The 55,800-nt window shown below is 60.7% G+C and carries 53 protein-coding genes and 2 pseudogenes; 27 read left to right on the top strand and 28 right to left on the bottom strand.

Annotated elements, in window-relative coordinates; all coding sequences use genetic code 11:
* Positions 1-127: 127 nt before the first annotated feature.
* Positions 128-574, bottom strand: a complete 447-nt coding sequence (gene smpB / locus AC3WLT_RS02555) for an SsrA-binding protein SmpB (RefSeq protein ID WP_115101181.1) — start codon at positions 572-574, stop codon at positions 128-130.
* 100 nt (positions 575-674) lie between these two features.
* Between smpB and AC3WLT_RS02550 the strand changes: the two genes are divergently transcribed.
* Together AC3WLT_RS02550 and AC3WLT_RS02545 are read left to right on the top strand one after the other, a co-directional pair.
* A complete protein-coding gene (locus AC3WLT_RS02550) occupies positions 675-1,112 on the top strand; it encodes a type II toxin-antitoxin system RatA family toxin (protein WP_492590355.1) in 438 nt (145 codons plus the stop codon).
* Positions 1,109-1,441, top strand: coding sequence for an RnfH family protein (locus AC3WLT_RS02545; RefSeq protein ID WP_492590354.1), 333 nt, complete (start codon positions 1,109-1,111; stop codon positions 1,439-1,441). Before AC3WLT_RS02550 ends, AC3WLT_RS02545 begins: the two co-directional genes overlap by 4 nt.
* Positions 1,442-1,543: 102 nt before the next feature.
* On the opposite strand, the gene AC3WLT_RS02540 is transcribed toward AC3WLT_RS02545, so the two are convergent.
* The gene (locus tag AC3WLT_RS02540; RefSeq protein WP_492590353.1) at positions 1,544-2,521 is read right to left on the bottom strand and encodes a DMT family transporter; all 978 of its coding nucleotides are present in this window, start codon (positions 2,519-2,521) and stop codon (positions 1,544-1,546) included.
* Between the two features lie 357 nt (positions 2,522-2,878).
* Between AC3WLT_RS02540 and guaB the strand changes: the two genes are divergently transcribed.
* The 3 genes from guaB (at position 2,879) to guaA (ending at position 6,886) form a co-directional block, all read left to right on the top strand.
* Positions 2,879-4,339: an IMP dehydrogenase gene (gene guaB, locus AC3WLT_RS02535; RefSeq protein ID WP_492590352.1), complete on the top strand. Its 1,461-nt coding sequence runs from the start codon at positions 2,879-2,881 to the stop codon at positions 4,337-4,339.
* A 6-nt stretch (positions 4,340-4,345) separates the two neighbouring features.
* The gene (locus tag AC3WLT_RS02530; RefSeq protein WP_492590351.1) at positions 4,346-5,098 is read left to right on the top strand and encodes a hypothetical protein; all 753 of its coding nucleotides are present in this window, start codon (positions 4,346-4,348) and stop codon (positions 5,096-5,098) included.
* Positions 5,099-5,302: 204 nt separating this feature from the next.
* Entirely contained in the window at positions 5,303-6,886 is a 1,584-nt protein-coding gene (guaA, locus tag AC3WLT_RS02525) for a glutamine-hydrolyzing GMP synthase (protein ID WP_492590350.1), read from the top strand.
* 666 nt (positions 6,887-7,552) lie between these two features.
* On the opposite strand, the gene AC3WLT_RS02520 is transcribed toward guaA, so the two are convergent.
* The gene (locus AC3WLT_RS02520; protein ID WP_492590349.1) at positions 7,553-7,708 is read right to left on the bottom strand and encodes a hypothetical protein; all 156 of its coding nucleotides are present in this window, start codon (positions 7,706-7,708) and stop codon (positions 7,553-7,555) included.
* Positions 7,709-8,070: 362 nt separating this feature from the next.
* Here AC3WLT_RS02520 and AC3WLT_RS02515 point away from each other — a divergent pair, with 362 nt between their 5' ends.
* Both AC3WLT_RS02515 and AC3WLT_RS02510 read left to right on the top strand, forming a co-directional pair.
* On the top strand, positions 8,071-8,406 hold the full coding sequence (locus AC3WLT_RS02515) for a helix-turn-helix domain-containing protein (protein WP_492590348.1): 336 nt from the start codon (positions 8,071-8,073) through the stop codon (positions 8,404-8,406).
* On the top strand, positions 8,399-9,646 hold the full coding sequence (locus AC3WLT_RS02510) for a type II toxin-antitoxin system HipA family toxin (protein ID WP_492590347.1): 1,248 nt from the start codon (positions 8,399-8,401) through the stop codon (positions 9,644-9,646). The genes AC3WLT_RS02515 and AC3WLT_RS02510 overlap by 8 nt, the downstream gene beginning before the upstream one ends.
* Before the next feature lie 497 nt (positions 9,647-10,143).
* Here the strand turns inward: AC3WLT_RS02510 and panB are convergent, their stop codons facing one another.
* The 3 genes from panB to AC3WLT_RS02495 all read right to left on the bottom strand — a co-directional run bounded on the left by panB (position 10,144) and on the right by AC3WLT_RS02495 (position 12,801).
* Complete coding sequence (gene panB / locus AC3WLT_RS02505; RefSeq protein ID WP_492590420.1) at positions 10,144-10,974, bottom strand: 3-methyl-2-oxobutanoate hydroxymethyltransferase; 831 nt, start codon at positions 10,972-10,974, stop codon at positions 10,144-10,146.
* A 317-nt stretch (positions 10,975-11,291) separates the two neighbouring features.
* The gene (locus AC3WLT_RS02500) at positions 11,292-11,735 is read right to left on the bottom strand and encodes a PaaI family thioesterase (protein ID WP_492590419.1); all 444 of its coding nucleotides are present in this window, start codon (positions 11,733-11,735) and stop codon (positions 11,292-11,294) included.
* Between the two features lie 124 nt (positions 11,736-11,859).
* Positions 11,860-12,801, bottom strand: a complete 942-nt coding sequence (locus AC3WLT_RS02495) for a LysR substrate-binding domain-containing protein (RefSeq protein WP_492590346.1) — start codon at positions 12,799-12,801, stop codon at positions 11,860-11,862.
* Positions 12,802-12,881: 80 nt separating this feature from the next.
* Here AC3WLT_RS02495 and AC3WLT_RS02490 point away from each other — a divergent pair, with 80 nt between their 5' ends.
* From AC3WLT_RS02490 to AC3WLT_RS02455, 8 genes are all read left to right on the top strand, one after another.
* On the top strand, positions 12,882-13,280 hold the full coding sequence (locus AC3WLT_RS02490) for a nuclear transport factor 2 family protein (protein WP_492590345.1): 399 nt from the start codon (positions 12,882-12,884) through the stop codon (positions 13,278-13,280).
* A 295-nt stretch (positions 13,281-13,575) separates the two neighbouring features.
* A complete protein-coding gene (locus AC3WLT_RS02485) occupies positions 13,576-14,646 on the top strand; it encodes a branched-chain amino acid ABC transporter substrate-binding protein (RefSeq protein ID WP_492590344.1) in 1,071 nt (356 codons plus the stop codon).
* 86 nt (positions 14,647-14,732) lie between these two features.
* Entirely contained in the window at positions 14,733-15,650 is a 918-nt protein-coding gene (locus AC3WLT_RS02480) for an ABC transporter permease subunit (protein WP_492590343.1), read from the top strand.
* The gene (gene livM / locus AC3WLT_RS02475; protein ID WP_492590342.1) at positions 15,650-16,936 is read left to right on the top strand and encodes a high-affinity branched-chain amino acid ABC transporter permease LivM; all 1,287 of its coding nucleotides are present in this window, start codon (positions 15,650-15,652) and stop codon (positions 16,934-16,936) included. Before AC3WLT_RS02480 ends, livM begins: the two co-directional genes overlap by 1 nt.
* Positions 16,933-17,784, top strand: coding sequence for an ABC transporter ATP-binding protein (locus tag AC3WLT_RS02470; RefSeq protein ID WP_492590341.1), 852 nt, complete (start codon positions 16,933-16,935; stop codon positions 17,782-17,784). Before livM ends, AC3WLT_RS02470 begins: the two co-directional genes overlap by 4 nt.
* Complete coding sequence (locus AC3WLT_RS02465; RefSeq protein ID WP_492590340.1) at positions 17,777-18,502, top strand: ABC transporter ATP-binding protein; 726 nt, start codon at positions 17,777-17,779, stop codon at positions 18,500-18,502. Before AC3WLT_RS02470 ends, AC3WLT_RS02465 begins: the two co-directional genes overlap by 8 nt.
* A 397-nt stretch (positions 18,503-18,899) precedes the next feature.
* Positions 18,900-19,709: an NAD(P)H-dependent oxidoreductase gene (locus tag AC3WLT_RS02460; protein ID WP_492590339.1), complete on the top strand. Its 810-nt coding sequence runs from the start codon at positions 18,900-18,902 to the stop codon at positions 19,707-19,709.
* An 80-nt stretch (positions 19,710-19,789) separates the two neighbouring features.
* On the top strand, positions 19,790-20,263 hold the full coding sequence (locus tag AC3WLT_RS02455; protein WP_492590338.1) for a VOC family protein: 474 nt from the start codon (positions 19,790-19,792) through the stop codon (positions 20,261-20,263).
* Positions 20,264-20,525: 262 nt separating this feature from the next.
* On the opposite strand, the gene AC3WLT_RS02450 is transcribed toward AC3WLT_RS02455, so the two are convergent.
* The 7 genes from AC3WLT_RS02450 to AC3WLT_RS02420 form a co-directional block, all read right to left on the bottom strand.
* Positions 20,526-22,004: an aldehyde dehydrogenase gene (locus AC3WLT_RS02450; RefSeq protein ID WP_492590337.1), complete on the bottom strand. Its 1,479-nt coding sequence runs from the start codon at positions 22,002-22,004 to the stop codon at positions 20,526-20,528.
* A 26-nt stretch (positions 22,005-22,030) separates the two neighbouring features.
* Positions 22,031-22,858 carry an HpcH/HpaI aldolase/citrate lyase family protein gene (locus tag AC3WLT_RS02445; protein WP_492590336.1) on the bottom strand — a complete coding sequence of 276 codons (828 nt, stop codon included), beginning with the start codon at positions 22,856-22,858 and terminating at the stop codon, positions 22,031-22,033.
* The gene (locus AC3WLT_RS02440; protein WP_492590335.1) at positions 22,851-24,227 is read right to left on the bottom strand and encodes an MmgE/PrpD family protein; all 1,377 of its coding nucleotides are present in this window, start codon (positions 24,225-24,227) and stop codon (positions 22,851-22,853) included. Before AC3WLT_RS02440 ends, AC3WLT_RS02445 begins: the two co-directional genes overlap by 8 nt.
* 24 nt (positions 24,228-24,251) lie before the next feature.
* Positions 24,252-25,430, bottom strand: a complete 1,179-nt coding sequence (locus AC3WLT_RS02435) for a CaiB/BaiF CoA transferase family protein (RefSeq protein WP_492590334.1) — start codon at positions 25,428-25,430, stop codon at positions 24,252-24,254.
* A gap of 10 nt (positions 25,431-25,440) precedes the next feature.
* Positions 25,441-26,601 carry an acyl-CoA dehydrogenase family protein gene (locus tag AC3WLT_RS02430; protein ID WP_492590333.1) on the bottom strand — a complete coding sequence of 387 codons (1,161 nt, stop codon included), beginning with the start codon at positions 26,599-26,601 and terminating at the stop codon, positions 25,441-25,443.
* Between the two features lie 20 nt (positions 26,602-26,621).
* Positions 26,622-27,497: an HTD2 family dehydratase gene (locus tag AC3WLT_RS02425; RefSeq protein ID WP_492590332.1), complete on the bottom strand. Its 876-nt coding sequence runs from the start codon at positions 27,495-27,497 to the stop codon at positions 26,622-26,624.
* Between the two features lie 104 nt (positions 27,498-27,601).
* A complete protein-coding gene (locus AC3WLT_RS02420) occupies positions 27,602-28,522 on the bottom strand; it encodes a LysR substrate-binding domain-containing protein (protein ID WP_492590331.1) in 921 nt (306 codons plus the stop codon).
* Positions 28,523-28,780: 258 nt separating this feature from the next.
* On the opposite strand from AC3WLT_RS02420, the gene pruA reads away from it, so the two are divergent.
* The 3 genes from pruA to AC3WLT_RS02405 all read left to right on the top strand — a co-directional run bounded on the left by pruA (position 28,781) and on the right by AC3WLT_RS02405 (position 32,891).
* Positions 28,781-30,373 (top strand): L-glutamate gamma-semialdehyde dehydrogenase, encoded by a 1,593-nt coding sequence (gene pruA, locus AC3WLT_RS02415; protein WP_492590330.1) that lies wholly within the window; start codon positions 28,781-28,783, stop codon positions 30,371-30,373.
* 78 nt (positions 30,374-30,451) lie between these two features.
* On the top strand, positions 30,452-31,669 hold the full coding sequence (locus AC3WLT_RS02410) for a pyridoxal phosphate-dependent aminotransferase (RefSeq protein ID WP_492590329.1): 1,218 nt from the start codon (positions 30,452-30,454) through the stop codon (positions 31,667-31,669).
* A 58-nt stretch (positions 31,670-31,727) separates the two neighbouring features.
* On the top strand, positions 31,728-32,891 hold the full coding sequence (locus tag AC3WLT_RS02405; protein WP_492590328.1) for an NAD(P)/FAD-dependent oxidoreductase: 1,164 nt from the start codon (positions 31,728-31,730) through the stop codon (positions 32,889-32,891).
* 18 nt (positions 32,892-32,909) lie between these two features.
* On the opposite strand, the gene AC3WLT_RS02400 is transcribed toward AC3WLT_RS02405, so the two are convergent.
* The 3 genes from AC3WLT_RS02400 to AC3WLT_RS02390 all read right to left on the bottom strand — a co-directional run bounded on the left by AC3WLT_RS02400 (position 32,910) and on the right by AC3WLT_RS02390 (position 34,934).
* Positions 32,910-33,674: a helix-turn-helix domain-containing protein gene (locus tag AC3WLT_RS02400; protein WP_492590327.1), complete on the bottom strand. Its 765-nt coding sequence runs from the start codon at positions 33,672-33,674 to the stop codon at positions 32,910-32,912.
* Positions 33,675-33,804: 130 nt separating this feature from the next.
* Positions 33,805-34,410 (bottom strand): thiamine pyrophosphate-dependent enzyme, encoded by a 606-nt coding sequence (locus tag AC3WLT_RS02395; RefSeq protein WP_492590326.1) that lies wholly within the window; start codon positions 34,408-34,410, stop codon positions 33,805-33,807.
* 8 nt (positions 34,411-34,418) lie between these two features.
* Positions 34,419-34,934, bottom strand: a complete 516-nt coding sequence (locus tag AC3WLT_RS02390) for a thiamine pyrophosphate-binding protein (RefSeq protein WP_074283245.1) — start codon at positions 34,932-34,934, stop codon at positions 34,419-34,421.
* A 301-nt stretch (positions 34,935-35,235) separates the two neighbouring features.
* Between AC3WLT_RS02390 and AC3WLT_RS02385 the strand changes: the two genes are divergently transcribed.
* Together AC3WLT_RS02385 and AC3WLT_RS02380 are read left to right on the top strand one after the other, a co-directional pair.
* Positions 35,236-35,985, top strand: a complete 750-nt coding sequence (locus AC3WLT_RS02385; RefSeq protein WP_492590325.1) for an electron transfer flavoprotein subunit beta/FixA family protein — start codon at positions 35,236-35,238, stop codon at positions 35,983-35,985.
* A 22-nt stretch (positions 35,986-36,007) separates the two neighbouring features.
* Positions 36,008-37,006: an electron transfer flavoprotein subunit alpha/FixB family protein gene (locus tag AC3WLT_RS02380; protein WP_492590324.1), complete on the top strand. Its 999-nt coding sequence runs from the start codon at positions 36,008-36,010 to the stop codon at positions 37,004-37,006.
* A gap of 459 nt (positions 37,007-37,465) precedes the next feature.
* Here AC3WLT_RS02380 and AC3WLT_RS02375 read toward each other — a convergent pair.
* From AC3WLT_RS02375 to AC3WLT_RS02350, 6 genes and pseudogenes are all read right to left on the bottom strand, one after another.
* Positions 37,466-37,543: pseudogene (locus tag AC3WLT_RS02375) on the bottom strand (type II 3-dehydroquinate dehydratase); the annotation flags it as partial.
* 19 nt (positions 37,544-37,562) lie between these two features.
* Positions 37,563-38,396, bottom strand: coding sequence for a shikimate dehydrogenase (gene aroE / locus AC3WLT_RS02370; RefSeq protein WP_492590418.1), 834 nt, complete (start codon positions 38,394-38,396; stop codon positions 37,563-37,565).
* Positions 38,396-39,616, bottom strand: a complete 1,221-nt coding sequence (locus AC3WLT_RS02365; protein ID WP_492590323.1) for a CaiB/BaiF CoA transferase family protein — start codon at positions 39,614-39,616, stop codon at positions 38,396-38,398. Before AC3WLT_RS02365 ends, aroE begins: the two co-directional genes overlap by 1 nt.
* Positions 39,616-40,074, bottom strand: coding sequence for a MaoC family dehydratase (locus tag AC3WLT_RS02360; RefSeq protein WP_492590322.1), 459 nt, complete (start codon positions 40,072-40,074; stop codon positions 39,616-39,618). The genes AC3WLT_RS02365 and AC3WLT_RS02360 overlap by 1 nt, the downstream gene beginning before the upstream one ends.
* Positions 40,058-40,468, bottom strand: coding sequence for a VOC family protein (locus AC3WLT_RS02355; protein ID WP_492590417.1), 411 nt, complete (start codon positions 40,466-40,468; stop codon positions 40,058-40,060). Before AC3WLT_RS02355 ends, AC3WLT_RS02360 begins: the two co-directional genes overlap by 17 nt.
* A 165-nt stretch (positions 40,469-40,633) precedes the next feature.
* A pseudogene (locus AC3WLT_RS02350) lies at positions 40,634-41,563 on the bottom strand (ketopantoate reductase family protein); the annotation flags it as partial.
* A gap of 95 nt (positions 41,564-41,658) precedes the next feature.
* On the opposite strand from AC3WLT_RS02350, the gene AC3WLT_RS02345 reads away from it, so the two are divergent.
* The gene (locus AC3WLT_RS02345; protein WP_492590321.1) at positions 41,659-42,564 is read left to right on the top strand and encodes a LysR family transcriptional regulator; all 906 of its coding nucleotides are present in this window, start codon (positions 41,659-41,661) and stop codon (positions 42,562-42,564) included.
* Between the two features lie 424 nt (positions 42,565-42,988).
* Positions 42,989-43,657, top strand: a complete 669-nt coding sequence (locus AC3WLT_RS02340) for an RraA family protein (RefSeq protein WP_492590320.1) — start codon at positions 42,989-42,991, stop codon at positions 43,655-43,657.
* A gap of 229 nt (positions 43,658-43,886) precedes the next feature.
* Here AC3WLT_RS02340 and AC3WLT_RS02335 read toward each other — a convergent pair whose 3' ends face one another.
* From AC3WLT_RS02335 to AC3WLT_RS02310, 6 genes are all read right to left on the bottom strand, one after another.
* Positions 43,887-44,921 (bottom strand): L-idonate 5-dehydrogenase, encoded by a 1,035-nt coding sequence (locus tag AC3WLT_RS02335; RefSeq protein ID WP_492590319.1) that lies wholly within the window; start codon positions 44,919-44,921, stop codon positions 43,887-43,889.
* Between the two features lie 112 nt (positions 44,922-45,033).
* Positions 45,034-46,473 carry an NAD(P)(+) transhydrogenase (Re/Si-specific) subunit beta gene (locus AC3WLT_RS02330; RefSeq protein ID WP_492590318.1) on the bottom strand — a complete coding sequence of 480 codons (1,440 nt, stop codon included), beginning with the start codon at positions 46,471-46,473 and terminating at the stop codon, positions 45,034-45,036.
* Positions 46,470-46,802: an NAD(P) transhydrogenase subunit alpha part 2 gene (locus AC3WLT_RS02325; RefSeq protein ID WP_492590317.1), complete on the bottom strand. Its 333-nt coding sequence runs from the start codon at positions 46,800-46,802 to the stop codon at positions 46,470-46,472. Before AC3WLT_RS02325 ends, AC3WLT_RS02330 begins: the two co-directional genes overlap by 4 nt.
* Before the next feature lie 10 nt (positions 46,803-46,812).
* Positions 46,813-47,955, bottom strand: coding sequence for a Re/Si-specific NAD(P)(+) transhydrogenase subunit alpha (locus AC3WLT_RS02320; RefSeq protein WP_492590316.1), 1,143 nt, complete (start codon positions 47,953-47,955; stop codon positions 46,813-46,815).
* A gap of 170 nt (positions 47,956-48,125) precedes the next feature.
* On the bottom strand, positions 48,126-49,235 hold the full coding sequence (locus AC3WLT_RS02315; protein ID WP_492590315.1) for a porin: 1,110 nt from the start codon (positions 49,233-49,235) through the stop codon (positions 48,126-48,128).
* A gap of 122 nt (positions 49,236-49,357) precedes the next feature.
* Entirely contained in the window at positions 49,358-50,566 is a 1,209-nt protein-coding gene (locus AC3WLT_RS02310; RefSeq protein WP_492590314.1) for an aspartate transaminase, read from the bottom strand.
* Between the two features lie 277 nt (positions 50,567-50,843).
* Here AC3WLT_RS02310 and nac point away from each other — a divergent pair, with 277 nt between their 5' ends.
* The 5 genes from nac to AC3WLT_RS02285 all read left to right on the top strand — a co-directional run bounded on the left by nac (position 50,844) and on the right by AC3WLT_RS02285 (position 55,636).
* Complete coding sequence (gene nac / locus AC3WLT_RS02305; RefSeq protein ID WP_492590313.1) at positions 50,844-51,770, top strand: nitrogen assimilation transcriptional regulator NAC; 927 nt, start codon at positions 50,844-50,846, stop codon at positions 51,768-51,770.
* A gap of 223 nt (positions 51,771-51,993) precedes the next feature.
* Positions 51,994-52,518, top strand: a complete 525-nt coding sequence (locus AC3WLT_RS02300) for an acetyl-CoA carboxylase biotin carboxyl carrier protein (RefSeq protein WP_492590312.1) — start codon at positions 51,994-51,996, stop codon at positions 52,516-52,518.
* A 6-nt stretch (positions 52,519-52,524) separates the two neighbouring features.
* Complete coding sequence (gene accC, locus AC3WLT_RS02295; protein WP_492590311.1) at positions 52,525-53,877, top strand: acetyl-CoA carboxylase biotin carboxylase subunit; 1,353 nt, start codon at positions 52,525-52,527, stop codon at positions 53,875-53,877.
* A gap of 83 nt (positions 53,878-53,960) precedes the next feature.
* The gene (gene pxpB, locus AC3WLT_RS02290) at positions 53,961-54,632 is read left to right on the top strand and encodes a 5-oxoprolinase subunit PxpB (RefSeq protein ID WP_492590416.1); all 672 of its coding nucleotides are present in this window, start codon (positions 53,961-53,963) and stop codon (positions 54,630-54,632) included.
* Complete coding sequence (locus tag AC3WLT_RS02285; RefSeq protein ID WP_492590310.1) at positions 54,629-55,636, top strand: 5-oxoprolinase subunit C family protein; 1,008 nt, start codon at positions 54,629-54,631, stop codon at positions 55,634-55,636. The genes pxpB and AC3WLT_RS02285 overlap by 4 nt, the downstream gene beginning before the upstream one ends.
* Positions 55,637-55,800 lie beyond the last annotated feature (164 nt).

Here is a 55,800-nt window from a genome sequence, read left to right as displayed (position 1 = left end):
TTTTGTCCTTGCCGAAAAAATGGCCCGCTGAAGAATCGGCGGGCCATTTTTTGTTGAATTACTGCTTTGGAAAGCAAGGTGGCAAACAAAGCGCGGCAAATCCGCGCATCGTGCGACGCCGATCAGATCATGTCGGCGAGCGCATCAGGCGCGCCTTTTCGCGTTCCCAGTCGCGCTTCTTTTCGGTCTCGCGCTTGTCGTGCAGCTTCTTGCCCTTCGCCAGACCGATCTCGCATTTGACGCGGCCGCCTTTGTAATGGAAGTTCAGCGGCACGAGCGTATAGCCGCGCTGCTCGACCTTGCCGATCAGTTTGCTGATTTCCTCGCTATGCAGAAGCAGCTTGCGCGTGCGCACCGGGTCCGGGTTGATGTGGGTCGAGGCTTCGGGCAGCGGGCTGATGTGCGTGCCGATCAGGAACAGTTCGCCGTTACGGATCACCACGTAACCTTCCTTGATCTGGCCGCGCCCGGCGCGCAGCGCCTTGACCTCCCATCCTTCGAGCACGAGCCCTGCTTCATAGCGTTCTTCGACCGAGTAGTCGTAGAAGGCTTTTCTGTTGTCGATGATGCTCATGAATGGAAAGTGCCCAACTCGTTTAAAATCACGATTTTAGCAAAGCGGGGCAAGGAAAGCCCGCGGCGCTTGTCCACCCTTGCCACGTGCTGTTCAATTTATGGCGGATGTCCAGAAAACCGTGTTGATCCGCCATTCGGCGGAACAGATGTTCGACCTCGTCACCGACGTCGCCGATTACCCCAACTTCCTGCCGTGGTGCGGGGGAGTCGAAATCCGCCGCCAGGACGAAACCGGCATGGAGGCGAAGATCGATATCAACTTCAAGGGCATCAAGCAGCATTTCGCCACCCACAACAGCATGGAGCGGCCCACGCGCATCGACATGGAATTCGCGGACGGCCCGTTTCGCAAATTCACCGGTTTCTGGCGTTTCACGCCGCTGCGGGCCGATGCCTGCAAGATCGAATTCGCATTGCACTACGAATTCACCAGCGTCATTCTCGAGAAGATCATCGGGCCGGTGTTCAGCCACATCGCCAACACCTTTGTCGAGTCATTCGTGAAGCGCGCCGATCAGCGCTACGGTAAGGCATGAGCGCGCGCTTGTCGATTGAAGTCTGCTACGCGCTCGCCGATACGCAGACGCTGATCGCCATCGAGTTGCCCGAAGGCGCCACGGTGCAGCAGGCGCTCGACGCGAGCGGCATCCTGCAGCGCCACCCGCAAATCGATCTGACGAAGCAGAAGGTCGGCGTGTTCGGCAAGGTCAAAACACTGGATACGGTGCTCGCCGACCACGACCGGGTTGAGATTTACCGGCCGCTTCTGGTGGATCCGAAGGTGTCGCGTCAGCGGCGCGTCGAGAAGACCCGCAAGGCGGGTTCGATCGAAGGCCGCCGCTGGCAGAACAAGGATTCGCGCTGAGTGCATCCCGTGGCGCGCTTCGGCCTGTACTTCGGCTGTAGCGCGCTAACCGGTTCGCGTGAACCGCGGCCATTGCGCGATGCCGGTGCGCCTGCGCAAACCTCAGTGCGCCGAAACCTGTGCCTTCTCCTCGATCGAGGGCTCGCCGGACGAATCGTCGCCGGCATGCTGGCGCACCGACCAGCTCACCCCCGCCACCAGTAGCAAAATCGCCGCCGTTTCCAGCGGACGCGGGAGCCGCTGGTCGTAGATGAACGCGTAGAGCAGTGCGAACAGCGTTTCGAACACGATCAACTGACCGGACAGCGTCAGCGGCAAGCGCTTCGACGCGGCGTTCCACAGGCCGTTGCCGAGCCACGAAGCGCCGATCGCGAGGGCCAGATTCAGCACCCAGAAGGTGTGCCAGCGGTTGTCCGCAAGCGTGCTTTGCAGGCTGCCAGACGGCAGCATGGCGACCACCAGCCACAGGGCGGCGCCGAGCGCGCCGGTTATCACGCCCCATAACACCGACCATTCGTTGCCGCTGAAATGTGTCTGGCGTTGCAGATAGCGGGCGTTTTCGACCGCGAACCACGTCCAGCAAGCCAGCGCGCCGACTGCGCAGGCGAGGCCGGCCAGCTTCGTGACGATGCTCACCGGCGTGCTGTCCGCCACGGTAAACACGTCGACGTTGATGCACGCGATGCCCGCCATCACCATCGCCAGCGGCCACGCGAGGCGCGCGAGCGGCACGGCGCCGTGGTCGCGCCGGCCGAGCAGCGTCACCGTGACCGGCAATACGCCGACGATCAGCGACGCCGGCGCGATGCCGACCATATGGACGGCGGCCGTCAGCAGCAGGTAATAGAGCAGGTTGCCCGCCAGCGCCAGCTTGACGAGCGCGCTGAGATCCTCGCGGGTCAGGCGTTTGACGAGCGAGCGCGCCATCGGCAGAGCGGCGGCCAGCGAGACGACGCCGTACATCGTGTAGCGGCCGGCGCTCAGCAGCAGCGGCGAAAAATCGGGCAATACCCGCGGCACCAGAAACACCATGCCCCATAAGGCCCCGGCCATCACCCCATATGCCACGCCGCGCTGCATCGACTGCCCCTGCAAAAAACTGGAATGGTGCGGAGAATAGCCGGTTGGAGGGTGGCGCGTCTTGTTTGATTCTGCATTCGCGGCCGGCTTCCGTCGTATTCAGCGGCGTGTGGCCGCCCCGATTCGGCGCGAGCGCCGGAGCAAATTCCGGCGCTCACCCCGGCTGGCGGCTCGCCGCCTGCGAACGCGCAAACGAAATCCGATCGAACCCGAGCCGAACAGGCAAGCGAAATCGAAGTGCCTGAAGTCACGAAAAGTCACGAAAAAAATCGCCTGAAATTCGCTAAGCTGCTGTTCGTGCAGTGAAAACCGGGGAGGTATCGCGTATAATTCGCTTTTGCGCCTATAGGATTTGCCATGCGTCTGATCCAAACAGCACTCACGTTCGATGACGTGCTCCTCGTCCCGGCCTACTCCGATGTTCTGCCGCGCGACACCAGCCTCAAGACCCGGCTGACCCGCAACATCTCCCTGAATATGCCGCTCGTGTCCGCCGCGATGGACACCGTCACCGAAGCCCGTCTCGCGATCGCAATGGCGCAAATGGGTGGCGTGGGCATCATCCACAAGAACCTCACGCCGGCCGAGCAGGCGCGTGAAGTCGCCAAGGTCAAGCGCTTCGAATCGGGCGTCGTGCGCGATCCGATCACGGTTCCGCCGCAAATGAAGGTGCGCGACGTGATCGCGCTGTCGCACCAGCATGGCATTTCGGGCTTCCCGGTCGTGGAAGGCGCGCAACTGGTCGGTATCGTCACGAACCGCGACTTGCGTTTTGAAGAGCGTCTGGACGAGCCAGTGCGCAATATCATGACGCCGCGCGAGCGCCTCGTCACTGTCAAGGAAGGCACGCCGCTCGCCGAAGCCAAGGCGCTGATGCACAGCCACCGCCTCGAGCGCGTGCTGGTCGTCAATGACGCCTTCGAACTGCGCGGCCTGATGACCGTCAAGGACATCACCAAGCAAACCGAGCACCCGGACGCATGTAAAGACGAACACGGCAAGCTGCGCGCGGGCGCGGCGGTCGGCGTCGGCGAAGACAACGAAGAGCGCGTGGCGCTGCTGGCGCAGGCGGGCGTCGACGTAATCGTCGTCGATACGGCGCACGGCCACAGCAAGGGCGTGCTCGAGCGCGTCAGGTGGGTCAAGCATAATTTCCCGCACGTCGAAGTGATCGGCGGCAACATTGCGACTGCCGCAGCTGCGAAGGCGCTGGTCGAGTACGGTGCGGACGGCGTGAAGGTCGGTATCGGCCCGGGCTCGATCTGCACGACACGGATCGTCGCCGGCGTCGGCGTGCCGCAGGTCACCGCGATCGCCAACGTGTCCGAAGCGTTGAAGGGCACGGGCGTGCCGGTCATCGCCGACGGCGGCGTGCGCTTCTCGGGCGACGTCAGCAAGGCGCTGGCAGCGGGTGCGAATGCCGTGATGATGGGCAGCATGTTCGCCGGTACTGAAGAAGCGCCGGGCGACGTGTTCCTGTATCAGGGCCGCCAGTACAAGTCGTACCGTGGCATGGGCTCGGTCGGCGCGATGAAGGACGGCGCGGCGGACCGCTACTTCCAGGACAACTCCGCAAACATCGACAAGCTGGTGCCGGAAGGCATCGAAGGCCGCGTCGCCTACAAGGGCTCAGTCAACGCGATCCTGTTCCAGCTGATCGGCGGCGTGCGCGCCAGCATGGGCTACTGCGGTTGCCGCACGATCGCGGAGATGAACGACAAGGCCGAGTTCGTGCAGATCACGGGCGCGGGCTTGCGCGAGTCGCACGTGCATGACGTGCAGATCACCAAGGAAGCGCCCAACTACCACGTGGACTAAACGCGAATGAAGCCATTGCTGCGCGCTGTACTTATCCTCGATGCCTTGCTGTTGCTTGCGTTCGGCCTGCTGTTTCTGCTGACGCCCTGGACTTCGCTGTACAACGCGCTGCAACTGGTGCAAACCCAGCCGGCTCTGGCCGGCCAGGGGTTCGGCGTGGCGCTGATCGGGCTCGCGTGGCTTGCGTTGCATGCGTCGATCGACGGTGCGCTGACGTCGACGGTCGCCAAGGTAGTCGGGCATGTGAACTGGCTGACCGGCGTGTTGATGCTGGTATGGCTGCTCGGCTTGCATACGCCGGCGTTGACCGGCTTTGGGCAGATCGTCGCGGTGCTGACCGGTGTAGTGCTGCTGCTGATCGGCCTCGGCGGCGTGCGTTTGTCAGGCGCGGTGCGGCGTCGCGAGAAGGTGCGGCTGGCTGAGGCCGCCGCTACCGGGCGCGCCGAGCGGCAGGCCGCGAAAGATGCAGCCAGAGATGCCGGCAAAGAGACAGTCAAAGATGCAAGCAACAAGCGCGAACCCGGTCGTGTGACGGCTGAATTTCCGGCCTATCGCGCGGAGCCGGTGGTCGAGCCTGTCTTGCCGGCGACGCGCCCCGTCAATGCAGTTTCGGCGGCGCCGGTTCATCCGGTGGTCGACGAACCTGGTCTGACGGCGACGGAGCGAGCTGCGCGGGCTGAAACCGCTGCCGCGCGCGACGAGGCCCGTAACGCAGCCGCCGATGCACCCGGCGCGCCCCGGCCGCCGTTTCATGGCTGACGCGCTCAGCGCCAAACCGTCTGCCGAAGCTACCGGATCGTTCGTGCGCGCCGCAAGTGAGTGTGCCTGCGGTGCTGAACATCTGGACGCGCTTCATCGTTGCGCTTCATGCTCGACGGTCCGCCACGCGGACCGCTTTGAATTCAACGCCGCGCTTCGTGCGCGGCATCCCGTATCCGTTCACTTTTGACTCCGTCCGCTGCCATGCATGACAAGATCCTGATCCTCGACTTCGGTTCGCAAGTCACCCAACTGATTGCACGTCGCGTTCGCGAAGCCAACGTGTATTCGGAAATTCATCCCTACGACGTCGATGCGTCGTTCATTCGCGATTTCGCGCCGACGGGCGTGATCCTGTCCGGCGGCCCGAGCTCGGTCACCGAAACGGATACGCCGCGCGTGCCGCAAGCGGTGTTCGAACTCGGCGTGCCTGTGCTCGGCATCTGCTACGGCATGCAGGCGATGGCCGAGCAACTGGGCGGCAAGGTCGATATCGGCCACCTGCGCGAATTCGGTTATGCCGAAGTGCGCGCGCGCAACCATACGAGCCTGCTCGAGGGCATCAGCGATTTCACCACGCCGGAAGGTCACGGCATGCTGAAAGTGTGGATGAGCCACGGCGACAAGGTGCTGGAAATGCCGCCGGGCTTCGCGCTGATGGCGTCGACGGAATCGTGCCCGATCGCGGCGATGGCTGACGAAAAGCGCCATTTCTACGGTCTGCAATGGCACCCGGAAGTCACGCACACCGTGCAGGGCCGCGCGATGCTCGAGCGCTTCGTGCTGCAGATTTGCGGCGCCAGGCCCGACTGGGAAATGGGCCATTACATCGACGAAGCGGTCGCAAAGATTCGCGAGCAGGTCGGCAGCGAGCATGTAATTCTGGGCTTGTCGGGCGGCGTGGATTCGTCGGTGGCGGCGGCGCTGTTGCATCGCGCGATCGGCGATCAGCTGACCTGCGTGTTCGTCGACCATGGCCTCTTGCGCCTGAACGAAGCCGAGCAGGTGATGGCGACCTTCGCCGATCACCTCGGCGTGAAGGTGATTCACGTCGACGCGAGCGAAGTGTTCCTCTCGAAGCTGAAGGGCGTCACTGACCCGGAAGCGAAGCGCAAGATCATCGGCGCGGAATTCGTCGAAGTGTTCCAGGCTGAAGCCGGCAAGCTCACCGACGCGAAGTGGCTCGCGCAAGGCACGATCTATCCGGACGTGATCGAATCGGCCGGCAAGGGCAAGAAGGCAACGCAGACGATCAAGAGCCATCACAACGTGGGCGGCCTGCCTGAGACGCTGAATCTGAAGCTGCTCGAGCCGCTGCGCGAACTCTTCAAGGACGAAGTGCGCGAACTCGGCGTCAAGCTCGGTTTGCCGCCGGCGATGGTGTATCGCCATCCGTTCCCGGGCCCGGGTCTGGGCGTGCGGATTCTCGGCGAAGTGAAGCGCGATTTCGCCGACCTGCTGCGTCGCGCGGATGCGATTTTCATCGAGACGCTGCACACCTTCATCGATAAGGAAACCGGCAAGTCCTGGTACGATTTGACGAGCCAGGCGTTCGCGGTGTTTCTGCCGGTGAAGAGCGTCGGCGTGATGGGCGACGGCCGCACTTACGAGTACGTCGTCGCGCTGCGCGCCGTGCAGACGCTGGACTTCATGACTGCGCACTGGGCGCATCTGCCGCATGAATTGCTGGGGCATGTGTCGAACCGGATCATCAACGAAGTGCGCGGAATCAACCGGGTGGTGTACGACATCTCGGGTAAGCCGCCGGCAACGATCGAGTGGGAGTAGGGGCTCCTGAAATTCTCTTTAAAATCAAAATTCTACGGTGGGTGGTGAATAACGCACGCCCAGTTCTAAATTGGCCGGTGCAGGTTTGTAAGCCTTTGGGAAATATGGGAATTCTAAAAGTGCATCCGCACCTGCTGCGAGCCCGGGCAACCGCAATTTGACGGTATTTCTGACGGTATACGCAGGCAGCACGCGGAGGGGCTCGCTTAATACCGTCAGCGGTACCGACGGTATCTTTGACGGTATCTGGGCGATGCTGCAGACGCTTTGGCTTGTCTGCTTGCGGATCGTGGCACGAGGCCCTGATTGCGGCGGTGTTGAGCGCACGAACAGGGGACGTCGCGCGCATTGCGACCGGAAAGTAGCAAAGCCTTCACCATATGCACGGTCTTATGCGGCGCTTATTCAACATGAATGTCGATGCGGAGCTCGAACCGGTTGTGGTTTCTTGATCCGGGCCTGCGCGCTTCGGTTGCGTGGGGTCTGCGCCAACTGTGGTCGGTTGCCTGTCCAGCAGTCTTCCCTGAATTCATCACATTGTCCGCGACCGTGCGCCGTCAAGGCGCGCCGGGCTGTCCTCGGCTGCGCCTGCGGGCCGCACCCACCCGGCGCTTCTTTCCTTGACGGCACCCGTCCGCGCCCACCTGGCCGTCGCGGACGATGAACTTAGGAAAGGCGGTGGTTTCCGCCGCCGTTCTCGAGATTGATGATGGTGTCGGTCGGAAGGCCCGTGCCGGGGTCGGTCAGGTTGAATGTGACTGCTTCGTACCAAGCGGTCCGGTAGCCGCAGTTGGCCAAGTGGATGCGCGAAATCCTCTGCATATCAATCTACTCTCCGTAGGGTTACTGCCAACTGCGCCATCTCGTAAAGCTTCCGCAATGCCAGTTCGCGCAGTTGCACACGAAGCCGGTGCGTCGCCGTGTACGTATCCGTACTTTTGAGTGCAATGAACTCGAAGGATCATCATGCTACTGCAATTGTTACCCGACTTTGCCACGCTTCAGCGCTGGAACGAGTATGGCGGTACTGGTGATCGTATCTCTCACGAATCATCTTGAAATGCTAGGTCTTCGCGGTTTATGAAACTGTTCGGGCACTGATCGTCCTCCGTAGCCATGTCGTTTGGCGTTAATGTAATCTTCGTGCTACATTAATAGAGTTAGAGACTTATCAAGGTAGCAAAATGCCAACCCCTCACGCTTCTTCGGCCGGCGTCAGGCGGGCGCTGCGTAAATTGGGCGCCGATATTCACGATGCGCGCCGCCGCCGACGGTTGACCATGGCGGTGGTTGCCGAGCGGGCCTTCACGTCGAGAGCAACTCTGCAGCGCGTCGAGGGGGGTGATCCGGGCGTTAGCATCGGCATCTATGCGGCCGTGCTGCAAGCGCTTGGGCTTCTGGATGGACTACTGGAGGTTGCCGACGCTGCCCGGGATACAGTGGGGCAGTCGCTGGCAACCGCGGCATTGCCGCAGCGCGTCCGGCTGCCCCGTAGCGGGGGGACGGGTGGCCATGGCTGATGTCGAGGTGTATATCGATCTCGACGGCACGCCGCGGCCAGTGGGGCTGCTCAGACGCCATGCGTCGCGTCGGGAAGAAACGGTCACGTTCGAATATGACGAGACCTGGCTGGCCGACGACGAGCGCTTTTCGATTGAGCCGGCGCTGGCGTTGACGCGCGGTGTCTTCCCACCGCAGCCTGATCAACCCATCTTTGGTTCGATCGGCGATTCGGCGCCGGATACCTGGGGGCGCCGCCTCATGCAGCGCGCGGAGCGTCGACAAGCCGAACGGGAAGGGCGGCGCGTCCGCACGCTCGGTGAACTGGACTATCTGCTGGGCGTAGCGGATGAAACGCGCCTGGGCGCGCTGCGATTCTGCTGGAGCGGAGAAGACGAATTCCAGGCGCCCGTGCCCGCCGGTGTCCCCGCGCTGATCGAATTGGGGCGGCTGCTTCAAATCACTGAGCGCATCCTGCGGGACGAGGAAACCGATGAGGATTTGCAACTGATCTTCGCGCCTGGGTCGTCACTCGGTGGCGCACGTCCCAAGGCCTCGGTCATCGACCAGTACGGCCATTTGTCGATTGCCAAATTCCCGAAGGAGACCGACGAATACAGCATTGAGACCTGGGAGGAAATCGCCCTGCGATTGGCTGAACGCGCCGGCATTTCCACCCCGCATCATGAACTGCTCCAGGTAGCGGGCAAGCCTGTGCTGCTGTCGCGTCGCTTCGATCGCTCGGGGAGCATTCGCATTCCCTTTCTCTCGGCTATGTCAATGACGGGGTCGCGGGACGGTCAACGCGGCAGTTATCCCGAACTGGTTGACGCACTGACACAACACGGAGCGAAGGCGCGGGCCGATGCTGCGCAGTTATATCGACGCGTGACGTTCAATGTGCTGGTTTCCAATGTCGATGACCATCTGCGCAACCACGGCTTCCTGTGGGCGGGGCGCGATGGGTGGGTGTTGTCACCGGCCTATGACCTCAATCCCACGCCAACCGATGTTAAGGCGCGCATCCTGACGACTAACATCGATCTCGACGAGGGAACGTGTTCGGTCGGCCTCCTTGAAAATGCGACGGAGTTTTTCGGCTTGTCGCTGAAACAGGCTCGGGCCACGATGCGGGAGGTGGCTGACGTGACCCAGACATGGCAAGCGGTTGCCGAGGAGGTCGGTTGCAGGCGAGCGGAGATCGCACGCATGGCGAGTGCCTTCGAGCACGATGATCTTTGCGCTGCATTGCGGTTGTGACCGGTATCGAGGACCGCGTTCGAAAGAGCCTGACGGTATTGGTGGCGGTATCGCCGGGGAGGTGTCTCGCCAGCCTTGGCGCGGGAGAAACTGTTGGACGCTCGGCGAAGGCCGGTCTCCGGCTGTGGAGAAGCAGCGGGAGAAGCGCCGGCGGGCCGACGCAAAAACCTTTGATGAATTGGCAGCTAACGGGCTTCAGGGAGCCAGAATGGCGGACACGACACGGTCCATGCTAATACATCGGCCGTCGAACACCGGCGATCAGGACCTCCGACGCGGCGTCCAACTTCGGTAGCCGACCCGGGGCGGCCTTTCGCATGGGGCTGTCCGTCAAAAGGCTGTGACCGGACATCTACGGCCGTTCGCTCACGCTTCCACAGACGTTCGAGCGTCGGCTACGGCCAGACAGCGGACCGTCGCACGACGACGGTTGCCGGCGCAGAAGCGGTGCGCGGTCCTACGTGATATGAAGACGAAATCGTTTGACGTGGCGCTGCTTAAAAGCAGTGTTCCGGCGCAGGGAAGCGTTTGTTCTTCACCGCCTCGATATAGGCGCGGATCGCTCCTTCGATGCTCGACTGCCCGTCCATGAAGTTACGCACGAAGCGAGCGGTTTTGCCGGGGAACACGCCCAACATGTCGTGCATCACGAGCACTTGACCCGAACAGTCCGGACCGGCTCCAATACCAATTGTCGGGATGTCTAGCATCTCCGTCACCTCCTTGCCTAGTGAGGTCGGAATGGCCTCAAGGAGGAGGAGAGATGCGCCTGCTGTCTGCAGTGCCATAGCATCGGCTTTCAATTGCTCTGCGTCTTCCGCTTTTTTACCCTGTACCTTGAAGCCACCGAGTCGATGCACGGACTGCGGCGTCAAGCCCAGATGAGCGAAAACTGGTACACCACGTTCAGTGAGAAATTTCACGGTATCGACCAGCCAGGCTCCCCCTTCGAGTTTGACCATATGCGCACCTGCCTGCATGAGTTTCACCGCGTTGTCGAATGCAGACTGCGGAGTTGCATAGGTACCGAATGGCATGTCCGCGGCCACCAATGCGGATCGGTTCCCTCGGGTGACAGACGCCGTGTGATAAGCAATATCCGCAAGTGTGACCGGCAATGTCGTGCTGTGCCCCTGCAACACGTTGCCCAGTGAATCCCCTACTAGCATCACATCAACGCCACAGCGGTCCATCAGCGAAGCGAAGCTGGCGTCGTAGCAGGTCAGCATCGCAATCTTTTCGCCTGCACTTTTCATATTCAATAGTGAAGGCGCGGTGACCACTTTGCTGCGTACGGTGCTTTGGCCTTCTTGAAGATATCCAGACATATTCATTACTCGATGTTGAAGAAGTTCACACTTGTAGCGTGTTTGCCGAGCTGCCAAAGAGCAGGTCGAGTTCATGCCACGTTCGACTGAGTTCAAGTTGTCATCGCCTGCCGCTCGAGCGCGGGGGGCCTCGATAAAAGACCAAGTCGCGCGCGCCGGATTCGAAGCAACACTTTATGTTCGCTTCAGAAACGTTGACTGAGTGCTTCAGGCCGGTATTGCACCTATGTCAACGGGCTGAGTGCGGCTCCATGCCGGAGTTCGTCGAGACCACTGAACCATCTCGCCAAGCTGGACTGGCTCCGGTCTACCTGGTCCTACTTCTCCACCTTGTCGTGCATCACCATGATCGTTTGTTGCATCAGTGCACAAAGCGTTTCACGGCCGTCTTTGACAGCGAATACCTCTGCCTGAGTGACGATTAGCGTACGGCCGGGGCGGACAACCTGGCCACGGGCGATCAGGATTTCGCCGTCGGCCGGAGCGACCAGATTCATCTTGTATTCGACAGTCAATACAGACGCACTGGCCGGCACCAAGGTCATCGCAGCGTAGCCGCCTGCGGAGTCGGCAATCATACCCACCACGCCGCCATGTACGAAGCCGTGCTGCTGCTCGACACCACTCCAAACTGGTAGGTGAATTTCGGTGTGGCCGTGTTCAATCACGGGCAAAGTCGCCTGGATCAACGTCATCGCATTCTGGCGCATGAAGCTGGCGCGAATGCGTTCGGCGAAAAGGGAGTCGGGAATATGTGCCATAAAGGGGATTGTATTGGTAAATTCCATATCATCGCGCGACGCGAGCGGCTCCAATGCCGATGACGCGACCGACAGCTCAGCGGACGCATGTGGCGATTGCTTTTGTTTGGCGCACTCGCGTAAGTCACTCTTCTTGCGCCAGCCGCACGAGGATGTCGGCAAGGGCACGAATCTTCGGCTGGGCCGCACGTTGAGATGGATATACCAGAAAGTACGACGCACCGTTTCGCACTACCTCGCGAAACGGCGTCATCAGGGAACCCACATTAAATTTTTCTTGCGCCATGCGTGGATCGCCGATTGCAACCCCATGACCTTCTGCTGCGGCAGTGAGCGTCAATTCAAGTGTATCGAATACAAGCCCCTGTCGAGCATTGATGTACGTCGCCCCGACACCATCAAGCCAACCACGCCATTCCGCATAACCAGGTCCAGGATGTAGCAACGTCGCGTCCGCAAGATCAGCGACCGATCTGAGAGACGCAGCCAATGCGGGTGTGCACATGGGCGTGAGCGTCTCGGCAAACAGCGGTACCGCTTCTACGCCCGCCCACTGTCCGGTGCCACGCACGACAATGGCGTCGACATCCGGCGCGGTGAAATCCGGCATGTCGTCAGCGGATGTCGAGATGCGCAGTTCAGTGCCGCCCAGCGCATTGTTGATGTCTGCCAGCCGCGGGAGCAACCAGCGAATCGCAAACGTGGACGGTAACCGCAGCGTAATCACCGACGCCGCGCCATGCTGAATTGCAGCATGCTGAACGAGTTGCGTCAGCACGTGGACTGCCACCGTGAGCAGCGTGTTCCCCTCTGCTGTCAATGCCAGCCCCGACGCGTGACGCACGAACAGCGCACATTGATAGTGCGCTTCCAGTTGCTGGATCTGCCGGCTGACCGCTCCCTGCGTGCGGCACAGATGGTCTGCGGCCTTGCTGACGCTGCCGGGAGACGCCGCAGCGACGAACGCCTGAAATCCAGCTAGCGACGGCAGCGGGCGGGTCAGATCGGCCAGCGGGTATGTTCCGGTTGCATACCCCGCTTGCGGATTTTTCGATTGTTCGGTCATCGGCGCGTCGCTATCGTGTTTCAACCAGGGGCGTGCTCGTTTGACCGGGCCGCATCTTTAACGAATTATCGGAGGTTACTGTGGTGTCGTCGCCGGAACTACTCTATACGCAGCAGGTTCGCACCTACCTCAAAGAGTTGGAGCGCGGCGACGTCGCCGCGATCTGCGCCCTGTTTGCACCGGACGCACAGATTTTCTCGCCGTTTCTCGGTTGGATGCAAGCTGCACCGTTCTTTGCCAAAGTCAGCGAAGCATCGGGAGAGAGCACGATCAGGCCTATCGACATCTGCGTGAGCACAACGGGCGCTCGGCGTGCGACGGGTTACTTCATCTACGATTGGGTGCTGAAAGACGGCTCCGCGGCGAGCTTCGAGTGCGTCGATGTGTTCGAGTTCGACGCCAACGGGCTGGTCGAGCGCATGATAATTGTGTACGACACTTATCCTATCCGCAGCACTGTCGGCGATAAGTACGCGTAGTTTGCCGACTAGTCGTTTACTCGGTCATGTCTCTGGTCGAACCGCTGAATTGTGCGTTTTGCCGCGTACACAACGCGGTATTCCGCATCTTTAGGCTGCACCTAATCCCCGCTTTCGAACAATCAAATTCCAACCTGTTTTTGGTGTCGGCAACCTGCGTTCTACCTCGTGAACGAACGCGAGGCGACACTCAGGAACGATAGCTGAGACCTGTTCGTTCCTGCATCGAAGCCTGCTCTTGGAGATGGTTATGAACGGCCGGAAAGGATTGGTTAAATTAGGTGCGGCACTCAGCATGGGCGGAATGGCTCTGGCCTGTTCGGCCACTGCGGACGCAAGCGTTGTGGTGGGAGTGGCAGGTCCGATGACGGGGGAGTACGCATCGGGGGGCGACCAGTTTCGCAAAGGCGCGGAACAGGCGGTGAAAGACATCAATGCGGCAGGTGGTTTGCTCGGGCAGCAACTCGACCTGGTCGTCGGTGATGACGTCTGCGATCCCAAGCAGGCGGTTTCCGTCGCCAACAGTTTCGTCAACAAGAAGGTGGCGTTCGTCGATGGCCACTGGTGCTCCAGTTCCACGTTGCCCGCGTCAGATGTCTACAACGACGCGCAGATTCCGCAGGTGACTGTGTCGACCAACCCCAAAATTACGGAGCGCGGCATTAAGGGGATTTTCCGTATCACGGGCAGGGACGACCAGCAGGGACAGGTCGCGGCGGACTATATCGCCGCGAACTTCAAGGGCAAGAAAATCGCCGTCATTGATGACAAGACGGCGTATGGCGGCGGTCTGGCGGACGAGATTGCAAAAGATCTGGCGGCGAAGCAGACACCCGTGGCGCTGCGCCAGTCGATCACGGCCGGTGAGAAGGACTACTCCGGTTTGATCAGCAAACTGAAGGCGAACGGCATTCAGATTCTTGCTTACGGCGGCTACTACCAGGAAGTCGCACTGATTCTGCGGCAGGCGGCGCAGGCAGGGCTCAACGTGACCGTCCTCGGCGGCGACACGCTCACGAACAATGAACTGGTGACTGCCGCAGGGCCGGAAATCAACAAGGTCCTGTTCACCTTCCCGCCCGACCCGCGTAAGAGTGCCGCAGCCGCAAAGGTGGTGGCGGCCTTTCGCGCGCAGAAGATCGAGCCGGAAGGCTACATGCTGTACTCGTATGCCGCCATGCAGGTTTTCGCAGAGGCCGCGAAGAAAGCCAACTCCACGGACTATGCGGCGATCGTGAAGCAGCTTCACAACGCATCGTTCAGCACGGTAGTCGGCCAGGTGGATTTCGACGCGAAAGGCGATCTGAAGAGCCCCGGCTATGTGGTCTACCGCTGGAAAGGCAACAACTACGACTATGTAAAGTGAAGCGTCCTGTCCAGTCTTTGTAGCAAGGAAAGAGGCGGTGCGTCGCTCTACTGCGCCGCCTCTGCAGCAGATTCACCGGAGAGGACATGAGCCAGGCATTGCAACAACTGATTAACGGGCTGACCTTGGGCGCCGTCTACGGCCTGATCGCGATCGGCTACACGATGGTCTACGGCATTATCGGCATGATCAATTTCGCTCACGGCGATATTTACATGGTGAGCGCGTTCATCGCCGTGACCTGCTTCACGCTGCTTGCAGGCAGCGGGATCTCGTCGGTCGTGGCGAGCATTGCAATTACGCTGATCGTATCGATCGCACTGACGTCCGTATTCGGCTGGACCGTCGAACGTGTCGGTTATCGGCCGCTTCGCGGGTCCAATCGTCTCGCGCCACTGATCTCGTCAATCGGGATTTCCATCTTCCTGCAGAACATGGTTCAGCTTACTCAAGGCGCGCGAGTCAAGTCTATCCAGCCGCTCGTGACGGGAGGCGTGAACCTTTTCTCCGGCGAACAATTTCACGGGCCATACGTTTCGTACGTGCAAATTCTCATCGTCGTTGTGACGATTCTGCTGATGTGCGCCTTCACGCTATTCATCAATAAAACTCCTTTCGGCAGACAGCAGCGAGCTTGTGAACAGGATCAGCGGATGATGCAGTTCCTCGGCTACAACGTCGATCGGATCATCGCCCTGACGTTCATGATTGGCGCCGCACTGGCGGCCGTCGCAGGCGTCATGGTGACGCTCTACTACGGTGTGATCGATTTCTCGATCGGATTCGAGGCGGGTATCAAGGCGTTTACCGCAGCCGTGCTCGGCGGAATTGGCTCGATTCCCGGGGCAATGCTGGGCGGTGTGATCATCGGTTTGATCGAAGCATTCTGGGCCGCCTACCTCTCGCCCGAATACAAGGATGTGGCCACATTCGTGATTCTGATTGTGGTCTTGATGTTTCGTCCATCCGGGCTTCTCGGCCGACCCGAAGTGGAGAAGGTGTGATGAGTTCGACCGTTATGCAAGAAACGAATCTACATTTTCGCGTCAAGGATGGACTTGGCGCGGCGCTGGTAGCGGGCCTCGTCGGCTTGCCCATGCTGGGTTTGACGACGCGAGATGGCAGCAATGGTCTCGAGGTTCAGACGCGATGGGCGCTGCTGGCGGCTTTCATCGCGATCGCATTTGCCGGGCGCATCGTCATGCAGCTTTTGCTGCAGCGTTTTAGTCTTTTTTCAAAGCGCCGGTCGCGCGCCAGACCCGCTCCTCAAGTCGCGGGTAACGGCTCGCTTGTCTGGGCCGGCGCCGGATGCGTGGCGTTCGCCGTGCTGTTGCCTGCGTTGTTCGCCGGAAATCGCTACGTCGTCGATACAGCGACGACCGTACTGATCTACGTCATGCTTGGCTGGGGCCTGAATGTCGTTGTCGGTCTGGCTGGGCTGCTGGACCTCGGTTATGTCGCGTTCTATGCGGTAGGCGCGTACACATACGGCCTGTTGTCGACGCATTTCGGCTTTGGTTTCTGGCAGTGTTTGCCGATCGCCGGCGGCCTCGCTGCGGCGTTCGGCATGTTGCTTGGTTACCCGACTCTCCGGCTCAGAGGCGATTATCTGGCCATCGTCACGCTCGGATTCGGGGAAATCATACGGTTGATACTCGTGAATTGGGACGACGTGACAGGCGGACCCAACGGCGTCTCGTCCATTCCGAAGCCGACCTTCTTCGGGCTCCCCATGCAGGCATCTGGCGACGGTCCGACCTTCGCGACCGTGTTCGGCCTTGATTACTCGCCCGGCCAGCGAGTCGTCTTTCTGTATTACCTGATTCTCGCACTCGCGCTCCTGACTAACCTTCTTGTTTCGCGCCTCAGACGGCTACCTGTTGGGCGCGCGTGGGAAGCGGTGCGCGAAGACGAGATCGCCTGCAAAGCAATGGGCATCAACGTAACCAATGTGAAACTGTCAGCCTTTGCGACTGGCGCAATGCTGGCCGGATTCGCCGGTGTGTTCTTCGCCGCGCGGCAGGGGTTCATTTCACCAGAGAGCTTCACATTTTCGGAGTCCGCTACGATTCTCGCGATCGTGGTGCTCGGCGGTATGGGGAGCCAGCTCGGCGTCGTCCTTGCGGCAGCCTTGCTGGTGATTTTGCCCGAGTTAGGGCGTGATTTCTCCGAGTACAGAATGCTGCTTTTCGGTGTTGCAATGGTCTTTATCATGGTCGTGCAGCCCGGCGGCCTGATCAGCCATCGCCGTGCGACTGTCAGCGCGCCTGGCGTGGAGGCAAAACAATGAACGCCTCTACTACGCTGCTCAGCGTTGAGAATCTGACGATGCAGTTTGGCGGACTTCGTGCGATCGAAGACCTGTCCATGACGGCGCGCGCAGGAGAGGTGACGTCGGTGATCGGGCCGAACGGAGCCGGAAAGACGACGTTTTTTAACTGCCTGACGGGCTTCTACAAGCCGACCAAAGGCGCCATCACGTTGGGGCATCCCCGTCATGGGACGCTTCGGCTGGGTGCGATGAAGAATGTCGACGTGGCGCGGATTGGCCAGGTCGTCAGAACGTTCCAGAACATACGGCTGTTCCCGCGTATGACCGTGCTCGAAAACCTGATGATTGCCCAGCACAATGTGTTGCAGGACGCGTCCAGGTTCTCGATTGCTGGCGCACTCAATGCGAGGTCGTTTCGACGCGCGAACGACAAGGCGATAGAAAACGCTTTGATGTGGCTCGAGCGATTAAGCGTTCGAGATATAGCCAACAAACCTGCCGGCGACATGCCTTATGGGGTGCAGCGTCGCGTCGAGATCGCGCGCGCGATGTGCGCAGACCCCATTCTGCTGTGTCTGGATGAGCCGGCTGCCGGCCTCAATCCGCGCGAGTCGGCAGAACTCACCGCGTTGTTGACCTCGCTCGCCAGGGAGCAGGGCATCGGCATATTGTTGATCGAGCACGATATGAGCGTCGTTATGAAGGTTTCAGACCATATTGTCGTGCTCAATCACGGGAAGAAAATTGCAGAAGGCTTGCCTGCTGACATCAAGGTGAATCGTGAGGTGATCAGCGCATACCTCGGCGAGGACGACGAGACGTCGTCACTCGGTGAAGCAACGCAGGAGAAGTCAGCTCATGCTTAAGATTACCGAACTCAGTGCCCACTATGGCAGCGTCCAGGCGCTGCGCGGGGTGAGCCTTGGCGTGAAGACTGGCGAGATCGTCACGTTGATCGGTGCGAACGGCGCAGGCAAGTCGACGCTGATGAATACCATTTTCGGCTATCCACGGGCCAGCGGCGGCACGGTCGAATTCGACGGACAGAATATTTCGAAACTGCCATCGCATGCGATCGGCAAGCTCGATATTGCGGTTGTGCCCGAAGGGCGCCGTATCTTTCAGCGGATGACCGTGCTCGAGAATCTCCTGATGGGCGATACGTCGGGCAATCGCCGGACCGCGGATGATCTCGAGCGCATGTACGAGATGTTCCCGATCCTGAGGAGCAGAGCCTCGCAGCGTGCCGGCACGCTGTCGGGAGGGGAGCAGCAGATGCTCGCGATAGGACGCGCACTGATGTCGCGGCCGAGATTGCTCCTGCTCGATGAGCCGTCGCTCGGTCTCGCGCCGATCTTCATCAAGAAGATTTTTTCGGTCATCAAGGAGTTGAACGAGCAACTCGGGATGACGATTCTGCTTGTCGAACAGAACGCTCATCACGCGCTGCGTGTGGCGCATCGAGGGTATGTTCTCCAGCACGGGCAGATCGCCCTTGACGGGAGCGGTGCTGAGTTGCTGGCCAACCCTGCTGTGCGGGCGGCGTATCTGGAGGGCGACACTGCTCAATTGGATGCGGCCTGAGCGGTGATCTGGAGGGCGCGGGGTGCTCGCCCCCACTTTTCGAGGTTCGAGGCAGGGGAGTTGCGGCAATTCTCCGCAGAGTGATGGTGCCCTGTAGGTGAGTTGAGCGCCATTGCGGAAAGTGGTTCTCCGGCCTACGTAGGGGCGTTTATCCTCAAGAAATGTGCGGAATTCCGCGAAAATTAGCCGAGCCCTCTCAAGACCGGAATTTCGCAAAGAACCAGAATGCTGTAAATCGAATCGATCGCCGCCACGGGATTGCGTTCCAGAATGAGGGCTGATCCATGAGCCTGCCTACTGGGACTACACGGGACGATGGCGGCATATACGGAACGAATTCAAGCGCAGGCCACCGGCCCGCACGCTCAATGAACTGGTTTTTTGTGGAGTTTTTCGCATGAAAGTGCTCATCGTTTTCGCTCACCCCGAACCCAGGTCGTTCAATGGTGCGCTGAAAGATACGGCTGTCTCGACTCTGAAAGCGCAGGGGCACGAGGTTCAGGTAACAGACCTGTATCAACTGAATTGGCGGCCCGAACTCGGCGTCGAAGACTTCGTGGGTGAGCGTCTCAATCCTGACTTCCTCGATCTCTCGGCGGAACAGGAACATATGTTCGGGACGTCCACGAAACCGACGCCGGATGTTTACGCCGAGCAGCAGAAGGTGCTCTGGTCCGATCTGATCATCTTCCAGTATCCGATGTGGTGGTTCGGGATGCCGGCGATTCTGAAGGGCTGGGTGGATCGCGTGATGACCCGCGGATTCGCCTATGCGACCGGGCGAAAATACGAGACCGGTATGTTCAGGGGCCGCAAGGCGATGGTCTCGACCACGACGGGAACGGCCGCGAGCCTTTACGAGCCGGACGGTGTCGACGGTGATATCAATCACATCCTATGGCCGATCCACAACGGGATCTTCAATTACCTTGGCTTCGATGTGCTGCCGCCGCATGTGTCGTGGATGCCTGGCCGCGTGAGCGCCGAGGGGCGTCAAGCGTACCTCGACTCCTACGCAGCGCGGTTGCGCACGCTCGAGAGCACGGCGCCCTTGTTCTTCCATCCCTTTGCGGACTTTGGTCCTGACCAACGTCTGAAGCCGGGTGTGGTGGCCCGTTCCGGCTTCCAATGGAACCCGGCCGTCGGCCAGTCGCATGATGATGCGGCAGAAACGTACACGCCGAAGAAGATTGCGAAGGCGGGATGATCCGGCGTGACGTCGGGCCGCAGCTGCTGTCGAAAGCTTCTGTGGCCCAGCATCGAAACTGACCAGGAGTGAAACACACGATGGAAAAGCTGCCCATGTTTCAGAAGCTGCACCACGTCTGCATCGTGGTTCGTGACATTGAGAAGGCCGTGAAGTATTACGAGTCGATCGGAGTCGGTCCGTGGACAGATTTTCCGCCGATGGATGCGTACGAACTGGACGGCTACGATCGTCCAGCCTTTCTGAAGATGCGTTATAAGTTCGCGAACATCGACAACGCCCAGCTGCAGCTTTGCCAGCCAGGAGACGGAGACACGCCGCAACGACGCTTTCTGGAAACGCACGGCGAAGGCGTTTTTCATCTTGGCTTCTCTGTGGAGAGCTGCGATAAAGCAGAGGAACAGGCTGCGAACGCCGGACTGGATGTTCTGGCACGCGGGCGTCTCGATGATCGAAGCGGCTTCACGTACTTCAAGACGGTCAACGAAGGGGCAGGGGTCACGTTAGAGGTCCGGGCGCCGAGCACCAAGGGAGCTCAGGGCATCAAGACCTGATACGCTTGCAAAGCGCTTCCCTAAATTCTTCTTCGCACCCGACAAGACAGTTCTAACAGCGTCGGGCAGTCATTGCCCGGCGAGCGATTCCTGTGATTCACCATCGAGGTGATCCGCCGAAAGCACGTCGGCGGCCGGGGACAATGCCGCGGCCGTGAGCGCGGAGCGTTGTGCAAGGCAACGCGTGATCCTTTCGTTATCCCAGTCGCCCTGAGTTCGAATTCAGAACGGCCCCGCGGTACGCCGCGGGGCATCGTCACATTTATCTCATGACGAACGGGTTTGCAGTCTTGACCCCCGTATTGATCCAGACGCTCTTCGTTTGCAGATACTCGCGGATCGCGTCGATACCGTTCTCGCGGCCAAGCCCGGAATCCTTGTAGCCGCCGAACGGCGACATGTAGCTTACCGCGCGATAGCTGTTCACCCAGACCATGCCGGCCTGCAGCCTTTCGGCGACACGAATGGACCGGCCGATATCTTTCGTCCAGACCCCTGAGCCCAGACCGAAGCGCACATCATTTGCCAGTGCAACCGCCTCGTCTTCGTCCTTGAACTTGATGATAGACAGGATAGGACCAAAGACTTCTTCCTGTGCGATCCGCATCCTGTTGTTGACGTTACCGAAAATGGTTGGCTCGACGAACCAGCCATTACCGCATTCCGGTGCACTGCCAGGCTTCCCACCGAGCAGCAACGTCGCACCTTCCTGCTTCGCGGTTTCAATGTAAGACAGGACTTTCTGGTATTGAGGACGCGTCGTTACCGGCCCGACCTGTGTATCCATACTCGACGGATCACCCATCTTCGCGGTACGTGCCAGCGTCAGGAGTTTGTCGACGAACGTGTCGTAGATGCTTTCTTGCAACAACAGCCGCGAACCGGCAATACAGGTCTGTCCGGTCGCGGCGAAGATGCCGGAAACCGCGCCATTCACTGCGTCTTCCAGATCGGCATCGTCGAACACGATGTTGGGTGACTTGCCGCCGAGTTCGAGACTAACGTGTTTGAATTGACGTGCTGCCGCCTCGTTGATCGCCCGGCCTGTGGAATCTGCGCCGGTGAACGTGATCTTCTTGACCAGGGGGTGTTCCACCAAAGGCGAGCCGACGTCCGCACCGAATCCGGTCACGACGTTCACTACACCCGGCGGAAAGCCGGCTTCGATGAAGAGTTTCGCAAACTCGATCGTGGACGCCGAAGTGAACTCGGACGGTTTGATCACAACCGTGCAACCTGCGGCCAACGCGGGCGCAATCTTCCATGTTGCCAGTAGCAGGGGCGAATTCCACGGCGTGATCGCGGCGACGACGCCCAACGGTTCATTGCGCGTGAAGTTGAAGTATCCCTTCTTGTCGAGCGGAATGACGGCGCCCTGAATCTTGTCCGCCAGGCCGCCAAAATAGTAATACCACTGGGGCAAATACTGGCACTGGCCGAGCATCTCCGCCATGAGCTTGCCGTTGTCCCGAACTTCGAGTTCGGCAAGCCGCTTTGCGTCTCGCGCGATCAGGTCGCCGACCCGATGAAGCAGCAGGCCTCGCTGGCTCGGAGACATCTGTGACCATGGTCCTGTACTGAATGCGGTATGCGCCGCTTGCACAGCCCGATCGACGTCGGTCCCGTTGCCTTTTGCAATCTGCGCCCAGGTTTCTCCCGTGAACGGATTTTCCGTATCGAACCATTCGCCCGAAGTCGACTGGCAAGATTCGCCATTGATGTACATCTCAAATCGTTGCATGACTCTCGTCTCCAATTGATATTGAATCAGGCGCCAAGGGGCAGACGTCGCTGGGACTCAGCCAGGATTTCCTGCGCCTTCAAAATGACCGGCCTGTCTACCATGCGGCCGTCCACAGCAACGGCCGCCCCGTGGGATGCAGCTGCGCCTTCGACAACCCGGTGCGCCCATTCGACATCCTTCTCGCTGGGGATGAACGCGGCATTGACTGCGGCCACCTGCCTCGGATGAATACAAAGCTTGGCGCCGAAGCCGAGCCGCTTTGCACGGATCGTGTCGCGCGTGATCTGCTCGGGATCGTCGAGTGTGGTGCTGACCCCGTCCACCGGTGGCAGCAGATTGCCGATGCGAGAGGCGAAGACGATCTGTGAGCGGAAGTACAGAAGCTGCTCATCGTCGCCGTCAATGCCGAGGTCGAGCTGGAAATCCACATTGCCGAATACGAGTCGGGTGGTCAGCCGGTGCTGGGCGATAGCGACCACATTCCGAAAACCTTGGGCGGTCTCGATCATCGGCAGGATGTCGGTCGGCTTGCCCGCGAACTCGCAAAGGAAGATATCGTCGATGCGTTCCGTCTTGGGCAGCATGACGGCGGCGACGGATGGCGCACGGCATACGGCGATGTCGTCGCGAAACCATTCGCTGTTCACATCATTTACCCGCACGGCGACTGGCGTACTGTTTGTCGACAGCCACTCGGCGAGGGCCGCCCGAGCGATCTTCTTCTCACTGGGAGGCACTGCATCCTCCAGATCGATAACGACCACATCGACGCCCGACGCAGCCGCCTTGGCAAACCTGTCCGGCCGGTTGCCGGGAACGAAGAGATAGGAGCGGGGTGCAAGGTCAGCCATGTTGGGTCTCCAGTTTCGATTCGGGGAGCAGTTTGGGTACGACGGTTGCACCGGTAATCGTCCATACCGACGCGATGGAGCGCTTGAGTTCGTCTTCAGTGGCCGCATTGCCATACAAACCCAGCGTGATCGTTTTGTGCTCGAGTTCGGCGCGCGTGAGCGTGTTGCCCGGATCGCCCTTGGGATCATCCACGCGGCCCTCGAAGGTGCGACCGGCCTTCGTCTGAACGATGACCTTCCCGATCCAACGTGACGGATAGGCCGTATCGACTTCAGGGTCGAGCACCATCAAAACCTTTTTGCAGAAGTGCGCGATCCTGCTTTCCTTGTAATGGCCGTCGAACTCACGTACCCCCGCGTGGCCAAATTCCGCGACCAGAGCGAGGACGGTGCCCATGGAGAACTTCGCCTGATGAACAGTCTTTGGGTCGGTTACCGGGCCGAGGACGTCAATTGCAGCCTGGTGAACATGGGTTACCACCGTCTCGATGTCATCCGGCACGAGCTTCTCGCGCTGAATAACCTGCAGCAGAGCATCGGCTGCCGGATGAGTGTGCCGGCACGAAGCGTGATACTTGAAAGACGTCTCTATCAGCGCCCACCGCTCGCCGAGCGCTTCGGCGAGTTTGTCCGGATGCGTTTGCGTGGACATGCCGGCCCCCATGCCTTTCGCACCCTCGAAGATGTCCTTCGCACCGGTGAAACCGTCGGCCGCCAGGTAGGCTGCGAGAAGACCGTTCGCCGCAGCCTTGGCCGTATGCAGTTGCTTGGAGTCCGCGGCGTCTTTCAAGAATTCCCAGAGCCCGGCTGCCTGGGTGCCGGCGGAGCCAAACGCATTCACCATCTGCTCGTCGCTCAATCGCAAGAGATTACCGACCGCCGCTGCGGCTGCGACCGTACCGACCGTACCGGTGGTATGAAAAATCTTGTAGTGCGACCGGCCGAGGAATTCTCCGACACGGATGCCCACTTCATAGCCTGCGACAGATGCAGCGACGAACTCTTTGCCACTTCTGCCAAGCGCTTGCGCGGCGGCCCACGCTGCGGGGAAGACGACGGTTGCCGGGTGCAGGACCGAACTGTTGTGAAGGTCGTCCTGTTCGGCGAAGTGCGATGCGGCGGCGTTGATCATTGCCGCGAAGGGTGGACTGGTCGTTCGGCGGGAGATCAGTACTTCGCAGGGACCGGACTGTGGCCCGAAATCCAGTGCGTGCTTCTGGATCGTCTCGACCGGGCGCGCGCCCCGGCCGGCCAGTGCTGAGCCGAACCAGTCAAGAAAAAGGTCCTCCGTGCGCGCTACCACGTCTGTAGGGATCTGTTCAAACTTGAGATTGGCCGCAAACGAAGCAAGAATCTGGGTATTGCTCATAACAGGCTTACCTTAACTGGGGAGTTAGATTACGGCCGCTTCACGAAGCTCGCGGATGGCATCGGTCGAAAACCCCAATTCACTCAAAAGGGCTTCGGTGTGTTGGCCTAACGCGGGCACGGCGTCCAGTCGAACATCGGATGCTGTACTGACGCCCGGCGGCAGCAAGGCGGGAATGGCGCCTGCAGGGGAGTCGATGCTCACCCAGCGATTGCGTTCTTTAAGCTGAGGATGCGACCACACGTCGGGCATATCATTCATCCGTGCGTTGGCGATCTGCGCGGTATCCAGCCGACTGATGACTTCTTCCGAAGTCAGTTTGCTGAATGCGGCGACAATGATTTCGCGCAGTTCCTCGCGTGCTGCTACCCGCTTCGAGTTGGAACTGAAATGAGGATCGACGGCGAGTTCAGGTGCCAGAAGGACTTGCGCACAGAAGACACCCCATTCACGCTCGTTCTGCAATCCCAGCATGACTGTCTTTGCATCGCCGGCGGGGAAAGGGCCATAGGGGTAGATGGTCGCGTGAGCAGCGCCGGCGCGAGGTGGCGGAGATGCGCCGTCGAACGCGTAGTAAAGGGGATACGTCATCCACTCCACCATGCTCTCGAGCATCGAGACGTCGATTTCCCGCCCCAACCCGGTTTTCGATCGCTGCAGAAGCGCGGAGAGGATGTTCGTGTAGGCGTACATCCCTGCAGCGATGTCAGCAATGGAACAGCCGGCTTTTGCTGGTGAGTCCGGACCGCCGGTAATCGACAGGAACCCGGACTCACTCTGGATCAGCAGGTCGTATGCTTTCTTGTCCCGATAGGGGCCATCGGATCCGTAACCGGAGATGTTGCAGACAATCAGGCTGGGATACTTGTCACGCAACGCTTCATACGACAGCCCCAGTCGCGCCGCGGCGCCGGGTGCCAGGTTTTGCACCAGCACGTCGGTGTCCTCAAGCAGGCGCTCGAAAATCCCCTGTGCCTGAGGGGCCTTGACGTCTAGCGTGAGGCTCTCTTTCGAGCGATTGCACCATACAAAGTGCGAGGCCATGCCGTGCACGCGCTCGTCATAGGCACGCGCGAAGTCCCCGACACCAGGGCGCTCGATCTTGATCACGCGTGCGCCAAGATCCGCAAGCTGCCGGGTACAGAAGGGTGCTGCAATCGCGTGTTCGAGGGTGATGACCTTCACGCCGTCCAGCGGTTTCATGTCCGTCTCCTCAGAAAGAGCGCGGCAGCCCGAGCAGATGCTCGGCTACGTACGAGAGAATGAGATTGGTCGAGATCGGCGCGACCTGATAGAGCCGTGTCTCGCGGAATTTGCGTTCGACGTCGTATTCGTTCGCAAAACCGAAGCCGCCGTGGAACTGCAGGCACGCGTTGGCCGCCTCCCAGGAGGCGTCAGCCGCAAGCAGCTTGGCCATATTGGCTTGCGCGCCGGCGGGCTGCCTGGCGTCGAAAAGCTCGCAGGCCTTGTAGCGCATCAAGCTTGCCGCTTCGACGTTGACGTGCGCGCGGGCGATCGGAAACTGCACGCCCTGGTTCTGTCCGATCGGGCGGCCGAAGACGACGCGTTCTTTGACGTACTTACAAACCTTGTCGAGGAACCAGTACCCGTCGCCGATACATTCGGCGGCGATGAGTGTCCGCTCAGCGTTCAGGCCATCAAGGATGTACTTGAAGCCTTTGCCTTCTTCGCCGATGAGGTTTTCGGCGGGAATCTCGAGGTTGTCGAAAAATAGCTCGTTGGTCTCGTGATTCACCATGTTCGGAATGGGGCGAACCGTCATACCCTTGCGGATCGCCTGATGTAAGTCGACCAGAAAGATCGACATGCCCTCGGATTTCTTGGCGACCTTATCGATCGGTGTGGTTCGCGCCAGCAGAATCATCAGGTCGGAGTGTTGAACCCGCGAGATCCAGACCTTCTGGCCATTGACAACATAACGGTCACCCTTGCGAACCGCAGTCGTCTTGAGTTTGGTGGTGTCGCTGCCGGTCGTCGGCTCGGTCACGCCCATCGACTGAAGCCGCAACTTTCCGCTGGCGATTTCCGGAAGGTACCTGGCCTTTTGCTCTGCCGAGCCGTGCCTGAGCAGTGTCCCCATGTTGTACATCTGCCCGTGACACGCGCCAGAATTGCCACCGCTGCGGTTGATCTCTTCCATGATCACTGAGGCTTCGGTCAGTCCGAGCCCCGAGCCGCCATATTCCTGTGGAATAAGGGCTGCCAGCCAACCGGCGTCGGTTAGGGCTTGCACAAAGGTCTCGGGGTAGGCTCGTTCCTCGTCGATCTTGCGGAAATACTCGGCGGGGAAGTTGGAACACAAATCGCGAACTGCTTCGCGAATGTCCTGATAGGGGTCAACGTTAGCCAGCACTTGTCTCTACTCCTCAGAGTTCATTTTTGAAAAACACACGCGGGTGCCGTTAGCGTCGCCTCGGCATCGACGCACAGCACGCCATCGGAATTGGCTGCCCAGAGCTTTACCTCGGTCGATCCTGGGGCGCGGGCCGCGTAGAGATGAAACGGGGCCTGGTCAAACAGTGGGTTGACCGCTTTGAATGAGAAAGAAGCGATCGAATTGCCGGGAAGGCTGCGCCGGACGAGATCGATCAGCAACGTCGCAGTCAGCGGCCCGTGGACGACCAGCGCCGGATAGCCTTCCTGCTCACGGGCGTAGGGGCGGTCATAGTGAATGCGATGGCCGTTGAATGTATTTGCGGAGTAGCGAAAGAGCAGCACAGGGTCGGGCACGATCTCCCGTTTCCAGGTGAACTCTGCCGGCGCGGTCGGGCCGGTTGCCGCGGTGTACGCCGTGGTCGCGGACTCGCGATAAACAACGTCCTGTTCTTCGGAAATCAGCGGACCTTCGAGGTCTTCCAGTTCGTGACGCAGACGTACAAACACGAGCTTTCCGGTGCGTCCTTCCTTGGCCGCTATATCAAGAATCTGCGACGTCCTGGTGACTTCGCTGCCGACCACGAGCGCACGCTCGAACCGGACGCGGCTTCCGGCCCACATACGTCTGGGCAGTGGCACCGGCGGCAGGAATCCACCGCGTGTCGGATGTCCGTCCGTGCCGACCTGTGACTGCGAAACAATGTGGGGAAAAAGCGCCCAGTGCCACAGTGGCGGCAACGGAGAGCCGGCACGCGGGGCGTCCTCATAGTCCAGCGTAGCAGCGAGTTGTTGCGCGAGACGTGGCGAGACGAATTCGCGTTCGGCCTGTGTACGGCCGATCCAGGTGCGCAGGTAGTTGAGTTCAGCAGTCATCGGGTCGTCGGGTAGCGTCGTTCGCGCTAGATTGACGCACCCGTCTGCTGACTACAATTTGTGTGTGGAGAAGAGGGCTTTAAACGCAGACTAACTGCTGACGTTCAGGCCGGCTGGGGCTCATGATCGGTTTTGCACTTCTGCGTGAGGAGGTCGACCAGTTCCCGCGCGAAAGACGGCAACAGGTCGAGGTTGCGCACGCAGATCAGCAGATTTCGCGTTGCCCAGTCGTTTTCGATTTCAACGAGCCGGATGTTCATGGTCTTGACGTAGCGTACCGCTGACGAGCAAGGCAACACCCCGATCCCCACGTTAGCCTCGATCATTCGGCACAGCGCTTCGAAGTTACCTACTTCAATTCGCACCTGAAGTTTCTTGTGCATGTCGTTTGCTACGCGGTTCAGAAATGTGTGAATCGCGCTAGCTTCGGGCATTCCGACGAAGTCAAATCCGGTTGCCTCCTCAAATGGAATGGACGTCTTTCCGGCGAGGGGGTGCGAATTCGAGACCGCCAATATGAGCCGGTCTGACCGGTACGGCAGGACTTGCAGAGATTCGGGCCTGACATTGCCCGCGACTATCCCGACGTCCGCAGTGCCTTCACTGACCGCACGCACCACGTCATGGCTCAACCGTTCGCGAAGCTCGACGTTCACGTCGGGATGGTCGGCGAGGAAGTCACGCAGGTCGTTAGGCAGGAATTCAGTCGTAGCGGTAGTGTTCGCAAAGATCCGCACATGACCTTTGATGCCGCGCGCGTACTCCTGCATGTCGCCGCGCAACTGCTCGAGCTGCGACAGGACGAGCCGTGCGTGATGTAGGAACGCCTGGCCCGGCGGCGTGAGGGTAACCCCCTGGCTGGTCCGATACAGCAGTTTGGCTCCCATGCTTTCTTCCAGATTTTTGATCCGGGTGCTCGCTGCGGGTACGGACATATGAAACCGCTCGGCACCCCGCGTCAAGCTATCCGTCTCAGCAATACATGTGATGAGACGAAGATCAACCAGATCGAAATGCATGGCCATGATACGTGCTCCGAATGAAGAGATGTCCCGTAGATCAAGTGTAGCAAATAGCAGAAATCCGCAAATCTGTATTTGCGATATTTTTTTATTAGTTTACAGATGTCCTTATAAATAAGGTTCGTTAGTGGATATCGACTTCCGTACAGTTTATATAAGTATGCGAAATTCCGCACGAATCGATGGAGCCAGATCAAGACCGGAACATTTTTGCGCCGGACAATCGGTTCACGGTAGCGTGCCGCGCTCAACAAGGCGGCAGTGCAGCCCAAACCATTCAATCTGGAGAAAGCGATGTTGATTGCGCCGTTCAAGAACGAGCCGTTCGATTTGTTCGACACCGAAAGTGCCAAGGCAGACATGCAGCAGGCGCTGAAAAAAGTGCGTGCCGAGTTTGGCCAGACCTATCCGCTGGTGATCAATGGCGAGCGCGTGCAGACCGAAGCGACACTCGTCTCGACGAATCCGTCGAATCCGGACGAGATCGTCGGCTATACCGCCAAGGCGACGACGCAGCACGCTGACGCCGCGCTGGAAGCAGCCTGGACCGCCTTCGAATCGTGGAAACGTTGGAGCCAGGAAGATCGATCGCGCGTCATGTTGAAGGCCGCGGCAATCATGCGCAAGCGCAAGCGCAAGCGCGAGCTCGAGGCGTGGCTGGTCTATGAAATCGGCAAGAACTATGTCGAAGCGAGCGCCGAAGTCGCGGAAATGATCGACTTCACCGAGTACTACGCACGTCAGGCGATCAAGCACGTCGGCGGCCTCGGTTCGCTGATTGATTATCCGGGTGAAGAGAACGAGAGCTTCTACATTCCGCTGGGCGTGGGTGTGACGATTTCGCCGTGGAATTTCCCGATGGCGTTGATGACCGGCATGACGGTCGGCGCGATCGTGGTGGGTAATACGGTTGTTTGCAAGCCTGCGGAAGATACGGTGGTGTCATTGGCCAAGATCTTCGACATCTTCGCCGAAGCAGGTCTGCCGCCCGGCGTGGTGAATTATCTGCCGGGTACCGGACGCGAAATCGGTTCGTATCTGGTCGCCCATCCGAAGACGCGCTTCATCAACTTCACGGGCTCGCTCGCAACCGGTGCCCAGATCAACGAGTCCGCTGCAAAGCTTGCCGAAGGCCAGAAATGGTTCAAGCGGGTTTTCCTCGAGTTGGGTGGCAAGGACGCCATTCTGGTCGATGAAACGGCCAATCTCGATGACGCAGCGGCTGCAGTGATCCAGGCAGCCTTCGGCTATTCCGGCCAGAAGTGTTCGGCCTGCTCGCGTCTGATCGTGGTGGATTCGGTCTACGACGCATTGCTCGAGAAGGTCGTTGCGAAGACGAAGGAACTGATTGTCAGTGAAGCCAAGGACAATCCGAGTTTCGGTCCGGTTTGCAATGAACTGCAGTACAAGAAGGTGCTGTCGTACATCGATATCGGTCACACCGAGGGCAAGCTGCTGGCGGGTGGCAAGGCCGTGGAGAATGCAGCCGGCTATCTGATTGAGCCGACGATCTTCGGCGACGTGTCGCCTCGCGCGCGCATTGCACAAGAGGAAGTGTTCGGACCGTTCGTCGCCGCGATTCGCGTCAAGGATTTCGAGGAAGGTCTGGCCGTGGTTAACGACACGGTCTACGGGCTGACCGGCGCGCTCTTCTCGAACGACCGCAGCCGCATCGAACGAGCACGCCGTGATTTCCACGTCGGCAATCTGTACTTCAACCGCAAGTGTACGGGCGCGCTGGTCGGGGTTCAGCCGTTCGGCGGGTTCAATCTGACGGGTACCGATACCAAGACGGGCGGTCCTGACTACCTTTTGCAGTTCCTGCAAATGAAGGCAGTGGCTGAACGTCTGTAAGCGTGCGTGTTCCGGGGCGCCACCGACAGGCAGCCCCGGTTCACACGGTAGGCTTTTAAAACGAACGGAATGAACACAATGGGCTTCATTGCAGACCGCATTGGCCAGATCGCCCCTGCGCAGACGATGGCAATGGCAGCAAAAGCGGCAGAACTGCGTCGTGCCGGGAAGAACGTTATTTCCCTGTCGCAAGGCGAACCAGACTTTCACACGCCTGAGAATATCCAGGCTGCGGCGATTCGTGCGATGCGCGAAGGTAAAACGCGCTACACGGAGGCCGCGGGTATTCGGGAGTTGCGCGAGGCGATCGTCGCGAAACTGAAGCGCGACAACGGTGTCGACTACCCAGTGGATAGCGTCAGCGTATCGGTTGGTGCGAAGCAGGCGATTTTCGCGGCCTTTTTCGCGACCCTCAATCCGGGCGATGAAGTGATCGTGCCCGCGCCGTGCTGGGTCTCCTATCCGGAGATCGTCAAAATGGCGACCGGCACGCCCATCGTCGTGGCGTGCGACGAAGCGGCAGGGTTCAAACTGACGGCTGCGCAGCTGGAGGCGTCGATCACGCCGCGCATCAAGTGGCTGATGCTGAATTCGCCATCGAATCCGACCGGGGCGGTTTACTCGGTTGAGGAACTCCGTACCATCGCGGAAGTACTGCGTCGACATCCCCATGTCTGGGTGCTGTCGGACGACATCTACGAAAAGCTCATCTATACCGGAAGCCCGTTTGTCAATATCCTGAACGTGGCACCGGAGTTGCAGGAGCGGACGCTCATCATCAACGGCGTGTCCAAGGTGTACTCGATGACTGGCTGGCGGATTGGCTATTCCGCCGGACCGGCTGCGCTCATCCGCGCCATGAATCTCGTGCAAGGCCAGATTGTCACCAGTGCGTCATCGGTGTCGCAATACGCAGCGATCGAAGCGCTAACGGGGGATCAGTCATTCGTGGAGACATCGCGATCGGCTTTTGACGAGCGCCGGAAACTGGTCGTCAAAACGCTGAGCGACATACCAGGACTCCATAGTAACCAGCCCGAAGGCGCGTTCTATGCTTTCGTCGGCTGCCATGGTGTCATCGGAAGCCGTACGCCGAGTGGCAGGCTTCTGGAAAACGACCAGGACTTCGTCATGTACCTGTTGGAAGAGGCGAACGTGGCGGTGGTTTCAGGTTCCGGTTTTCTGCTCTCGCCGTACTTCAGACTCTCTTATGCCGCATCACTCGACGACCTGAACGAAGCGCTGAGCCGGATTCGCGCCGCGTGTCAAAGCCTCGAAACTGTAGCGGTCTCATAGTCCGTTATCCACACACTGCTCGGCTCTCAGGAGCCCAACGAGCCTTCGAAGGTAAATAATGAGCGAAAGGATTGTCATCACGGGTGGTGGTGCAATTGGTTGTTCAATCGCGTATTTCCTGAGCCTCCAGAAGACGCCCGGACGTGAGATCTGGGTGATCGAAAAAGATCCGACCTATCAGATCGCGTCATCGTCGCTCTCGGCCAGTTCGATCCGCCAGCAGTTTTCAACGCCCATTTGCATTCAGCTATCGCAGTTCGGCTACGACTTCTTCTCCTCGTGCGAGCGGGAGAAGGCGCAGTACGGGGCCGGTGTCGATCTGGTGGATTGCGGCTATCTGTTCGTGGGCAATGCGCAGCAAGAGAGCGTGCTACGTCGGCGGAGCTCGCTCGCCAGATCGTTAGGCGTCGAGCTGCGGGAACATTCCGCTGAAGCGTTGCAGCAGCGCTACCCGTGGATGAACGTCGGCGATCTGACTTATGCCGTTGAAGGCCTTGCAGGCGAAGGCTGGTTCGATGGCTACAGCGTTATGCAATGGTTCAGAAACCGTGCGCGCGAGGCGGGCGTTCATTTCGCCACGGGTGAAGCGGCGGGCTACCGTACACGTGGAAACCGGGTTACCCATGTCGAACTGACTGATGGGCGGGAAATCTCCGGGGATACGTTCGTGAATGCAAGCGGAGCATGGTGCGCGCCTCTTGCCAAAAGCGTCGGTGTCGATCTGCCGGTTCGGCCAAGACGGCGTTCGGCGTTCGTCGTTTCATGCCCGACGTCGATCCCGGATATGCCGATCCTGATCGACACGTCTGGCGTGTACCTGCGTAGGGAACAGAACCATTTCCTGTGCATCGTCTCGCCCTCGGCGGAGATGGATCTGGATAACCTGCCACTCGACGTGCAGTTTTCCGAATTTGACGAGATCATCTGGCCGACGCTGGCAGAGCGGATCCCCGCGTTTGAGGCGCTACGCGTGGAACACGCATGGGCTGGCTACTACGAATACAACATCCTCGACCAGAACGGCATCGTCGGTCAGTCGGGGCCGGAAAACTCGTTCGTGGCGGCCGGTTTCAGCGGCCACGGCATGATGCACAGTCCCGGTGTCGGTCGTGCAATGGCTGAACTGCTGGCCTTCGGCGAGTTCAGAACTTTGGACCTCTCGCCGCTATCGCCGGCGCGGCTCACGTCGGGCCAACTTGTGATCGAGGAGGGTGTTTACTAGCACCCGGCAGGCGGTTGATCAGTGTGGATGCAGGCCACGCCCTCGCGCGTTTCGATACTGTCGGGGCGTGAGGTGCGTGGCGGACTTGAATTGCCGCGCAAAAGCGCTGTGGTCCGCGTAGCCGCAGTCCGTCGCGATATCCGTAATGCTGTTGTCAGTCGTTTCGAGCAGCTTGCACGCGTGGTCGATCCGCAATTTCATCAGCAGTTGCTTGGGCGTCAGATGAAACACTTCACGGGTCAGACGTTCCAACGTGTCGACAGAGATGGAGGCGCGTTCCGCCGCCTCAGTGACCAGGATGTTCTGTCCGAGGTTCTGTTCCAGATAATCCAGATATTCCAGTAAGCGGCGGTAGCCGTGATGCCGTTCGTCGGGGCGAGGCAGATCGCGCGAGATGCCGATCAGTCCGATCGCTTGCCCGTCCTCGTTGAGTACCGGGAACTTGGAGCTCAGGCACCAGTATCGATGCCCCGATCCTGACGAGTAGAGGCGCAGGCGATCGACAATCGGAGACTGGGTTTCGATAACGTTCAGATCTTGCGCGTTGGTGCTTGCACCGGTCACGGGAAATAGCTGGTCGGCCGTCTGGCCAATCACATCGTCGCGCGACATCCCACTTCGGTTGATGAGCGTTTGATTAACGGAAAGATAGCGCGCCTGGGCGTCCTTGATGTAGTACAGCACGTCCGGAAAACAATCGAAGACGCGCTCGAGCATCTCGGGCTGCCGGTCCAGCTGTCGAAAGACCTCCACCAACATATCGGAATAGGCCTTGGCGGGCATAAGGGGATCAGCGTGAAGTCACAGTGATCCCGATTGTACAGGGGGTGTAATCCGGGGCTGGAGCGAAGAAAGCGGTGGGGCGGCAGCTAGCCGCTCCATCGCTTTCCTGCAGGGATCCGCACCTTGGTGCTTATTGGCTGGCGTGCGCCTTGGCGCCAAGCAATGCTTCACGGAAACGGCTTCGCAGGTACGGACCGTCACGTGGGGGGAGGGCGGTCGGTTCGGGATCGGTTCCGACCTTCACCGTGGCGAGCACGGGACCCGATGCCTTCAGAATGACGTCGACATACTCCTCGAGCCCGCCCTCGGCGTAAATAGTTGTCGCTTTCTCGAATCCAGCCGCCTTGGCGATTGCCGTGATGTCGACACCCCGTCCTGCGTGCGCCAACTGCATGCCTGTTTCCGCGTAGTGTTCGTTGTCGATAACGACGATGGAGAGATTGGCCGGCCGATCGACGCCTACGGTCGCGAGCGACCCGAGGCCCATCATCATTTCACCGTCGCCAACGAACACGATCACGCGCTTCTCAGGTCGTGCAAGCGCAATGCCAAGACCGAAGCTGACGGCGCCTCCCATCGCACCCCACAGGTAGAAGTTCTGTGGCGTATCGCCGGCGGCGGCCACATCGAAGGTCGGATTGCCAAGGCTGGTCACTGCCAGAACGTCCTGCTGCCGATCGCGGAGAATCCGCTTCACCGTCAGTCGACGGTTCAGGGGCGTCGTCTGCTGAGTCATGTTCGTGCTCACTTGTTAAAGTTCTTGGTGCCGATAACGCGCTGTCCGATCAGGACAGCGACCATCCGGGAGGTGTTGTAGCCGAAATTCAACGCGGCGCGTACGGTCTCAGGGACTTCGGCGGGATCATCCGCGCGGTAGACGTAGACGCCCGCCGATTCGAGGGCTTCCTGGGTGGATTTGCCCATGGCGACTTGCCAGGGATTGAATTCTCCCCACTCTCCGCGCATGGTGACCAGCATCACGATGGGCATGCGGCACTCGTGTTGCAGAGAAAGCATGTTGATGCAATTGCCCACGCCGCTCGATTGCAGCAGCAATACGCCGCGCTGGCCACCGACCCATGCGCCGCCCATCATGGCCACCCCTTCTTCTTCGGTGGTCAGCGAAACCGCATGGATTTCAGCGTCTGCTTCGCAGAGTTCGATAAGACGTTTGTGCCCCGCATCAGGTACGTATGCCACTTGCCGCACGTCAGCGGCTTTGAAGTGCTCGAAGATTGTTTCCGGCCAGTTGACTGACATGATGACGAGTTTTGGTAGGTTGATGAAAACGGATAGCCGTCGCGCTAAGCAGGGCTGATCGATTACCGTGCTTTGGTGAGTGATAGCTTGCATCAGCAAAAGTCGTCGCTCAATTACTGATTGCGGAAGACGCGATTAGGCTGGGGCTAACGGGATTTGTCGGTGCGGATTCACGCGCGGATCCTTTCCCTTCTGGCTTGCGTGTGCATTCGAGCGTCTGAAATGCAGCGTTCCAGAATGCCGAATTCCAACCCTTGGTTTGAGTAAGCACACTAGCGTTCAAACGATTAGAGAGGGAACCATGAAGATTGTTGTGCCTGTCAAGAGAGTGGTCGATTACAACGTAAAGGTCCGGGTGAAGTCGGACGGCAGTGGCGTTGACCTGGCGAACGTAAAGATGTCGATGAACCCGTTCGACGAAATCGCGGTTGAAGAAGCCGTTCGTCTGCGGGAAGCGGGCGTGGCGACCGAAGTGATCGCCGTGTCGGCGGGCGTGACGCAAGCGCAGGAAACGTTGCGCACGGCGCTCGCGATCGGCGCGGACCGCGCGATCCTGATCGAGTCGGGCGAAGAACTGCAGCCGCTGGCGGTCGCCAAGCTGCTGAAAGCGCTGGTCGACAGGGAAGAGCCTTCATTGATCATTCTTGGCAAACAGGCGATCGACGACGATTCGAACCAGACCGGCCAGATGCTCGCCGCGCTGGCGAACCTGCCGCAGGCGACGTTCGCCTCGAAGGTCGTTGTCGCCGACGGCAAGGCGATCGTGTCGCGTGAAGTCGATGGCGGCGCCGAAACGCTGTCGCTGACGCTCCCCGCCGTGGTCACCACCGACCTGCGCTTGAACGAGCCGCGCTACGTGACGCTGCCGAACATCATGAAGGCGAAGAAGAAGCCGCTGGAAACGATCAGGCCGGAAGACCTGGGCGTTGACGTTGCGCCGCGCCTGAAGACGCTGAAAGTCGCCGAGCCGCCGAAGCGCTCCGCCGGTGTGATGGTGCCGGATGTGAAGACGCTGGTCGAGAAGCTGAAGACCGAAGCCAAGGTGCTTTAAGTAACACGCGGAGAGGGAACAAATGACGAATCTGGTAATAGCGGAACACGACGCCCCGACGACCGAAGGAAGCCCCCGTGGGGAGGAAGCCCCCTTGGGGGGCAACGCGTCGATCAAGGCCGCGACGCTGAACACGATTGCAGCCGCGCAGAAGATTGGTGGAGATATCCACGTGCTGGTGGCAGGGCACAACGCACAAGCCGCAGCGGATGCGGCAGCGAAGATCGCAGGCGTTTCGAAGGTGTTGCTGGCCGACGCGCCGCAACTCGCAGCGGGCCTGGCAGAAAACGTCGAGGCGACGGTGCTGACGCTTGTGCAAGACCCGGCGAAGGATTATTCGCACATCCTCGCGCCGGCGACTGCTTACGGCAAGAACATCGCGCCGCGTATCGCCGCGAAGCTCGACGTCGCGCAGATCAGCGACATCACCGCAGTGGTTTCCGCCGACACGTTCGAACGCCCGATCTACGCCGGTAACGCGATCGCAACGGTTCAATCGGCTGATCCGATCAAGGTCATCACGGTGCGCACGACCGGTTTCGACGCGGTCGCGGCCGTTGGCGGCAGCGCAACAGTTGAGAAGATTGCAGCCGCGGCAGACACAGGCATTTCGCAGTTCGTGAGCCGTGAAGTGACGAAGCTGGACCGTCCGGAACTGACCTCGGCGAAGATCATTGTCTCGGGTGGCCGCGGTCTGGGCAACGGCGAGAACTACACCAAGGTTCTGGAGCCGCTGGCGGACAAGCTGAACGCAGCACTGGGCGCCTCGCGCGCAGCCGTCGACGCGGGCTTCGTGCCGAACGACTATCAGGTCGGCCAGACCGGCAAGATCGTCGCGCCGCAACTGTACGTGGCCGTCGGCATCTCGGGGGCGATCCAGCATCTGGCCGGCATGAAAGACTCGAAGGTGATCGTGGCAATCAACAAGGACCCGGAAGCGCCGATTTTCGGCGTCGCCGATTATGGTCTGGTGGGCGATCTGTTCTCGGTCGTGCCGGAGTTCGAGGCCATGCTGTCTTAAGCGTACGTCGAGGGAAAGTCCAGGTCGGATGAGGTGACACGTGAGCAATTTGAATGATATGAGGCATGTCAGAGCGGCGGCGGCCTTAGCCGCTAATGCCGAAGATGCCTCCATTTGGCGGTGGTTCGCATTGCTGCTTGAAGAGCGAAGGATTCGCTGGTGCTGTAGCAGTGACCGTTGGCTCGTGAGCGTTGACAACCGGCACGTCGCCACGGATAGCAGCTTCGATAAAGCCATCCGGATCGCGAGGGAGACCCTGTCGTGAGGCATGCCAAGAACGCTAAGCGAAAACCGTACGGCGGACGCAACCGCCGAACTGCGCAAACTTGCCGCTGCGGGTGACGCGCGCGCAAGCAGATCTAGACACCATGATGATGTACGTGTTCGGCGGTCTCGATGTCAGCGTGGGCAAACCCTGTATGCAGCGAAACGGACAGCGTGAACAGGACGGCAGTGCAGGATTGTTCCGTACTGCGCCGGGTCGCGCTTGCCAAACATATTGTGGTTGATACCGTGAAGCATCAGGGTCGTTTTCATTCGTCACTCCGTTGCATTCTCAATCGAGCGGCACGGTGAGCCGGTCGATCACGGCGCGGGTCTGGGGCCGCACGCCGCGCCACCACGCGAACGCCTCTGCGGCTTGCTCCACCAGCATGCCGACACCGTCCGCGACACCCAGCACACCCGCATTGCGCGCGAGTCTCAGGAAGGGCGTCAGCCGCTTGCCGTAGGCCAGTTCATAGGCCGCGCCGGTTGGGCTGAAAACGCTCGGTGGAACCGGCGGCAGATCGCCGGTGAGACTGGCCGACGTCGCGTTGACCACCAGGTCGAACTGTCCTATCGCCTCAAGATTGCCGTAGCCGCAGGCGGCAAGCGGCCCGCTCGTGGCGACCTGGTCGATCAGCGCCCGAACCTTCGCGATGTCCCTGTTGACGACGACCAGTTCCGCGGGACGGGCGGCAAGGAAGGGCAGCAATGCGCCACGCACTGCGCCGCCCGCGCCGAGGACTAGCACGCGCTTGCCGGCCATCGGCAGGTTCAGGTTGACTTCGATGTCGCGTAACAGGCCGACGCCATCGAAGTTCTCGGCGATGATCCGGCCGTCCTTGAAGCTCAGCGCGTTAGCGGCGCCAGCCAGTGCCGCCCGTTCGCTGCGTTCGTCGGCCATCGCGAACGCCTTCAGCTTGAACGGCGCGGTCACGTTCATGCCTTTGCCGCCCGCTGCGATGAACGCGCGCACGGTCGCGGCGAACGCGTCCTGCGGTTCCAACGGTCCTTCGATTGCCGTATAGGACATGTCCTGCTGCGTCTCCTGCGCGAAGAGACCGTGGATCAGCGGGGATTTCGTATGGCCGATCGGATTGCCGACCACTGCGTATTGGTCAGTCATCATGGCCTCACTTTCGAATACAACACACCATCGGTTTGCATTGCGTCGATCTCGGCAGCGCCGAAGCCCAGCGATTGCGCCACTTCCGCGTTGTGCTGACCGAGATCGGGCGCGACCTCGCGGATCGTCGTGTCGCAGTCGGAGAAACGGAACGGCAGGTTCGGCAGACGCAACTTGCCGTAGCGCGGGTGCTCCTGCTCGACCACCATGCCGCGCGCGACGATCTGCGGATCGGCAAGCACTTCGTCAATGCGCTGCACCTTCGCGCAAGGCACGTCGATGCTATCCAACAGCTCAAGCACCTGCGCGACCGGTCGGCTTGCCACCCAGGGCTTCACGACGGACAGAATCTCCAACCGGTTCGTATTGCGTCCCGCGAGGGTGTGAAAGCGTGTGTCGGTGCCAAAACCGTCCGGTCCGCCGTGCGACTCGACCACGGCGGCGAAGCGCTGCCACGCGTCGTCCACCTGCGCTGCGATCACGAGGTCGCCGTCGGCGGCACGGAACACGCCGTAGAGCGTTGACGTGGGCATGTCGTGACCGGTCTGCTCCGGCACGATGCCTTGCATCGTGTAGCACTGCACCGCGTATTCGTGCATTGACATCAGTGTGTCGTACAGCGCCATGTCGACGTGTTGCCCGCGGCCGCTCTTCACGCGACCAAGCAGCGCGGCATTGATCGCGGCCACTGCATGAATGCCGGTGTACATGTCGCCGAGCGAAATACGCATCAGCGGCGGCGGTTCGCCGGGATTGCCGATCATCTGCATGATCCCGCTCCGCGCTTCGGCAATCAGGCCGAAACCGGCGCGATGCGCATCCGGTCCGGTATGGCCGTAAGCTGATATCGAGCAGTAGACCAGTTTCGGATTGCGCGCAGACAGTTCGTCATAACCGAGCCCGAGCTTGTTGAGCGCACCCGGCCGGTAGTTCTCGACGAATACGTCTGCCGAGTCGCACAGCCGCTGCATAAATTCCTTGCCGCGCGGGTCGCGCATGTTGACGCTGACGCCGCGCTTGCCCATGTTCAGTTGCAGGAAATAGCCGCTCTGCTCGTCATCGAGCACCGTGGCATGCTGACGCCCGGCGTCGCCGCTGCCGGGACGTTCGACCTTGATGACTTCGGCGCCGAGCGCCGCGAGACAGCGCCCAACATACGGACCGGCCAGAAAATGGCTGTAATCGACGACGCGAATACCTTCGAGAGGACGTGCTTGCATCAGAATGCTCCCGGGCGGCGCGGCACCATCAGACGATGCTCGCCATGCTGGACGACATTTCCGTCCTGATTAATCAGTTCGGACGGCAGTACGACGATCCCCCAGTCGGGACGGCTCTTGCTCGCGCGCATCGTGTCCACACGGAATTTCACGTGCAGCACGTCATTGACCTTGATCGGCAGGTTGAAGTCCCACGTCCACCCGAGCGACATGCCAGGCAGGAAGCGGTAGTCGCTTTGGGTCTTGAGTCCATCGGCGATCGACAAACCAAATAGACCGTGTGCGACGATCGAACCGAAGTGGCTCGCGTTCGCGTATTCCTCGTCCACATGAACCGGTGTGTGATCGCCTGTCAGGTCGGCATAGGCCAGAATGCGTTCCTTGGTTACCGTGTAGTTCGGGCTCACGCACTCGTCGCCCTCGCGGGCATCGTCCCAATATTTATCGACGATCGTCATCTCGCACCTCCGCACGCGGATTGATGTCCAGTGCGCGCGCCACGCACGACGCGGGCTTCGCCTGGATCAGTTCGACGGCGAGGCCGTCCGGCAGGCGCAACCAGTTGCGCCCCTGTGGCATTTCGCTGACGTCATACTTTTGCGCGGCAGCCAGCGCGGCCTCCATGTCTTCGCACATGACACCCAGGTGGCCGAGGCGGCCTTCAGGCGCGTCATGCTGCGGGTTATGGATGAATTGCAAACCGCCGAGCGTCCAGTACTGACGGGGTTCCTCGACGGTGCCGTCGACCTCGCGCATCGTCATGCCGAGAACGTCTTCGAAAAAGCGGATGTGCCAGTGGATGTCCTTCACCCAGATGGCGACATGCTCCAGATAAGCCTTGCTGCCGTTCATGCGGTTGTCTCCCTTGTCGACCAGAGTTGGCGCTTTAGCGCCTACTCTGGTCCCATGCAATTCATTGCGGTCGACCAGAGTTGGCGTGTCGGCTGGAGTTAGCGCTTTAGCGCTTACTCCAGCCCCACAGCGCGTTACTCCGGTCCCATGCAAGATGTTGCTGTGTTGTCGGTCGGTCATGGCGCGCTCGATGCCCTTGATGCACGCGACCAGCGTCGCGTTGACGGGCGTCGGCACGCCGTGCCGTTGTCCCCAGCGCACGACCGCGCCGTTGATAAAGTCGATTTCGGTGATGGAGCCTTTTTCGAGGCTTTGCAGCATCGAAGTCTTGAAGGTGGCGGATAGTCCCTCGCCGGCGAGGGTCCACGGGCGTTCGGGATCGGTGGTGGAGAGCGTTACGCCTGCGGCCTGGGCGACCGCGATCGCTTCGGCGACCGCTGCGAGCGCCGCATTCTTCAGAAGCGGTTCGTCGTAAAGCTGACCGTAGGTCAGGCCGGTGGTGCCGGTCAGCGCGCCGGTTGCGACATTGACCAGCAGCTTGTCCCACATCGTGCCGACGATGTTGTCGCTGACCGTGGTGGCCAGCCCGGCGGCGTTGAAGGTTTCGGCGATCGCCGTCACGCGGGAGGTGATCCGGCCATCGAGTTCGCCGATGTAAGTCGCCTTGCCGGCGACGCCGGACTCGATGTGCCCCGGATTGCGCATCACGCCGCCCACGTACGTCTTGCCGGCCAGCACGCGCTCGCGCCCCACGATGTCGGCGAGCCCATCTTCGTGCCCAAGGCCGTTCTGCAACGACAGGACCAGCGTGTCGGGTCCGATCAGCTCCAGGGCGCCGCGCATCGCCGCATCGGTATGAAATGACTTGACCAGCACGACGACCAGATCGACGGCGCCGGCCTCCGCGGCCCGCGTCGCCGCGCGGACTTTCACGCGACGCGAGCCGTTCGCATCGTCTACGCATAGACCATCGCGTCGCATGGCCTCTATGTGTGCCGCCGAGCGGTTCAGCAGCCAGACTTCGTTGCCGCCTTCGGTCAGCGCCGCGCCAATGGCGCAGCCCAGCGCACCCGCACCCAGAATCGCAATCTTCACTGTCGTCTCCTTAATCCGGAGATCAAGATACGATTCGGTGCTCATGTCCGCAATGCAATGGATACAATGATGTCATTGCATCAGACAATATCGCTATGAACCCGGCAGAACTCCCCGATCTGAAGCTGCTGCAGCTTTTCGATCTTCTCTACGATGTCCGCAGCGTCACACGCGTCGCGGAGCAGCTCGGACAGAGTCAGCCGACGATCAGCATCTGGCTCGGGCGTTTGCGGGAGCATCTGCAAGACCCGCTGTTCATACGTACGCCTGGCGGCATGGCACCGACGCCGCAAGCCGATGCGCTGATCGGTCCGTGCAGGGAGATTCTCGAATCACTGCGGCGCTTCGCTGCGTGGGAGATCGCATTCGATCCCACCACCGCAAAGCGGCGGTTCCGCATCTGCATGACCGACGCGAGCCACATCACGTTGCTTCCTCGAATGCTGGCGCACGTGCGCGCGCAGGCGCCGGGGATCCGCCTCGAAGCGGCCAGGATCGACGGCAATACCGAACGCGCGCTGGAATCAGGTGAGGCAGACCTTGCGATCGGCCACGTGCCCTGGCTCGGCGGCAACATTTACCAGCAGCAGTTGTACACGCAGGACTGGGTGTGTCTGATGAATAAGCATCATCCGCGCGTGCGCGGAAAGCTCGGGCTTAAGCAGTACCGCGCGGAAGGCCATGTCGCCATCGCGGCAGGGACCGGGGCGCAACTGCTGGAGCAAGCTCTTGTGCGCGAGCACGTTGAGCGGGACGTTGTACTCGAGCTGCCGGGTTTTCTCGGGCTCGGGGCCATCATCAAGAGCACCGACCTGATTGCCACGCTGCCGCGGCATATCGGCGAGACGCTGGCGAAGGTGAATGGCCTGTCGGTGCATCCGTGTCCGATACCGGTGGAGGGATTTGCGGTGCGGCAGCACTGGCACGCCCGCTATCACCACGAAGCGGGAAATCGCTGGCTGCGCGATCTGGTGGCTCAGCTATTCAGCAGTTTGCGGTGACTTTTCGCGGGACTGCGGTGGTCGCGGCGTCCTGGGAGGCTCTGCCTTATTGCCGTGCGGAGAACAGGTCTCGCGCTCACGTCTTCCACAACGCGAACTCCCCATGTGCGAGTTCCAGCGCCGCTTCCTCCGACAATTGCGTTTCATAAGCGTTTCCTATCGCGCAAGAACGAACCCGTCTTGGCGTGATTGGCGGGGGCGATATACCGTTATATCCGTGTTACAGCGGCAGCAAGGAAGGCAATGGAGAGCGCCTGGCTATCACTGTCAGACGGCGGGTAGCCAGTGAGGCATCTGTGCGTCGACAGGTGCAAATCGACTCCCGTCTTCGGACTGATGTGATGTGCCCGGATGAGCGCGTCGTGCCTACTCGTTCCTGACCTGCATGAGCCGCTCCCCTTACACTTGGAAGCGAAGATCGACCATGTACAAAGCCATCAGGAAAAACCCTTCGGCGCCTCAAGCTGCCGACAAGATCCTTACCGCATTGCGTGATATTCCCGTATCTGCTCTCAGCGACAACATGCATCGCAACATCGGCAGTGTGGGACTCCACCCCTATCAACGGCCCGGCAAGAAGACGATGGCTGGCACCGCGGTCACGGTGCGCTCGCGAGGCGGGGATAACCTGACTTACCTGCGCGCCCTGGAGTTTTGCCGTCCAGGTGACGTACTGGTCGTGGACGCGGGTGGCGATCTTAACAACGCTGTGGTCGGCGGGATTCTGTCTTTCTACGCAGCCCACATCGGCGTTGTCGGTTTGGTGGTAGATGGCGCAATCCGCGACGTCGCAGAAATTCGCGATCGGGATTTTCCAGTATACGCGCGCGGGGTCACGCACCGTGGGCCGTATAAGGACGGTCCGGGTGAAATCAATGTGTCGGTGTCGGTCGGAGGCATGGTGGTCAATCCGGGGGACATCGTGGTCGGTGATCAGGACGGCTTGCTGGCCATTCCGCAAGACGATGCCGAGCATGTCATTGAAAAAGCGCTAGCCGTTCTGGAAGCGGAGGCAGAGACCATGCGGGCGATGAAGGAGGGCCGCTGGAACCGCGCGTTTATCGATGCGCTCGAAGCGCGATGCAACAACTGAGCAACGCGTAGAGAGAAGGGCAAGAGCCGACGTCTGCATTGACGTCGGCTTTTTATATGGCCCAGCGCTCGTTGTTCTCGAACAGATAATCGAGCCGTTCGCAAGCGGGAAGTTCGGGCACCGGAGGCATGGAGTTTTCGTGAACGGTGTCGTCGGAAAGGGAGCCGTCATGGGTGGACGCACGGCGACGAACGCGGATTGCCGCGTCATCGTCGCCCTATGTGCGCGATCAATCGAAGCTCACCAGCACCTTCATCGATTTTGAACGGTCGCCCGCTGTCTGGAACGCCTTGACCGAATCCTGATACGGGAAAATGCCTGAAATCAAAGGCTTCACGTCGATCAATCCCTTGTTCAGCAGTTCGACGGCAACAGCGAACTCTTCGTGAAACCGGAACGCCCCGCGCAGATCGAATTCCTTGGCGACAATCACGTTGATCGGCAAGGCGATGTCGCCGCCGAGGCCGACCTGGACGATCACGCCGCGTGGTTTGAGCACGTCGAATGCACCGCGCAATGCCGCCGCGTTGCCGCTGGCCTCGAACAGAACATCGAAGCTGCCCTTGCCGGCGGCGAACGGCTGGAGCGCGTCCGGCGTCTCCGCGATGTTGAGCGCAAGGTCGGCGCCGACCTTTTTCGCGCTGTCGAGCGGCAGCGTATTCACATCGGTTGCTACGATCATCGCCGCACCGGCTCTGCGCGCAGCCGCCACGATCAACGCGCCGATCGGTCCGCACCCTGTGACGAGCACACGCTTACCGAGCAACGGACCCGCGCGGCGAACGGCGTGAAGCGCGACAGAGAGCGGTTCGGCCATCGCGGCTTCCGCATCGCTCAACGAGTCCGCCACGACGTGCGCCTGCGAACGGTCGATCACGATCTCCTGCCGGAATGCGCCTTGCACGTGCGGCGTGCGCATGGCGCTGCCGTAGTAGCGCATATCCAGACAGTGGTTCTGCAGCCCTTGCTGACAGTATTGGCACAGACCACAAGGCCGGCTCGGGCTGATGGAGATCCGGGTGCCGGCCGGCATATCCGTCACGCCAGGCCCCACACGCGAGACGGCGCCGGATACTTCATGGCCGAGCACCATGGGTTCCTTGATGCGAACCGTGCCGAAACCGCCATGATTGAAGTAGTGAAGATCGGAGCCGCAGATACCGCCGGCCCGAACCCGTACGAGCAACTGGTTCGCTTCCGGTTCAGGCGTGGGAACGTCCTCGATGCGCAGATCGAGTGGTGCGTGAATGACAAGTGCATGCATGGTAAGTGCCTATAACGGTGAATACGGGATCAGCACACTATACGGTAGCGTTTAAAGCCCTGGTCGACAAAGACCGAAGTTGTCTGGGCCGATAGTCGCCGCTTATGGTTGCTCACTCGAGCGCCTTGGTCATGTTCTCGATGACCTTCTTGGCGTCCGAGAACACCATCATTGTTTTGTCCATATAGAACAGATCATTGTCGAGACCGGCATATCCGGACGCCATCGACCGTTTGTTGACGATCACGGTGCGTGCCTTGTAGGCCTCCAGAATCGGCATGCCGGCGATCGGCGACGCCGGGTCTGTTTTTGCGGCGGGATTGACCACGTCGTTGGCGCCGAGCACGAGCACAACGTCGGTCTGGCCGAACTCCGCGTTGATGTCTTCCATTTCGAATACCTGGTCGTACGGCACTTCCGCTTCGGCGAGCAGCACGTTCATATGACCCGGCATCCGGCCGGCCACCGGATGGATCGCGTAACGGACCTCGATGCCCTTGCCGGTGAGCTTATCGGTCAACTCCTTCAGCGCATGCTGTGCTCGCGCGACCGCCAATCCGTAGCCGGGAACGATCACGACTGATTCCGCATTGCCTAGCAGGAACGCTGCATCGTCGGCGGAACCTGATTTGACCGGCCGTTGTTCCCGTTTGGCGCCGCCCTCAGCCGCGGCTTCAGCGCCGAAGCCGCCGAGCAGCACGCTAAAGAACGACCGGTTCATCGCCCGGCACATGATGTACGAAAGAATCGCACCCGACGAGCCGACCAACGATCCGGCGATGATCAGCATGGGGTTGTTCAGCGAGAAGCCGATGCCCGCGGCAGCCCAGCCCGAATACGAGTTGAGCATCGAGACGACGACCGGCATGTCGGCGCCGCCGATCGGAATGATGATCAGCACGCCAAGCGCGAACGCAATGGCGGTCATGACGATGAAGGGCAACCATGACTGGGTCAGAAAGAACGCAATCCCGAAGCCGACCATCGCAATGGCTAGTGCAAGATTGAGTGCATGCTGCCCGGGATACACGACCGGTGCGCCCTGAAACAGCCGGAAGCGGTATTTGCCGGACAGTTTGCCGAAGGCGATCACTGACCCGGAGAACGTGATCGCGCCGATGAAGGTGCCGATGAACAACTCGACGCGATTGCCATACGGCAGCTCGCCGCCGGTTGCGGCCAGTCCGAAAGCGGCTGGCTCGGAAACTACCGCATAGGCAATACAAACGGCGGCCAGCCCGATCAACGAGTGCATGGCTGCAATCAACTCGGGCATTTTGGTCATCTCGACGCGCGCGGCAACAACAGTGCCGATCGCGCCACCGACGATCAGCGCGACGACCAGGACCGCCAGCCCGAGCATCAGGTCCGAGCCGAGTGAGGATGCCTGTTTCGCGATCAACGCGAGGGTCGTCAGAATGGCGAGCGCCATGCCGACCATGCCGAAGGCATTGCCCAGCCTGGCGCTTTTCGGATTCGACAGCCCTTTGAGCGCCTGAATGAAGCATACGGAGGCGACAAGGTACAACAAAGTGACGACATTCATGCTCATCGCGAGGCTCCGTTGGCTTCGTTTGCGACCGGTTTTTTAGTGTCTTTTTTCCTGAACATTTCAAGCATGCGACGCGTCACGAGGAAGCCGCCGAATACATTGACTGCCGCGAGCGCCACGGCGAATGCGCCGAACGCTTTGCCGGTACCACCCACGGTCAGTCCTGCCGCCAGCATGGCGCCGACTATGACAATCGCGGATATCGCGTTGGTGACGGCCATCAGAGGCGTATGCAGGGCAGGGGTCACGTTCCAGACAACGTGGTAACCGACATAGATCGCCAGAACAAAAGTGATGAGATTGGTGGTGGTATGAGTGATGAGTTCCATGGCGGTCTCCTTACGCGGTTTTCAGCATCGAGGCGTCGTGACCCAGCAAGGTGGCCGCAACGATGTCGTCGCTGGTATCGATCTTCAGATTGCCGTCTGTATCGACGATCAGTTTCAGAAAATCGAACACGTTGCGCGCGTAGAGCGAAGATGCATCTGTTGCGACCATGGCCGGCAGATTGGTATAGCCGGCGATATGCACACCGTGGCGCAGCACCACGGCATCCGCTTCGGTCAGCGGGCAATTGCCGCCGCGCCTGTCGCCCACGCTTGCACCTCTGCCTGCGGCCAGATCGATGATCACCGAGCCCGGTTTCATCTCACGTACCGTCTCTTCGTCGAGCAACGTGGGGGCTGTGCGTCCCGGGATCAGCGCGGTCGTAATGACGATATCCGCTTGTCGGGCCCGTTCATGAACCAGAACGCCCTGGCGTGCGATCCACGAGGCCGGCATCGGGCGCGCGTAGCCGCCTGCACCCTGGGCGGCTTCGCGCTCTTCGTCGGTTTCGCACGGGACGTCGAGAAACTTTGCGCCCAGGGATTCGATTTGCTCCTTGACGGCGGGGCGCACGTCCGACGCTTCGATCACCGCGCCCAGTCGCTTTGCCGTGGCAATCGCCTGCAAGCCTGCGACGCCTGCGCCGAGGACGAGTACCCGTGCCGCTTTGACGGTGCCCGCAGCGGTCATCAGCATGGGCAGGAACCGTTGGTACAAACTCGCCGCCAGCAGCACGGCCTTGTAGCCGGCGATATTGGCTTGTGACGACAGCACATCCATGCTTTGCGCGCGAGTCGTACGCGGAATCGATTCGAGTGCGAACGCGGGTACGCCTGCGGCGCGAATTCGGGCGACCTGATCCACGTCGAACGGGTTAAGCATGCCGACGAGAATCGCGCCACGCTTCATTTTCTGGAGTTCGATTTCTGTCGGTGTCTGTACTTTGAGTACGAGATCGGCGGCGAATGCTTCGGCTGATTCGACCAACGTTGCGCCGGCCTGTGTGTAGGCGGTATCGGGGAAATGGGCACGCTCGCCTGCCGTGCTTTGCACTAGAACGGTATGCCCCTGCGCGGTGAGTTTTTTGACTGTTTCCGGCGTGCCGGCGACACGCGTCTCGCCGGCGCGGCTTTCGGCAGGGATGCCGATTCTCATGAGTGTTCCTCCTGGGATGGATGGGCGGTATTGGCGGATCGAGGTCTGCCTTCTGAACCTGAGACTTGGTATTGGCGATCGGAGCGAGATTGCGCTCCGATGTGATGCGGCTTTCGGCGGGGACTGTTCGGCATCGGGAAACGCCGAACAGTCGTTGGATGCCTTAGACGTTAGAACTTGTGACGCAGACCGATCGCTGCCTCGAACAGCGAGTTGTAGCCAAAAAACGGCTGGTTCGAACCGGAGGCGGCGGCGAGAGTCGTCCACGCGCCGGTGAGGTGGTTGTAGTCCACGCCGACATAGACATCGGTGCGCTTGCTCAAAAAGTAGTCGAGCGTCGGGCCGCCGGTGATGCGTGTGCCGCTCCGGCCCGCGTGATGGACGAAGTCGATGTAGAACGGCAGATCGAGCACGAGTGCCGGCGTGATGTAGTACTGGACCGCGGTGGAGAAGGAGTCGTTGCGATAATCGGCCGGATAGACGTGGCTGTAGATATACGAGCCGAACACCTTCGCCGCGCCGAATTTATAGGTTGCGCCCGCGGTGAAGATTTTTTGCGAGCTGTCCGGGATCGTCACGCCGAAGTAGGTACTGCCATAGGTGCTGGTCGCAGGCGTCAGGCCGCCAATGTCGTTCACGACCTGGTAGGCCGCGCCGACGCTCAACGGGCCGTGGTCATAGGAAAGGCTGACGGCCGGTGAGGAGTTCTGGTGAATGTTGCCCGCTGTCTGGCCAAACGTATAGGCACCCTTGAGGGTGAAGCCGGCGAGCGTCGGCGAGGTGTATCGCACGGAATTGTCCAGACGGCCGCCGCCGGTCAATCCGGCGCCCTGAAAGCCGATTGTGCCGGTGTAATTGGCGAACGCAAAGATGTCGTGCGTCCATCCCATTTCATGCACCAGCGTGTATTGACGCCCCATCGTCACCGTGCCGTAAGGGCTGCTGAGACCGACCATCGCGGTGCGGCCGAACAGGCGGGCGGCACCGGACGGCGTGGACTGCTGTGTCACACCGGTATTCGGTGTAAAGCCGCCTTCGAGTTGGAAAATCGCGGCCAGCCCGCCGCCGAGATCCTCGGTTCCCTGCAAACCCCAGCGGCTGCCCTGGATCTCGCCGCCGCTACCCATCGTGAAAAGCTTCCCGCCGGACTTGTTCTGGTGGGTGTCGTAGCGCACCGCTTCGTCGATGATGCCGTATAGGGTGACGCTCGACTGCGCGTGTGCGACCCCGGAGATTGCCAGTCCAAGACCAGTTAGTATAGCTAAAGTATGCTTTTTCACGAATAGATCCCCTTGCAGATTGACGAAAAGTGGAAAACTCCAAACCGACTGCCGCGTCCTCTCGGCGCGGCATGTCTTTTTACAAAGCGACGACGCTACGTATTCACGTCGTCGCCATACTCTCATTTCAGTGCGGCTACCGCGGCTGCAATCTTCCTGCAGCCCTCATCGATGATCTCGATGCTCGTGGCGATCGACATCCGGAAGAAAGGTGAAACGCCATAGGCCGATCCGGCAACCAATGCGACGCCGGCGTGCTCGAGCAGATACAGAACGACATCCGCGTCGCCCTCGAGGCGCTTGCCTTGCGGCGTGGTGCGGCCGATCATGCCGCCGCAATTGACATACAGATAGAAGGCGCCGCCCGGTGTTTTGCAACTGATACCGGGAATCGCGTTGAGGGCTTCGAGCGCGTGGTCACGGCGCGCTTTGTAGGTCCGCACCGATTGCTGTACGAATGTCTGGTCGCCGTTCAGCGCCGCGAGCGCCGCGGCCTGGCTGATCGAGCTGGCGTTGCTGGTGGATTGGGACTGAAGCGTGTCCATGGCCGCGATCAGGTCGGCGGGGCCAGCGGCGTAGCCGATACGCCATCCGGTCATCGCGTAGGTCTTGGAAACGCCGTTGACGACCAGTGTGCGTGAGCTGAGTTGGGGTTCGATCGAAAGCAGGTGTTGCGGCGCTTCGCCGTCGAAGCGGATATGCTCGTAAATGTCGTCCATCATCACCAGCACGTGCGGGTGACGCAACAGCACATCCGCCAATGCGCGCAGTTCGCCGGTGCTATAAGTTGCGCCCGTGGGGTTGGTCGGCGAATTGATGATGAGCCAGCGCGTGCGTGGCGTGATCGCCGCTTCGAGGCTGGCGGGTGTGAGCTTGAAGCTGTCTTCCTCGGTGCAGGGCACGACGACCGGCTCCCCATCGCAGGCGAGCGCCATGTCCGGGTAGGACACCCAGTAAGGGGCGGGAATCAGGACTTCGTCGCCGGCTTCCACGGTGACGGCAAGCGCGTTAAAGATCGCGTGTTTGGCGCCGCACGTGACGATGATGTGTTTGGGATCGTATGAGAGTCCGTTTTCCCGCGCGAGCTTCTGCGCGATGGCGGCGCGCAGTGCCGGCGTGCCGGCTGTTTGCGTGTAGCGCGTTTCTCCACGCTCCATGGCGTCGAAGGCGGCGCGACGGATATGCTCCGGCGTATCGAAATCGGGTTCGCCGACCACGAGGTTGACGATGGTTTTTCCCTGCCGCCGCAGTTCCGCGGCCCGGTCGGCCGCAGCACTACTCGGCGAAGGTTTGATTCGCTGGACGCGGGCGGCAATTCGCGATGCACTCACACTTGACTCCTCAACGGCATTTGACGAGCCTTTACATTAAGCGCGCGAAAAAGTTCAAGCCAAGATGACTTTCCGCTGGTGCAATAACATCCACTTATGACGCAATGGTACGCGTGCGCGTCCGTCCGGCCTTTGCCGATCGAGGTCCATGCGGGGATACGCTGGCACACTGCTGTTTCGCGTTGCCACAGTCAGAGGAAGGTTTTTTAAGCACTGTGCGCCGGGCGGCGCTTGCCCTATCATTGTTGCCATCCCTTAATGTTGAGACGCGACTACCGTGAACCTGCGGCGTTTGAAGTACTTCGTGAAGATCGTCGATATCGGCAGCCTGACGCAGGCCGCCGAAGTGCTTCATATCGCCCAGCCGGCGCTGAGCCAGCAGTTGATCACGCTCGAAGACGAGTTCCAGCAACAGCTGCTGGTGCGTACCAAGCGGGGCGTGACGGCCACCGAGGCGGGCGCGACGCTGTATCGCCACGCCCAGCTGATCCTGCGCCAGTATGAACAGGCTCAGGCCGACGTCAAGAGTGCCGGCCAGACGCTGTCAGGCCAGGTTTCGGTGGGATTGGCGCCCGGCACCGGAGCGTCGGCGCTGTCGTTGCCGCTGTTGCGCACTGTTCGCGCCCGGCATCCGGACATCCTTCTCTACATCAACGAGAATTTCGGCACGACGCTTAGCGAGCTGATCATGAACGGGCGGATGGACATGGCGGTGCTGTATGGCGATAAGCCCGTGCATGGTCTGTCGTTCCAGCTTCTGATGAACGAGGAACTGTTCCTTGTCGCCCCGCGCAGCATGGGAATCACGCAGGAGCAGATCGGCGTGTCGGAGCTGCGTGACGTGCCTTTGCTGCTGCCGCGTCCGTACAACTATCTGCGCAAGTACGTCGACGAGGGATTCGCGCGCGTCCAGATGATCCCCAAGGTCGTGGCCGAAATCGAATCCGCGTCGACGTTGTCGGCGGCGGTGAGCGCGGGGATCGGCGCGACCATCCTGCCGGATTCCACCGCTCGCGTGGTCGCCGCGGCGGGCGACATTGTCTGCTGCCGCATCGTTTCGCCCGTCATCAAGATTCCGCTATCGGTCTGTCTGTCCGATCACCTGCCGCTTTCCGAGCCCGCCGCGGCCGTCAAGGACATCCTGCTGGAACTGGCCGGCGACCTCGCGCTCGACGTGCGTTCGGAGCCCGGCGCCGATACATAAGCGCACCTTATCGCTACAAAGCCAAACCGTCTTGGCGCAATTTTTATGCGCCGGATACATTGAGTCCATCGTCGATCGCCCGGTTCGCAGTGAGCCGGAGCGACGAGGCTAGCCGTCACGCGGGCGAGACAACTGGAGAGCGAATCTGGTTGCCGTACAGCCCCAGCGGTGCTTCGCGCACGCCAGTCGACCGGCGCGCGTCCAACCGGCCACGGACTCAAAGATGGATCTCCAGAAGATTAAGGCGCTTATCGACCTGTTAGCGGAATCTCCGCTAGCCAAGCTCGAGGTCATCGAGGGCGACGAACGGGTCAAGCTCGTGAAGGCGAAACGGCGCGGCAAGCGGGCTGATGCGCCAGCGGGCGACGAACGTGCAGCCACGGCGTGCGCCTCGGACGTTCAAGGGGCTCAAGGGGCTCAAGCGCCGCTCGCCGAGCCGGCGCAATCAGCCGACGTAACCCGCGCAGCCCCCGCAATCCCTGCAACCCCGGCACCCCTTGCAACCGCAAATGAGCCGCAACTCGTTCGTGCGCCCATGTTCGGCGTCGTTCATCTGACGCCGGCGCCCGGCGAGGCGCCATTCGTGAATCCCGGTGACGCGATCGAAGAAGGGCAGGTGCTCTGCACGATTGAGGCAATGAAGATGTTCAATGCGATCGAGTCCGAATTCAGCGGCGCCGTTCTGGAGATTCTGGTGGCTCCGGGCAGCGAAGTGGAATCCGGGCAGCCGCTGTTTCGGATCGGCTGATCGACCATGTTCAACAAGGTACTGATTGCCAACCGCGGCGAGATCGCGCTTCGAATCCAGCGCGCCTGCCGTGAACTGGGTCTTAAAACCGTTGCCGTCCATTCCGAGGCCGACGCCGATGCACGGTATGTGCGGCTCGCCGACGAAGCGCTGTGCATCGGTCCTGCTGCACCTGGGCAGAGTTATCTGAACCGGGCCGCGATCCTGTTCGCGGCGCACGTGAGCGGCGCGCAGGCGATTCATCCCGGTTACGGCTTTCTTTCGGAAAACGCCGATTTTGCCGCGCAGGTCGAGGCAGCGGGCATGGCCTTCATCGGCCCCGAACCCGACTCTATCCGGACCATGGGCGACAAGGTCGCCGCCAAACGGGCGATGCGCGCGGCCGGCGTGCCATGCGTGCCGGGCCCGGATGGCGGTCTGCCGGACGATCCCACGGAGATCCTGCGGGTCGCGCAGGACATCGGCTATCCGGTCATCGTCAAAGCGGCGGGCGGCGGCGGCGGGCGGGGCATGCGAGTCGTGCCGGGCCCCGAGCAGTTGCTCGAGGCGGTGTCGGTGACGCGGGAGGAAGCACGCCGCGCCTTCGGCAAGCCGGAGCTCTATGTCGAGAAGTTTCTCGAGCATCCGCGTCACGTCGAAATTCAGGTCTTGTGCGATACGCACGGCAATGCCCTGTGGCTCGGTTCGCGCGACTGTTCGCTGCAACGGCGTCATCAGAAGGTACTGGAAGAGGCGCCCGCACCCGGCATCGACCCGGAGCTGATCCGGCAAGTGGGCGAGCGCTGTGTCGAGGCCTGCCGGCAGACGAATTACCGCGGCGCGGGCACCTTCGAATTCCTGTTCGAGAACGGCCAGTTCTATTTCATCGAAATGAACACGCGGTTGCAGGTCGAGCATCCCGTGACGGAGATGACGTCGGGCATCGACATCGTGCGGGAACAGATCCGGATCGCCCAGGGACACGCGTTGACCCTTCGTCAGTCGGACATTCGCACGCTTGGCCATTCTCTGGAGTGCCGGATCAACGCGGAGGACCCGTTCACCTTCGTCCCGTGTCCGGGGAAGGTTTCCGTTTGGGAACTGCCGGGCGGCAACGGCGTACGGGTGGACTCGCATATGAGCGGCGGCGCTGTCGTGCCGCCGTATTACGACTCGCTGATCGCCAAGGTGATCACACACGGCGCAACCCGTGAGGAGGCGCTGGCGCGCATGCGCCTTGCACTCTCGGAGATGCGCATCGAAGGCATTCGCACCAACGTGCCATTGCATCGGGCCATGCTCGAGGACGAAGGATTCGGTGAGGGCGGGGTCGATATTCATCATCTGGAGCGTTGGCTCGCAAAGAGGAAACAGACATGACGCTGACCGTTGAGCATGCGTCGATCGCGCACGCGGACGCAGTCGAACGGCTACGGCCGGATTCACAGAGGACCGTCCTTGCAATGAAACAGGATGAATCGGAGCAGCCGCTTTGCATCAGCATGCTGGGTACGACGGCCATGTTGTTCGAAGCACCGGGCGCACTCGATCTGCGTGCGCAACGCCGCATCTGGACGCTCGCCCGTGAGGTCGAATCGTGGCCGGGCGTGCGTGAGGCAGTACCGGGGGTGACCAATCTGATGCTGACGTTTTCCACGCCGCCCGCGGATCCGGATTCGCTGGGCGCTGCTTTGCGCGACGCGTGGGCCGCGGCGAGCGAGTTGCAGATCGAAGGGAAGGTGGTGGAATTGCCGGTGGAATATGGCGGCGAGTTCGGGCCGCATCTGCAGGACGTGGTGAATCACACCGGGTTGTCTGTCGATGAGGTCGTGAAATTGCACTGCGCGCCGCTCTACACGGTCTATGCGCTCGGCAGCCATCCGGGTTACTGCTACCTGGGCGGCATGGATCCGCGCATCGCCACGCCGCGGCGCAAGGTGCCGGTGCTGGGACTGCCAGGCGGCGCGGTGTCGATCGGCGGGGTGCAGACCGGGGTCTCGGCGTCGGCGGGACCGAGCGGCTGGAACACCATCGGTCATACGTCGATGTCGTTCTTCGACCCGGCACGTGACAACCCGGCCACGCTCGCACCCGGCGACATGATCCGTTTTCGCGTCGAGAGGATTGTTCCATGATCGAGATCCTGTCTTCTTCCGCGCTCGCCACGGTGCAGGACCAGGGGCGTGAAGGCTATCTGCGCTACGGCGTCGGAACGGCCGGCGCGATGGACCGGTTGGCGCTCGCGGTCGGCAATCTGCTGCTCGGCAATCCGGACGACGCGGCCGGCATCGAAATTCCGATGTTTCCCTTCCGTATCCGCTTCCTCGAGGACCTTGCGTTCGCCATCACCGGCGCCGACTGCTCGGTGCGGCTGGGCGACCGGCCGGTGCTGCCGTGGTGGACCGTGCAGGCGAAACAGGGCGACGTGCTGACGATTGGCGTCCCGACCAGCGGCACGCGCTGTTACCTGTCGCTTGCAGGCGGCGTGGACGTACCGGTGGTGCTCGGCTCGCGTAGCACGCAGTTGCGCGGCCAGTTCGGCGGCTATAACGGTCGTCAGTTGCACAAGGGCGATGTGGTGAAGGCGGTGGGGTTCGCAAACGGCGCCGCGCCGCAAGATCCGGTGCATGCCGCGGGATTCGGCACTGTGCCGCCTGAGTACTCGTTGCCGGCTCCGTTATCCCTTCCCGGAGCCGACGCAGGCGAAACCGTGGTGCGCGTGCTGCCCGCCGCGGAGTACGACTGCTACCAGCCGGAATCGCTGGAAGCGTTCTGGCGCGATGGGTGGAAAGTGACGCCGCAGAGCGATCGGTACGGATATCGCCTCGCCGGTCCGACATTGATCGCGACGCATGCGATCGAAAAGCGCTCGCATGGGATCGTGCCGGGTGTGATCCAGGTGCCGCATAGCGGACAGCCGATCATTCAGCTTCGGGATGCCCAGCCGTCCGGCGGGTATCCGAAGATCGGCACCGTGATCGAGGCGGATTTGTGGCGGCTCGCGCAGGCGCGCATTGGTACGAAGATTCGCTTTGTTCAGACGACGTATACGGAAGCCGTCAACGCACTGGAAGAACTGGACAGCTATCTCGTCAAGGTGCGCAATCTCATTGCGCTGTTTCGTCCTTCCCGACACTGAAACATGACACAAAAAATCGAAGTGGATATCGACGAGCTTCGGCAAATCACGTCGTGGCTGGCAGCGGTCGATATCGAGTTCATCGAAATCAGCAAGCCCGGGGCGACGGTTCGTTTGACGATGGAGCAGGTGTCCTGCTCCGCCGGCGTGGACGCGCCGGCGCC

It is taken from the genome of Paraburkholderia sp. FW306-2-2C-D06C (assembly GCF_058781505.1).
Note: the sequence above shows the minus strand (reverse complement) of the source record. Positions and strands in the feature narration are given on the sequence as shown.

What these genes read in the sequence shown, in the direction of transcription:
- AC3WLT_RS02335 (WP_492590319.1), bottom strand. Translation starts at nt 44,921, where the DNA reads ATGCATGCACTTGTCATTCACGCACCACTCGATCTGCGCATCGAGGAC.
- AC3WLT_RS02385 (WP_492590325.1), top strand. Translation starts at nt 35,236, where the DNA reads ATGAAGATTGTTGTGCCTGTCAAGAGAGTGGTCGATTACAACGTAAAG.
- accC (WP_492590311.1), top strand. Translation starts at nt 52,525, where the DNA reads ATGTTCAACAAGGTACTGATTGCCAACCGCGGCGAGATCGCGCTTCGA.
- AC3WLT_RS02325 (WP_492590317.1), bottom strand. Translation starts at nt 46,802, where the DNA reads ATGGAACTCATCACTCATACCACCACCAATCTCATCACTTTTGTTCTG.
- AC3WLT_RS02435 (WP_492590334.1), bottom strand. Translation starts at nt 25,430, where the DNA reads ATGAAACCGCTGGACGGCGTGAAGGTCATCACCCTCGAACACGCGATT.
- smpB (WP_115101181.1), bottom strand. Translation starts at nt 574, where the DNA reads ATGAGCATCATCGACAACAGAAAAGCCTTCTACGACTACTCGGTCGAA.
- AC3WLT_RS02360 (WP_492590322.1), bottom strand. Translation starts at nt 40,074, where the DNA reads ATGACGATCGTCGATAAATATTGGGACGATGCCCGCGAGGGCGACGAG.
- AC3WLT_RS02440 (WP_492590335.1), bottom strand. Translation starts at nt 24,227, where the DNA reads ATGAGCAATACCCAGATTCTTGCTTCGTTTGCGGCCAATCTCAAGTTT.
- panB (WP_492590420.1), bottom strand. Translation starts at nt 10,974, where the DNA reads ATGTCTGGATATCTTCAAGAAGGCCAAAGCACCGTACGCAGCAAAGTG.
- guaB (WP_492590352.1), top strand. Translation starts at nt 2,879, where the DNA reads ATGCGTCTGATCCAAACAGCACTCACGTTCGATGACGTGCTCCTCGTC.
- AC3WLT_RS02470 (WP_492590341.1), top strand. Translation starts at nt 16,933, where the DNA reads ATGAACGCCTCTACTACGCTGCTCAGCGTTGAGAATCTGACGATGCAG.
- AC3WLT_RS02420 (WP_492590331.1), bottom strand. Translation starts at nt 28,522, where the DNA reads ATGGCCATGCATTTCGATCTGGTTGATCTTCGTCTCATCACATGTATT.
- AC3WLT_RS02510 (WP_492590347.1), top strand. Translation starts at nt 8,399, where the DNA reads ATGGCTGATGTCGAGGTGTATATCGATCTCGACGGCACGCCGCGGCCA.
- AC3WLT_RS02365 (WP_492590323.1), bottom strand. Translation starts at nt 39,616, where the DNA reads ATGCAAGCACGTCCTCTCGAAGGTATTCGCGTCGTCGATTACAGCCAT.
- AC3WLT_RS02320 (WP_492590316.1), bottom strand. Translation starts at nt 47,955, where the DNA reads ATGAGAATCGGCATCCCTGCCGAAAGCCGCGCCGGCGAGACGCGTGTC.
- AC3WLT_RS02445 (WP_492590336.1), bottom strand. Translation starts at nt 22,858, where the DNA reads ATGGCTGACCTTGCACCCCGCTCCTATCTCTTCGTTCCCGGCAACCGG.
- AC3WLT_RS02330 (WP_492590318.1), bottom strand. Translation starts at nt 46,473, where the DNA reads ATGAGCATGAATGTCGTCACTTTGTTGTACCTTGTCGCCTCCGTATGC.
- AC3WLT_RS02550 (WP_492590355.1), top strand. Translation starts at nt 675, where the DNA reads ATGGCGGATGTCCAGAAAACCGTGTTGATCCGCCATTCGGCGGAACAG.
- AC3WLT_RS02345 (WP_492590321.1), top strand. Translation starts at nt 41,659, where the DNA reads ATGAACCCGGCAGAACTCCCCGATCTGAAGCTGCTGCAGCTTTTCGAT.
- AC3WLT_RS02540 (WP_492590353.1), bottom strand. Translation starts at nt 2,521, where the DNA reads ATGCAGCGCGGCGTGGCATATGGGGTGATGGCCGGGGCCTTATGGGGC.
- AC3WLT_RS02485 (WP_492590344.1), top strand. Translation starts at nt 13,576, where the DNA reads ATGGGCGGAATGGCTCTGGCCTGTTCGGCCACTGCGGACGCAAGCGTT.
- AC3WLT_RS02465 (WP_492590340.1), top strand. Translation starts at nt 17,777, where the DNA reads ATGCTTAAGATTACCGAACTCAGTGCCCACTATGGCAGCGTCCAGGCG.
- AC3WLT_RS02355 (WP_492590417.1), bottom strand. Translation starts at nt 40,468, where the DNA reads ATGAACGGCAGCAAGGCTTATCTGGAGCATGTCGCCATCTGGGTGAAG.
- AC3WLT_RS02500 (WP_492590419.1), bottom strand. Translation starts at nt 11,735, where the DNA reads ATGGCACATATTCCCGACTCCCTTTTCGCCGAACGCATTCGCGCCAGC.
- AC3WLT_RS02410 (WP_492590329.1), top strand. Translation starts at nt 30,452, where the DNA reads ATGGGCTTCATTGCAGACCGCATTGGCCAGATCGCCCCTGCGCAGACG.
- AC3WLT_RS02300 (WP_492590312.1), top strand. Translation starts at nt 51,994, where the DNA reads ATGGATCTCCAGAAGATTAAGGCGCTTATCGACCTGTTAGCGGAATCT.
- AC3WLT_RS02380 (WP_492590324.1), top strand. Translation starts at nt 36,008, where the DNA reads ATGACGAATCTGGTAATAGCGGAACACGACGCCCCGACGACCGAAGGA.
- AC3WLT_RS02545 (WP_492590354.1), top strand. Translation starts at nt 1,109, where the DNA reads ATGAGCGCGCGCTTGTCGATTGAAGTCTGCTACGCGCTCGCCGATACG.
- aroE (WP_492590418.1), bottom strand. Translation starts at nt 38,396, where the DNA reads ATGACTGACCAATACGCAGTGGTCGGCAATCCGATCGGCCATACGAAA.
- livM (WP_492590342.1), top strand. Translation starts at nt 15,650, where the DNA reads ATGAGTTCGACCGTTATGCAAGAAACGAATCTACATTTTCGCGTCAAG.
- AC3WLT_RS02480 (WP_492590343.1), top strand. Translation starts at nt 14,733, where the DNA reads ATGAGCCAGGCATTGCAACAACTGATTAACGGGCTGACCTTGGGCGCC.
- AC3WLT_RS02395 (WP_492590326.1), bottom strand. Translation starts at nt 34,410, where the DNA reads ATGACTCAGCAGACGACGCCCCTGAACCGTCGACTGACGGTGAAGCGG.
- AC3WLT_RS02285 (WP_492590310.1), top strand. Translation starts at nt 54,629, where the DNA reads ATGATCGAGATCCTGTCTTCTTCCGCGCTCGCCACGGTGCAGGACCAG.
- AC3WLT_RS02425 (WP_492590332.1), bottom strand. Translation starts at nt 27,497, where the DNA reads ATGACTGCTGAACTCAACTACCTGCGCACCTGGATCGGCCGTACACAG.
- AC3WLT_RS02400 (WP_492590327.1), bottom strand. Translation starts at nt 33,674, where the DNA reads ATGCCCGCCAAGGCCTATTCCGATATGTTGGTGGAGGTCTTTCGACAG.
- AC3WLT_RS02450 (WP_492590337.1), bottom strand. Translation starts at nt 22,004, where the DNA reads ATGCAACGATTTGAGATGTACATCAATGGCGAATCTTGCCAGTCGACT.
- AC3WLT_RS02460 (WP_492590339.1), top strand. Translation starts at nt 18,900, where the DNA reads ATGAAAGTGCTCATCGTTTTCGCTCACCCCGAACCCAGGTCGTTCAAT.
- AC3WLT_RS02455 (WP_492590338.1), top strand. Translation starts at nt 19,790, where the DNA reads ATGGAAAAGCTGCCCATGTTTCAGAAGCTGCACCACGTCTGCATCGTG.
- AC3WLT_RS02520 (WP_492590349.1), bottom strand. Translation starts at nt 7,708, where the DNA reads ATGCAGAGGATTTCGCGCATCCACTTGGCCAACTGCGGCTACCGGACC.
- AC3WLT_RS02530 (WP_492590351.1), top strand. Translation starts at nt 4,346, where the DNA reads ATGAAGCCATTGCTGCGCGCTGTACTTATCCTCGATGCCTTGCTGTTG.
- guaA (WP_492590350.1), top strand. Translation starts at nt 5,303, where the DNA reads ATGCATGACAAGATCCTGATCCTCGACTTCGGTTCGCAAGTCACCCAA.
- AC3WLT_RS02515 (WP_492590348.1), top strand. Translation starts at nt 8,071, where the DNA reads ATGCCAACCCCTCACGCTTCTTCGGCCGGCGTCAGGCGGGCGCTGCGT.
- AC3WLT_RS02495 (WP_492590346.1), bottom strand. Translation starts at nt 12,801, where the DNA reads ATGACCGAACAATCGAAAAATCCGCAAGCGGGGTATGCAACCGGAACA.
- AC3WLT_RS02405 (WP_492590328.1), top strand. Translation starts at nt 31,728, where the DNA reads ATGAGCGAAAGGATTGTCATCACGGGTGGTGGTGCAATTGGTTGTTCA.
- pxpB (WP_492590416.1), top strand. Translation starts at nt 53,961, where the DNA reads ATGAAACAGGATGAATCGGAGCAGCCGCTTTGCATCAGCATGCTGGGT.
- AC3WLT_RS02340 (WP_492590320.1), top strand. Translation starts at nt 42,989, where the DNA reads ATGTACAAAGCCATCAGGAAAAACCCTTCGGCGCCTCAAGCTGCCGAC.
- AC3WLT_RS02390 (WP_074283245.1), bottom strand. Translation starts at nt 34,934, where the DNA reads ATGTCAGTCAACTGGCCGGAAACAATCTTCGAGCACTTCAAAGCCGCT.